This is a genomic window from Paraburkholderia polaris, assembly GCF_012927345.1.
Taxonomy (GTDB): Bacteria; Pseudomonadota; Gammaproteobacteria; order Burkholderiales; family Burkholderiaceae; genus Paraburkholderia; species Paraburkholderia polaris.
Genome location: NZ_JABBGJ010000036.1, coordinates 57,672 through 115,342, shown reverse-complemented (window position 1 = coordinate 115,342; position 57,671 = coordinate 57,672). Strand labels below are relative to the sequence as shown.

Annotated in this window: 51 protein-coding genes and 1 pseudogene (2 of these 52 cut by a window edge); 13 read left to right on the top strand and 39 right to left on the bottom strand. The window is 62.1% G+C overall.

Features of this window, described 5'->3' with window-relative positions; translation table 11 throughout:
* The 6 genes from phnA to phnS form a co-directional block, all read right to left on the bottom strand.
* On the bottom strand, positions 1-147 hold the 5' end (the start) of the coding sequence (phnA, locus tag HHL24_RS29950) for a phosphonoacetate hydrolase (RefSeq protein WP_169488943.1). Its footprint begins 1,110 nt before the window's first position; the window shows 147 of its 1,257 coding nt (coding positions 1-147); the start codon lies at positions 145-147; its stop codon lies off the left edge, out of view.
* A gap of 57 nt (positions 148-204) precedes the next feature.
* Complete coding sequence (locus HHL24_RS29945) at positions 205-939, bottom strand: phosphonate utilization associated transcriptional regulator (protein ID WP_169488942.1); 735 nt, start codon at positions 937-939, stop codon at positions 205-207.
* 85 nt (positions 940-1,024) lie between these two features.
* Entirely contained in the window at positions 1,025-1,888 is an 864-nt protein-coding gene (gene phnV, locus HHL24_RS29940; RefSeq protein WP_169488941.1) for a 2-aminoethylphosphonate ABC transport system, membrane component PhnV, read from the bottom strand.
* Positions 1,878-2,816 carry a 2-aminoethylphosphonate ABC transporter permease subunit gene (locus HHL24_RS29935; protein WP_169488940.1) on the bottom strand — a complete coding sequence of 313 codons (939 nt, stop codon included), beginning with the start codon at positions 2,814-2,816 and terminating at the stop codon, positions 1,878-1,880. Before HHL24_RS29935 ends, phnV begins: the two co-directional genes overlap by 11 nt.
* Entirely contained in the window at positions 2,794-3,894 is a 1,101-nt protein-coding gene (gene phnT, locus HHL24_RS29930) for a 2-aminoethylphosphonate ABC transport system ATP-binding subunit PhnT (protein WP_169488960.1), read from the bottom strand. The genes HHL24_RS29935 and phnT overlap by 23 nt, the downstream gene beginning before the upstream one ends.
* Before the next feature lie 89 nt (positions 3,895-3,983).
* Positions 3,984-5,075, bottom strand: a complete 1,092-nt coding sequence (gene phnS, locus HHL24_RS29925) for a 2-aminoethylphosphonate ABC transporter substrate-binding protein (protein WP_169488939.1) — start codon at positions 5,073-5,075, stop codon at positions 3,984-3,986.
* Between the two features lie 346 nt (positions 5,076-5,421).
* On the opposite strand from phnS, the pseudogene HHL24_RS45145 reads away from it, so the two are divergent.
* Positions 5,422-5,783, top strand: a pseudogene (locus HHL24_RS45145) (2-aminoethylphosphonate--pyruvate transaminase); the annotation flags it as partial.
* A 186-nt stretch (positions 5,784-5,969) separates the two neighbouring features.
* Here HHL24_RS45145 and HHL24_RS29910 read toward each other — a convergent pair.
* Positions 5,970-6,725 (bottom strand): DeoR/GlpR family DNA-binding transcription regulator, encoded by a 756-nt coding sequence (locus tag HHL24_RS29910; protein ID WP_169488938.1) that lies wholly within the window; start codon positions 6,723-6,725, stop codon positions 5,970-5,972.
* A 171-nt stretch (positions 6,726-6,896) separates the two neighbouring features.
* Here HHL24_RS29910 and HHL24_RS29905 point away from each other — a divergent pair, with 171 nt between their 5' ends.
* Positions 6,897-8,456: an ABC1 kinase family protein gene (locus HHL24_RS29905; protein WP_169488937.1), complete on the top strand. Its 1,560-nt coding sequence runs from the start codon at positions 6,897-6,899 to the stop codon at positions 8,454-8,456.
* Positions 8,457-8,748: 292 nt separating this feature from the next.
* Positions 8,749-9,621 (top strand): DMT family transporter, encoded by an 873-nt coding sequence (locus tag HHL24_RS29900; RefSeq protein WP_169488936.1) that lies wholly within the window; start codon positions 8,749-8,751, stop codon positions 9,619-9,621.
* Positions 9,622-9,772: 151 nt separating this feature from the next.
* Here HHL24_RS29900 and HHL24_RS29895 read toward each other — a convergent pair whose 3' ends face one another.
* On the bottom strand, positions 9,773-10,717 hold the full coding sequence (locus tag HHL24_RS29895; protein ID WP_169488959.1) for a L,D-transpeptidase: 945 nt from the start codon (positions 10,715-10,717) through the stop codon (positions 9,773-9,775).
* 505 nt (positions 10,718-11,222) lie between these two features.
* Here HHL24_RS29895 and nadE point away from each other — a divergent pair.
* Complete coding sequence (gene nadE / locus HHL24_RS29890; protein WP_169488935.1) at positions 11,223-12,083, top strand: ammonia-dependent NAD(+) synthetase; 861 nt, start codon at positions 11,223-11,225, stop codon at positions 12,081-12,083.
* Positions 12,084-12,200: 117 nt separating this feature from the next.
* On the opposite strand, the gene HHL24_RS29885 is transcribed toward nadE, so the two are convergent.
* From HHL24_RS29885 to HHL24_RS29865, 5 genes are all read right to left on the bottom strand, one after another.
* The gene (locus tag HHL24_RS29885; RefSeq protein ID WP_169488934.1) at positions 12,201-12,470 is read right to left on the bottom strand and encodes an RNA-binding protein; all 270 of its coding nucleotides are present in this window, start codon (positions 12,468-12,470) and stop codon (positions 12,201-12,203) included.
* A gap of 5 nt (positions 12,471-12,475) precedes the next feature.
* Positions 12,476-12,622, bottom strand: coding sequence for a hypothetical protein (locus tag HHL24_RS29880; RefSeq protein ID WP_169488933.1), 147 nt, complete (start codon positions 12,620-12,622; stop codon positions 12,476-12,478).
* Positions 12,623-13,020: 398 nt separating this feature from the next.
* Positions 13,021-13,674 carry a hypothetical protein gene (locus HHL24_RS29875; RefSeq protein ID WP_169488932.1) on the bottom strand — a complete coding sequence of 218 codons (654 nt, stop codon included), beginning with the start codon at positions 13,672-13,674 and terminating at the stop codon, positions 13,021-13,023.
* Between the two features lie 245 nt (positions 13,675-13,919).
* Positions 13,920-15,581, bottom strand: coding sequence for a S10 family peptidase (locus HHL24_RS29870; RefSeq protein ID WP_169488931.1), 1,662 nt, complete (start codon positions 15,579-15,581; stop codon positions 13,920-13,922).
* A 227-nt stretch (positions 15,582-15,808) separates the two neighbouring features.
* Positions 15,809-17,365, bottom strand: a complete 1,557-nt coding sequence (locus HHL24_RS29865) for a S53 family peptidase (protein WP_169488930.1) — start codon at positions 17,363-17,365, stop codon at positions 15,809-15,811.
* 308 nt (positions 17,366-17,673) lie between these two features.
* On the opposite strand from HHL24_RS29865, the gene HHL24_RS29860 reads away from it, so the two are divergent.
* Positions 17,674-18,183: a DUF1993 domain-containing protein gene (locus tag HHL24_RS29860; protein WP_169488929.1), complete on the top strand. Its 510-nt coding sequence runs from the start codon at positions 17,674-17,676 to the stop codon at positions 18,181-18,183.
* Positions 18,184-18,311: 128 nt separating this feature from the next.
* Here HHL24_RS29860 and HHL24_RS29855 read toward each other — a convergent pair whose 3' ends face one another.
* Both HHL24_RS29855 and HHL24_RS29850 read right to left on the bottom strand, forming a co-directional pair.
* A complete protein-coding gene (locus HHL24_RS29855) occupies positions 18,312-18,632 on the bottom strand; it encodes a YnfA family protein (RefSeq protein WP_169488928.1) in 321 nt (106 codons plus the stop codon).
* A 225-nt stretch (positions 18,633-18,857) separates the two neighbouring features.
* On the bottom strand, positions 18,858-19,487 hold the full coding sequence (locus tag HHL24_RS29850) for a LysE family translocator (protein WP_169488927.1): 630 nt from the start codon (positions 19,485-19,487) through the stop codon (positions 18,858-18,860).
* A gap of 154 nt (positions 19,488-19,641) precedes the next feature.
* Between HHL24_RS29850 and HHL24_RS29845 the strand changes: the two genes are divergently transcribed.
* Together HHL24_RS29845 and HHL24_RS29840 are read left to right on the top strand one after the other, a co-directional pair.
* Positions 19,642-20,109, top strand: a complete 468-nt coding sequence (locus HHL24_RS29845; RefSeq protein WP_169488926.1) for an Lrp/AsnC family transcriptional regulator — start codon at positions 19,642-19,644, stop codon at positions 20,107-20,109.
* 67 nt (positions 20,110-20,176) lie between these two features.
* Complete coding sequence (locus HHL24_RS29840) at positions 20,177-20,410, top strand: hypothetical protein (protein WP_169488925.1); 234 nt, start codon at positions 20,177-20,179, stop codon at positions 20,408-20,410.
* Between the two features lie 321 nt (positions 20,411-20,731).
* Here HHL24_RS29840 and HHL24_RS29835 read toward each other — a convergent pair whose 3' ends face one another.
* Together HHL24_RS29835 and HHL24_RS29830 are read right to left on the bottom strand one after the other, a co-directional pair.
* Entirely contained in the window at positions 20,732-22,204 is a 1,473-nt protein-coding gene (locus HHL24_RS29835) for a carbohydrate porin (protein ID WP_169488958.1), read from the bottom strand.
* Positions 22,205-22,877: 673 nt separating this feature from the next.
* Positions 22,878-23,204, bottom strand: a complete 327-nt coding sequence (locus HHL24_RS29830; protein ID WP_169488924.1) for a hypothetical protein — start codon at positions 23,202-23,204, stop codon at positions 22,878-22,880.
* Positions 23,205-23,425: 221 nt separating this feature from the next.
* Here HHL24_RS29830 and HHL24_RS29825 point away from each other — a divergent pair, with 221 nt between their 5' ends.
* Together HHL24_RS29825 and HHL24_RS29820 are read left to right on the top strand one after the other, a co-directional pair.
* Entirely contained in the window at positions 23,426-23,593 is a 168-nt protein-coding gene (locus HHL24_RS29825; protein WP_169488923.1) for a hypothetical protein, read from the top strand.
* Between the two features lie 135 nt (positions 23,594-23,728).
* On the top strand, positions 23,729-25,405 hold the full coding sequence (locus tag HHL24_RS29820) for an NRAMP family divalent metal transporter (protein ID WP_169488922.1): 1,677 nt from the start codon (positions 23,729-23,731) through the stop codon (positions 25,403-25,405).
* Between the two features lie 144 nt (positions 25,406-25,549).
* On the opposite strand, the gene HHL24_RS29815 is transcribed toward HHL24_RS29820, so the two are convergent.
* Positions 25,550-26,026, bottom strand: a complete 477-nt coding sequence (locus tag HHL24_RS29815; protein ID WP_169488921.1) for an OsmC family protein — start codon at positions 26,024-26,026, stop codon at positions 25,550-25,552.
* A gap of 109 nt (positions 26,027-26,135) precedes the next feature.
* Here HHL24_RS29815 and HHL24_RS29810 point away from each other — a divergent pair, with 109 nt between their 5' ends.
* A complete protein-coding gene (locus HHL24_RS29810) occupies positions 26,136-26,777 on the top strand; it encodes a GntR family transcriptional regulator (RefSeq protein ID WP_169488920.1) in 642 nt (213 codons plus the stop codon).
* On the opposite strand, the gene HHL24_RS29805 is transcribed toward HHL24_RS29810, so the two are convergent.
* Positions 26,778-27,131 carry a hypothetical protein gene (locus HHL24_RS29805; RefSeq protein ID WP_169488919.1) on the bottom strand — a complete coding sequence of 118 codons (354 nt, stop codon included), beginning with the start codon at positions 27,129-27,131 and terminating at the stop codon, positions 26,778-26,780.
* A 361-nt stretch (positions 27,132-27,492) separates the two neighbouring features.
* On the opposite strand from HHL24_RS29805, the gene HHL24_RS29800 reads away from it, so the two are divergent.
* Positions 27,493-29,499, top strand: coding sequence for a bifunctional DedA family/phosphatase PAP2 family protein (locus tag HHL24_RS29800; RefSeq protein WP_169488918.1), 2,007 nt, complete (start codon positions 27,493-27,495; stop codon positions 29,497-29,499).
* Positions 29,500-29,830: 331 nt separating this feature from the next.
* Positions 29,831-30,919: an SDR family oxidoreductase gene (locus HHL24_RS29795; protein WP_169488917.1), complete on the top strand. Its 1,089-nt coding sequence runs from the start codon at positions 29,831-29,833 to the stop codon at positions 30,917-30,919.
* Between the two features lie 68 nt (positions 30,920-30,987).
* Here HHL24_RS29795 and HHL24_RS29790 read toward each other — a convergent pair whose 3' ends face one another.
* From HHL24_RS29790 to HHL24_RS29725, 14 genes are all read right to left on the bottom strand, one after another.
* Positions 30,988-31,854: an SDR family NAD(P)-dependent oxidoreductase gene (locus HHL24_RS29790; protein ID WP_169488916.1), complete on the bottom strand. Its 867-nt coding sequence runs from the start codon at positions 31,852-31,854 to the stop codon at positions 30,988-30,990.
* A 128-nt stretch (positions 31,855-31,982) separates the two neighbouring features.
* Positions 31,983-33,107, bottom strand: coding sequence for a porin (locus HHL24_RS29785; RefSeq protein WP_169488957.1), 1,125 nt, complete (start codon positions 33,105-33,107; stop codon positions 31,983-31,985).
* A 287-nt stretch (positions 33,108-33,394) separates the two neighbouring features.
* A complete protein-coding gene (locus tag HHL24_RS29780) occupies positions 33,395-34,663 on the bottom strand; it encodes an anaerobic sulfatase maturase (RefSeq protein ID WP_169488915.1) in 1,269 nt (422 codons plus the stop codon).
* A gap of 266 nt (positions 34,664-34,929) precedes the next feature.
* Positions 34,930-36,231: an MFS transporter gene (locus HHL24_RS29775; protein ID WP_169488914.1), complete on the bottom strand. Its 1,302-nt coding sequence runs from the start codon at positions 36,229-36,231 to the stop codon at positions 34,930-34,932.
* Complete coding sequence (locus HHL24_RS29770) at positions 36,228-37,715, bottom strand: coniferyl aldehyde dehydrogenase (protein ID WP_169488913.1); 1,488 nt, start codon at positions 37,713-37,715, stop codon at positions 36,228-36,230. The genes HHL24_RS29775 and HHL24_RS29770 overlap by 4 nt, the downstream gene beginning before the upstream one ends.
* A gap of 109 nt (positions 37,716-37,824) precedes the next feature.
* Entirely contained in the window at positions 37,825-39,378 is a 1,554-nt protein-coding gene (locus HHL24_RS29765) for a class I adenylate-forming enzyme family protein (protein WP_169488912.1), read from the bottom strand.
* Positions 39,379-39,430: 52 nt separating this feature from the next.
* Positions 39,431-40,207, bottom strand: coding sequence for an SDR family NAD(P)-dependent oxidoreductase (locus tag HHL24_RS29760; protein ID WP_169488911.1), 777 nt, complete (start codon positions 40,205-40,207; stop codon positions 39,431-39,433).
* A 70-nt stretch (positions 40,208-40,277) separates the two neighbouring features.
* Entirely contained in the window at positions 40,278-41,435 is a 1,158-nt protein-coding gene (locus tag HHL24_RS29755) for an acyl-CoA dehydrogenase family protein (protein ID WP_169488910.1), read from the bottom strand.
* Between the two features lie 22 nt (positions 41,436-41,457).
* Complete coding sequence (locus tag HHL24_RS29750; protein WP_169488909.1) at positions 41,458-42,699, bottom strand: thiolase family protein; 1,242 nt, start codon at positions 42,697-42,699, stop codon at positions 41,458-41,460.
* Positions 42,700-42,724: 25 nt separating this feature from the next.
* On the bottom strand, positions 42,725-43,510 hold the full coding sequence (locus HHL24_RS29745; RefSeq protein ID WP_169488908.1) for an enoyl-CoA hydratase/isomerase family protein: 786 nt from the start codon (positions 43,508-43,510) through the stop codon (positions 42,725-42,727).
* Between the two features lie 155 nt (positions 43,511-43,665).
* Complete coding sequence (locus tag HHL24_RS29740; protein WP_169488907.1) at positions 43,666-44,799, bottom strand: CaiB/BaiF CoA transferase family protein; 1,134 nt, start codon at positions 44,797-44,799, stop codon at positions 43,666-43,668.
* Between the two features lie 111 nt (positions 44,800-44,910).
* On the bottom strand, positions 44,911-45,183 hold the full coding sequence (locus tag HHL24_RS29735) for a hypothetical protein (RefSeq protein WP_169488906.1): 273 nt from the start codon (positions 45,181-45,183) through the stop codon (positions 44,911-44,913).
* Complete coding sequence (locus HHL24_RS29730; protein ID WP_169488905.1) at positions 45,168-46,796, bottom strand: GMC family oxidoreductase; 1,629 nt, start codon at positions 46,794-46,796, stop codon at positions 45,168-45,170. Before HHL24_RS29730 ends, HHL24_RS29735 begins: the two co-directional genes overlap by 16 nt.
* Complete coding sequence (locus HHL24_RS29725) at positions 46,793-49,192, bottom strand: arylsulfatase (RefSeq protein WP_169488904.1); 2,400 nt, start codon at positions 49,190-49,192, stop codon at positions 46,793-46,795. Before HHL24_RS29725 ends, HHL24_RS29730 begins: the two co-directional genes overlap by 4 nt.
* Before the next feature lie 456 nt (positions 49,193-49,648).
* Here HHL24_RS29725 and HHL24_RS29720 point away from each other — a divergent pair, with 456 nt between their 5' ends.
* Entirely contained in the window at positions 49,649-50,695 is a 1,047-nt protein-coding gene (locus tag HHL24_RS29720; RefSeq protein WP_169488903.1) for an AraC family transcriptional regulator, read from the top strand.
* Between the two features lie 30 nt (positions 50,696-50,725).
* On the opposite strand, the gene HHL24_RS29715 is transcribed toward HHL24_RS29720, so the two are convergent.
* From HHL24_RS29715 to HHL24_RS29690, 6 genes are all read right to left on the bottom strand, one after another.
* Positions 50,726-51,919 (bottom strand): monovalent cation:proton antiporter-2 (CPA2) family protein, encoded by a 1,194-nt coding sequence (locus HHL24_RS29715; RefSeq protein WP_169488902.1) that lies wholly within the window; start codon positions 51,917-51,919, stop codon positions 50,726-50,728.
* A gap of 172 nt (positions 51,920-52,091) precedes the next feature.
* A complete protein-coding gene (locus HHL24_RS29710; protein WP_169488901.1) occupies positions 52,092-52,679 on the bottom strand; it encodes a PqiC family protein in 588 nt (195 codons plus the stop codon).
* Positions 52,676-54,292, bottom strand: coding sequence for a PqiB family protein (locus HHL24_RS29705; RefSeq protein ID WP_169488900.1), 1,617 nt, complete (start codon positions 54,290-54,292; stop codon positions 52,676-52,678). The genes HHL24_RS29710 and HHL24_RS29705 overlap by 4 nt, the downstream gene beginning before the upstream one ends.
* The gene (locus tag HHL24_RS29700) at positions 54,285-55,574 is read right to left on the bottom strand and encodes a paraquat-inducible protein A (RefSeq protein ID WP_169488899.1); all 1,290 of its coding nucleotides are present in this window, start codon (positions 55,572-55,574) and stop codon (positions 54,285-54,287) included. The genes HHL24_RS29705 and HHL24_RS29700 overlap by 8 nt, the downstream gene beginning before the upstream one ends.
* Positions 55,571-57,181, bottom strand: a complete 1,611-nt coding sequence (locus HHL24_RS29695; protein ID WP_169488898.1) for an efflux transporter outer membrane subunit — start codon at positions 57,179-57,181, stop codon at positions 55,571-55,573. The genes HHL24_RS29700 and HHL24_RS29695 overlap by 4 nt, the downstream gene beginning before the upstream one ends.
* Position 57,182: 1 nt before the next feature.
* Positions 57,183-57,671, bottom strand: partial view of an efflux RND transporter permease subunit gene (locus tag HHL24_RS29690; RefSeq protein ID WP_169488897.1) — the end only. It continues 2,775 nt past the right edge of the window; 489 of the gene's 3,264 nt are visible here — the last part of the coding sequence; its start codon lies beyond the right edge, outside the window; its stop codon occupies positions 57,183-57,185.

Genomic DNA, 57,671 nt, shown 5'->3' with positions numbered 1-57,671 from the left:
GCCGATGAAAGGCGCGACGCCCGCCGCGACCGCGGCTTCGAGGTAATCGTATTCACAGCCGTCGACGCATACCACGACCGTCGGTTGCGCGGGCAGCCGGTAGCTGCGGCCATTGACTTCAATCGTACGTTCGCTTGCGTTTGCCATCGTTATCTTCCATGCGTTAAGAGCACGCGTGCTCTAGTCAATCCGTTGCAGCCAATCTCAATCATTCGATACCGCCGACATCTGCACCGCGCCCAGCGGCCCCGCCGGTTCGCACGCCTCACGCGCGCGCTGCAGACCGCCGTTCACATGCGCATGCATCAACGCCGCAGCATGTTCGGCGTCGCGCGAGGCCAGCGCCGTCAGAATCGCGCGATGCTCGGCGAGCGAGCGTTCCATCGCATCGGCATGCACCACCAGCGCGGCGCGGCGAAACAGGCTCAACTCACTCACCAGCCTTCGATAGGTCTCATACAGTTTGCCGTTGCCCGATGCCGCCACGATCGCGTCGTGAAACGCCACATTGGCGCGCGCGTAGGCATCGTGATCCTGGGCGTCGAGCGCCGCGCGCATCGCGTCGAGCCACTCGCGCAACACGGCAAGCTTGCGCGCATCGATACACGCAGCCAGCATCCGGCACGCCGCCTCTTCGAGCACTGCACGCACCGCGTAAATCTCGTCCGCTTCCGCCAGCGACACCGTCCGCACGAACACGCCGCGGTTTTTCTCCGTGCGCACGAGGCCCGCTTGTTCCAGCGCGCGAAACGCCTCGCGCACCGGCCCGCGCGATACCTGCAGACGCGCGGCCCAGTCGGCTTCGTTGAGTTTGTCGCCGGGCGCGAGCGCCCCTTCGATGATGTGCCGTTCGATTTCGTCGCGGACCAGCGTTGTCAGCGAATGCCTGCGCACAACCTCAATCGGATCGACAGAAGCAATTTGCATATACTCGGTCATTTTGACAAATTTCGCCACATCGATATGTGTTTGCGCGCCCGCCGCTTGGCATGCGCACGCAAACACAGCAATCAGAAGGTGCTCGTCAGTGCACCCGACGGCGCGGGACACGCGCCGCAATCAGCAGCAGCGCGGCAAGCGAGACCATCAGCAGAATCAGCGACAACGCGGACGCCGGCAGGTAGTAACCGCGCTCCACTTGTCCGACCACAACGATCGGCACCGTCGCAAAGCCCGGCGGATACACGGTGAGCGTGGCGCCGAGTTCGCCGAGCGAGAGCGCGAAACCGAGTGCGAGGCTCGCGCGGATCGCCGGCACCAGTTGCGGCAGCACGACGCGGCGCAGCACCATCGACGGCGGCGCACCCAGACTCGCTGCCGCTTCGCGCAGAATGGTCAATTCCGGACGCAACGCAGCGGCCGCGCAGCGGTAGCAGAACGGCAGCACCAATGCGAGCTGCACGAACACGACGATCGCCGCCGAGCTCGACAGGTCGAACGGACGCTTGTGGTACGCGATCAGCACGGCCAGCCCGAGCACCACGCTCGGCACGCCGTTGGGCATCATCGCGATGGTGTCGACGAACGCGCCGAGTCCGCGCCGGTCGCGTCCTTCGAGCGCCAATGCCAGCCACAACCCAAGAATCGTGCCGAGCACGGCGACGCCCATGCCGACCTCGAGGCTGGTGGTCAGCGCGTCGAAGTCGCTGGAACCCAGCCGTTCGAACCAGCGCATGCTGAGACTATCCGGCAGAATCGTGCCCGACCAGTGCCCGGCCACGCTCGATAGCGCGACCACCAGCACCGGCAAGACGAACAGCCAGAAGCACAGCAACGCGGCAAAGCCGAGAAACAGGCCGCCGAGCATGCGCACCGGCAAACTGCGGCGCACCGGCCGCGCCTTCTTGTGCATGACCGGCAAAACGGTCGGGTCGAGTTCAACGGCCATGGCCCGCTCCTTTTACCTTGCGACGGTTGACCTGGCGGTACAACGCGTACAGCGACAAAGACATGATCAGCATCACGACCGCGCCAGCGGCGGCGGTCTGCAGATCGAGGTCGACCGTCGCGGAGCTGTAGATCGCGACCGGCAGCGTGATCAGATGCGCGCTGCCGAGCACGAGCAGAATGCCGAACTCGTTCAACGTCAGCAGAAAACACAGGATCGTGCCTGCGGCGATGCCTGGCCACGCGAGCGGCAGGATCACCTTGAACGCAACCATCCAGCCGCTCGCGCCGAGACTGCGGGCGGCTTCGATCAAACGCATGTCGAGCGTGGCGAACGACGCCAGCGTAGGACGCACGACGAACGGCGCGTAGAAGACCACTTCCGCGAGAATCACGCCGCCCACGCCGAACAGGAAATTGAGCGGCGGCGCTTCGAGATGAAACAGCTGCTGCAAACCAATGCTGACCGAACCTTGCGAGCCATACAGAAAGATCAGCGTGAAGGCGACCAGAAACGACGGGAACGCGACGAACAGCTCCAGGAAACGCGTGACCATGCGCGCGCCGGGAAACGGCTTGAAGAACAATAGCGCCGCGAGGCCAATGCCGAGCAGCGATGCGAGCCCGGCGCTCACAAACAGAATCCACAGCGTCGTGCCGACCACGCCGCGCGTTTCCGGATTGCCGAAAAATGCCGAATAGGCCTGGAGACTCAAACCGTGCGGGCCGGTGAAACTCAGCAGCACCAGACGCACGAGCGGATAGATCACCAGCGGACCCAGCACGACCACCGCAAGGAAAAGCAGGTGCCATTGCGCCGCGCGTTCGCGCCGCTTCACCGCCGCCGTGTGCGAGGCCGCACTGGCGCTACGGTGAGCATCGGCCGCGCTCATCGAATCAGGCGTATCAGGGGTTGATAAGGACGACATCGTCAGCCTCATAACGCAGGGAAACACGCGCGCCCTTCTCCGGCATCATGCCGTGGCCACGCTGCATGGTGACGAGCACCGGCTCGTTAGGCATCGCGTCCAAAGCGACCGACACCGACAGCACCGCGCCGTACCATTCGACCGACGCAATCGCGCCATGCAACTGCCCTTCACCGAGCGGCACGATACGCAGCGCTTCCGGACGCAGACAGGCCACCCGCTCGCGTTCGTTGTAGCGCACGTCGTCCATGCTGAATGCGACCTGCGGCGGCAACAGATTGGCCGCACCCAGATAGCGCGCGACGAAACTGTCGTTCGGCGTGTCGTACAACTGCTGCGGCGTGCCGAGTTGGGCGATGCGGCCTTCGCGCATCAGCAAGGTGCGGTCGGACAGCACCAGCGCGTCGTCCTGATCGTGCGTCACGCAGACGATCGTCAGATTCGGCAGGCGCTCGTGCAGCGCCTTCAGTTCGGAACGCACCGAGGCGCGCAGATTGGCATCGAGTGCGGAAAGCGGTTCGTCGAGCAACAACACATCGGGCTCGATCACGAGTGCGCGCGCGAGAGCCACACGCTGCTGCATGCCGCCCGACAATTGCGCGGGCATGTGATGCCCGGCGTCGCCCAGTTGCACGAGCTTCAAGGCATCGGCAACACGCCGCGCGACATCCTTCGCCGGCGTGCGACGCGCGCGCAACCCGAAAGCCACGTTGTCGAACACCGACAGATGCGGGAACAGCGCATAGCTCTGGAACAGCAAGCCGAGATTGCGCTTATGCGGGGGTACATGCGTCAGGTCGTGACCGGCAACGGTCAAGGTGCCCGACAGTCCATCCGCTTCAATGAACCCGGCGATGAAGCGCAACAGCGTGGTCTTGCCGCAACCGCTGCGGCCGAGCACGGTGAGCAATTCGCCGCGCTGAATGGTCAGCGACAGATCGTCGAGTACGGTGCGGGAACCGAAGCGCACCGTCAGATGGTCGATCTGCACGCCGCCCGGCGTGTTCGAACGCGCGGCGTCGAGCGCGTCCGGTGAGGCGCCGAGCGCGCCTGGGTGAGCAAGACTGGCCGTATTCACCGGGTTCATCCTCCAACTGGATTAATGCTGATACGGCGCCCCGCGCGAATGCAAGGGGCGCCGCCTGACTCAATGACGAACTGGCCGGCTTACTTCGGCTTGACGACTTCGAGCTGCTTGCCCGACGAACCGATCACGTCGCTCTTCCAGCGTGCCGTCCAGTCAGCCTTCTTCGCCATCACTTGCGTCCAGTCCACCGGGATCAGCTTCACGCCCGCGATCGCCTGCTTGACTGCTTCACCGTTCTTGCCGGCGAGCGGCACGTCGGTGCGGCCCGGGATACCAAAGATGTCCGGCACCTTGGCTTGCACGTCGGTCGACATCAGGTAGTCGATCAGCTTCTTGCCTTCTGCCTGGTTCGGACCGTTCTTGATCAGGCCGATCGCGTACGGCAACTGGAAGGTGGTCGGCTTATCGCCGGCCTTGGCCGCGAGGAAGATCGGCTTGAGCGACAGACCGCCGTTGGCCGCATCGTCCAGATCCATCTGCAGGTCGCCGTTGGCGAAGGCGATTTCGTTACGCGAGAGCAGCACGTCGAGGTAGCCCGTGCCCTTGGTGTGGAACTTGGCGCTCTCTTCGAGCTTCTTCAGATAGTCGAACGCCTTGTCTTCACCCATCAGCGACGTAGTCAGGATGATCACGGCCATACCGTCGCCAGCCGTGGCCGGGTTCGAGTAGGCGACCTTGCCGGTGTAGTCCGGGTGCAGCAGATCGGCGAACGTCTTCGGCTGGTTCTTGGTGACGTCCGGGTTGATCGCGAACGAGAAGTAGTTGTTCACGAAGGTCGCCCATGCACCGTTCGGCGCCTTGGCGATCGCCGGCACGTTCTTGTAGTTGGCGCTCTGATATGCCTGCAGCAGGCCGCTCTGATCGGCTTGCTGGATGAACGGCGGCAACGTGACGATCACGTCGGCCTTCGGCTGATCTTTCTCGATGGTGGCGCGGTTCACCACTTCGCCGCTACCTGCCGTGACGATGTTGACCTTCACACCTTCCTTCTTTTCGAAGGCCGGCAGCACATCCTTATAGAGGTTTTCGAGGCCATCGGCGGTGTACAGCACCACTGCGTCAGCCGCATGGGCCTGCATCGCCGTGCCGCCGAACGCTGCCGCGGCGATCAGCGCCGGCAACAGTTTGCGTGCAAGGCCAGCCGTGGCGTGAAGGGAATTCGTTTTTGTCATGTCGCTCTCTCCGAAAGGCAAAAAACCAGACGGTCGGGATAACCCGATACCTGTTGTGATTGAACGGCGGTAGCGCCGTGCCGCTTGCGTGTTGCCCGCAGCCAGTCGTCGTGCAGTTTCACCCAGATTGCAGATTGCCGACAACTTTGCCGCTTCTTCTCCAGCCTGACTTACAGCTCACCTACGCGTCGCGCTGCCTGCCATGCCTGAACGGGCACGACAAGGATTACAGGTTTCCATGACAACGCCATGACTATTCTGGCGAATTCCAAAAAATGACACAATTCGCCAATAATATCCAAACCAATCTTTTCGTCACCCTGCCCGGGCCACGAACATTCATCTGATGACGCAGGCTTGCGTGATCCTTGGAAACGACCCAATCCTGCTGCCCCCCCGGGCCACTCTCCACCTCGCCGCAAACCGGCGAGGCAATGCTGCGCGACCGGGGTTCGTGGGACACCGCGTTCAACCGCGTGACCCATAGCGTGTGCGCCGATCTCGTGAAGATCGTACATGGCGAAAATGACTATGTATGCGTGCCGCTTCAAGGCAGCGGCACCTTTACGGTCTGCCGGTTACGTGCTGTATCCGGGCAAGCTCACGCAAGTGGAAACGTTCCGCGTGGGTTGCATCGGCGCGATCGATGCGAACGAACTGCATAACGCGGTGGCGGCGATAGACCGTACGCTGAAACGGCTCGGGATTCGCGTGAAGTGACGGGGATGCCGCGGGGCAACCGTGGCGCACAGGGTACGCGAGGCGCGCGCTTATCCGCTCGGGTGCCCAGCGTCTTGGGTGCTCGGTGCTCGGTGCTCGGTGCTCGGTGCTTGGGTGCTTGGGCGCCAAGGTGCTCGGACGCCTAGCTGCCCAACTGCTCACGCGCCCAGTTGCTCAGGCAATCAGAATTTCCGGCCCGTGCGCCGTGATCGCCTTGCCGAGCGCCTTCTCCGGCGCCAGTTCGGTGACCAGATAACGCGCCGATTCGATGCCGTTGATGCGCACCGGCGTCACGCGGCCGAACTTTGAGTGGTCGGCGACGACCACCACCGTGTCGGCTGCGGCGATCATGCGGCTGCGCACTTCGGCGGCCATACGGCTGTAGTCGGTCAGGTAGCCGTCCGGCGAAATGCCGCCCGCGCCGATGAAGGCGAAGTCCGCGTGGTACTGCGTCAGCTGATGGACCGTGTCGAGGCCGAAGGTGGCGTCTTCGATATCCGATAGTTCGCCGCCGAGCAGCGTCACGCGGTTATCGTTGCGGCGCCCGAGCAGCAGCGCGATACGCCAGTCGTTCGTATAGACCGACAGGCGATGCCGGTCGAGCAACGCCCGCGCTACCGCTTGCGTGGTGCTGCCCGAATCGATGATCAACGAGGCGCCGTCCGGCACGAACTCGGCCGCGCGTTCGCCGATTGCCCGCTTGGCGCCGGCGTTGGCGGCTTCGCGCGTATCGAGGTCGGGCTCGCGCCGGTCGCTCGACAGCGCACCGCCGTGGGTCGTGACAAGCAGACCGCGCCCGGCCAGCGCATTCAGATCTCGGCGGATCGTCTCGCGCGACACATTCAGTTCGCGCACCAGTTCAGCGACCGAGAGCGCGCCAGTTTTGGCGACTTGCGCCAGGATATATTGGTGACGTTGTTCTGCGAGCATCTGTTGAGGGCCGGAAGCCGGCACGCTTGGGTTTCGCCACGAGTGAAAGGTCGGCGTATTGTATTACGCGCGGCGCGGGGATGCGCCTCCTGGCGCGCTTACCTGCTAACCTGAGTGCCCTGGCCGCGCCGACGCCTGTCGATGCCGCATAGTCTGTCAACCGAACTGCCGATGCCGCCACTGTTTCGCCGTTTACTGTTGCTGTTCCACGCCTTGCGTTACGGCGCGCGCCTGATCTGGCTTGCCGCCCCGTCCGACCACAAACTGCACTGGATGATCGAGCTGGTCGGCCGCGTGCATGCGTCCGAGCGCGGTGGCGAGCGCCTGCAGGGCGTGCTGCCCGCGCTCGGACCGCTCGCGAGTCGCTTCGCGCAGACCCTGATTGAACGGCCCGAACTCGCGACCAGCGCCCTGCACGATGCCATCGACGCGATCGATCACCTCGAAGCCCCTCTGCCGCCGCAGGAATCCGAACAGGCTTTGGCACGCGCATTCGGCCGGCCGCTCGCCACGATCTTCAGCGCGGTCGATCTGGTGCCGGTGCGCGGCGGCTTTGCCGAACAGACACACTTCGCGCGGCTCATCGTGCCGGTCGACGGCCATAGCGAAGTGGCCATCAAGCTGGTGCGCGCCGAACAGTTGCAACAGATCGGCGATGAACTCGCGCTTCTACGCTGGGTTGCGCGCTGGCTGGAGAAGCTGTCCGGTTCTGCCCGCCGCCTGCAACTGCGTACGCTGGCCCAGACCTTCACCGACGATATCCTGCGCCGCTTCGATCTACGCGCCGAAGCCGCCAATCTGAGCCAGACCGGCCATCATTTCGACGGCGACGCACGCATTGTCGTGCCGGACGTGATCTGGGACCTGTGCACCAACCACACGCTGACGATGCAACGCGTCAGCACCTTGGCCGCAAGCGACCTGCCCGGCCTGCATGCGCATCACATCAAGCTCGCGCCGCTGGCTGTGCATATCGTCGAGGTGGTGACTGAGCAGGCGTTCGAGCACGGCTTCTTTCACGCGACGCTCGACGCACGCCGGGTACGCGTGAGCGTCGAACCGGACACGCTGGGACGCCTCGTGCTGGCGGAATTTTCGATCATGTCGAGTCTGTCGACCGGCGAGCGCGAATTCTTCGTGCACGGCGCAACCGCGCTGTTCGACCGGGACTACGGCCGGCTTGCCGAACTGCATCGCGACGCCGGGCATGTGCCGCACGACACGCGCACGGAGGTGCTCGAAGCCGAGTTGCGTACACGCGCCGAAGCGCACTTCGCGGCCGAGCCGGAAGACCGGTCGGCAGGTTCGCTATTTCATCATCTGCTGCACGCGGTGCATCCGTTCGACGGCGCCGTGCCCGGCCGGCTCGCCACCGCGCAGCGCTCGTTCCAGCAGGCGGAGATGCTGGCCCGCGCGCTGCATCCGGGCGTCGATACGTGGAATGTCGCACGCAGCGTGCTGGCGGGGATTGCGCGGCGCGACATGGATCACCGCGGCTGGATCAAACGCATCTCGCGCGAGTTGCCGCATTTGGCGCATATGCTGCCGCGCCTCCCGCAACTGACCGTGCGCTACCTGCAGCATGAGCACGATCGCGCCCGCACGCCGCAGCAGAATGCACAGCTGTTGCAGGATATCAGCCGTGAATATCGGCGTACGCGTGTGCTGCTGTGGGCGTGCGCCGTGTGCGGTGGAGTGATCGGCGCGGGGACGGTGCTGCTGATGTGGTAATGCGGTGAATACGCCGACGTTGTGACGCGGGCGTGGTGATGCCGGCGTTGTGACGCGGGCGTGGTGATGTCGGCGTTGTGGTGTCGACGTTGTGATGTCGGCGTTGTGATGCTGGCGTGGTGATGTCGGCGTTGTGATGTCGGCGTTGTGATGCTGGCGTTATGCCGTCGAAGAGGCTGCGAGAGAATATCCTGACCATCCGCCTTTAGCACTCACCCGCGATTGCAGCTTCGAACAAGACGCATTTTGCGTGTCCCGGCAAGATGGCCGCTTTTCACGTCACCCGTCTCCAATGCTCGCTTCCTCAATCGCCGCCGTATTCGTCGTGTTGTGGTCGACCGGTTTCGTGGTCGCCCGGGCGATCACACCTTATGCCGATCCCAATCTGTTTCTGCTTGCGCGCTTCGGCGGCACCGCGCTGATATTCACGCTTGCCGCACTCGCCACACGCGCCGCGTGGCCGACCGGCCGCGATCTCGGCAAGCACCTGCTCGCAGGCGCACTACTGCAAGGCGTCTATCTCGGCGCCGGCTACTGGGCCGTCGCGCAGGGCTTGAGCGCCGGGGTGATGGCCTTGCTCGGCGCGCTGCAACCGCTCGCCACTGCTGCCGTCGCGGCGCCACTGTTTGGCGAGCGTCTGTCGCGGCGCGGCTGGACCGGCATGGCGCTCGGCCTGGCCGGCGTCGTGCTGGTCCTCGAACCGAAACTCGCCGCGGCCGCGCCGGCCACCCCGCATGGCGACGCGCCGCCGTGGCTGGTCGTGTTCATTTCGATCGTCGCGGTCGGCGCGATCACCGCGGGCACGCTGTTTCAGAAGACTTCGCTGGCGAAGGCCGATATCCGCAGCGCAAGTGCGGTGCAGAATTTCGGCGCGGCGGTGGTTGCGGCGATTCTTGCGCTGGCGCTCGGCGAGCATCGCTGGATTACATCGGCCACTTTGTGGGGGTCGCTTGCGTGGGGAATCGTGATGCTGTCCGGGATCAGCGTCACTTTACTGGTGTGGATGGTCAGACGCGGCGATGCTGCGCGCGCCACCGCGTTGTTGTTTCTCGCGCCGCCGCTCGCCGCGCTCGAAGGGTATGTCGGCTTCGGCGAAACACTGCTGCCCGTGCAGATCGCTGGATTCGCGGTGGCGCTGGTGGGCGTGCTGCTGGCGCGGTCGTGAGGGTTTAATCGGCGCACACTGGCCTGCGTCGTTCAACGCGCGTTAGTCGCATGTTCAGCACACGTTCGTCACGCGTGCTGGGCGGTATGGTCACGCGAACGTTGCCAGTTCGCAATCCGCTCAGCACGCTCGCCCGCCTGTCACCCGCGGATCAATCCGCCGTGTCGGCACCGGCCGGCACTTTTGCGCGCACCTTGCTGCCCGGGGCCGGGGCCCAGGCCGGGCGGCTCTTGCGCTCCGAATCCACCACGACAATGTAGCGCCCCGCCCATGGGGTCACCTGGCGATCACTTTTCAACACCCACAGCGATTTGCCAGACTCGACGAGCGTTGCATATTCTGCGTCGAGAATGCCGTAATGGTCGATAAATGCATTGAGCGACGCGGGAATCCGCACGCAGCCCTTCGAATGGCGAATACCGAGCAGCGGCTCAAGCCGGTCCGGGTCGGTGGCGTGCATCTGGAAACGCATCTGCGACATGCCGCCCTTGCCCCAACCCCGTTCACCCTGAGCCCAGCCCAGGTCGAAGATCCGCATGTCGCGCTTGCCGTAGCCGCGGATGTGGTTCTCGTTTAGCGTGCCTTCGGAGCGGAAATCCATGTTGGACGGCGTATGTTCGAACACGCCGAGCGGTGTGATGAAGTGGTCGTACTCGCCAGGCCGGCCCGTTGAAACCGGCGACGCGCCGATCATCTGCCAGCTATCGGCCGGGGTTGCCCGGAAATAGATGAACAGCGTCTGAACGTTGGCGTTGCGATCCACCATCACAACATACTCGCCCGACAGATTGCCGAGCATGTGCTCGCCCAGCGCCTTTTCCATGCGGTCGGCATAGGCATGCTGCTCGGCGGCCGGCACTTTCAGCCGACGCGTCACGTCCTGCGCGAACACATCCCGCAGCAGAAACGCGCGACGCGGGTCAACCACGCCGGCCGCGTCGGGCGCGGCAACGGCCGACGCGTCGACGGCGCGCGCCGGGTGCTTCGCCACCATGGATTCCGGCGCCCGGGCGGACGCAGTGCCTGAAGCTGAAGCCGAGGTCGAAGCTGAAGCCGAAGCCGCGCCCGATGCCGCAATAGCGACGCCGCATGACATTGCGAAAAAGACGGCCCCCAACGCGCGCGTCAGATAGCGAACTGTACGAACAGCGTGCGCGGAACACGGCGCAGCGAGTAAATCCGACATGCACACCACTTCGCCTCGACCATCTACCGACGCGGAAGTACTGCGGTCCGGTGCAAGCTGGCCAGGCCGATTGGGGTAGTTCATCGCGTATTTGAGCAAACCTGATTATTATTGACTGCTCGCCGGCTCATGCGGCGCTCGGAACGAGGATGTTACTAAGCACATTGGCATCTGTCGATGAAGAATCGGCCAACCCACCAATATCACCGTATTGATCGTCAATATTTAACGAGCTGCGCGGCGGTTTAAAAGCAGCGCAAAGTGAATTTAACGCCAATATTCGCGATAAAACCGCGAGACCGATTTGTCACTTCATGCCCGCAGAGCCGTCCCGTTCATGGGCCGGCCGCTCGTGCAATCCGCGCGAGCGTTCATCGCTGACACTCGCGCCACCGCCCACGGAGGAAAGAGGAACATGACGCAACAAGACCCAGCCGCACGCCAGGCAAGCATTACAGCGGAAATGCATATCGCCGCCGAATTCGACGCCGCACAGGAAATCGAGCGCCGGGTCGCTTTTCTGGCGAATTATCTGCGCAGTAGCGGGCTGAAAACCTACGTGCTCGGCATTAGCGGCGGCGTCGACTCGACGACCGCCGGGCGGCTTGCGCAACTGGCGGTTGAACGGCTGCGCGCCGAACATTACGACGCGCGTTTCGTCGCGATCCGGTTGCCGTACGGCGTGCAAAAAGATGAGGCCGACGCGCAGCAGGCCTCGAGCTTCATTCGCGCGGACGAAAATCTCACCATCGATATCAAACCCGCTGCCGACGCGATGCTCGCCGCGCTGAATGACAGCGGCGTGCGATTTAACGACGAGTCACAGCAGGATTTCGTCCACGGCAATATCAAGGCGCGGCAGCGAATGATTGCGCAATATGCGGTAGCCGGCGCCCGGGCCGGTGTAGTGATCGGCACGGACCACGCGGCCGAATCGGTGATGGGATTTTTCACGAAGTTCGGCGACGGTGGTGCCGATGTGCTGCCGCTCACCGGCCTGAACAAGCGTCGTGTGCGGGCATTGTCCAAAGCCTTAGGCGCGCCCGAGTCGCTGGCGCACAAAGTACCGACCGCTGACCTGGAAATGTTGCGTCCGCAACGGCCAGACGAAGACGCGTACGGCATCCCTTACGACGATATCGACGACTTTCTGGAAGGCAAACCCGTGAGCGACGCGGTGCGCGAGACGGTCTTGCGCTTCTACGATGTCACGCGGCACAAGCGGGCGTTGCCCTACACGCCGTTCGATTGGCCGGTCAAGACAGGCGGGGAATGAGAAGAAATGTAACAACCAGGATGCGCGGGGAGGACGCGTCGGAAATGCGCCAGACGCAGGCAGAGCGTTCTCCTCACTCGAAGCATTCGAAACATTCGGCAAACGCAGCTGCGACGCTCAGTGAGCAGGCGGCGACTCGTCGTCGCTAAACAGATCGGCGCTTGCCTCGAGTGGCAAGCCCCCCAAATGCTTGCCCTGAATCTGCCGCGCGATCACCTCGCCCACATACGGCACGTCCGCATCCAACTCGACCGTGGCGTAGGCGCTGGGTTTCCCTGCGTCGACTACCTCGACGTTTTTCGCGTAATGCCCAAGCTCACGTTTGAGGAATTCCTGCACTTCCTGCTCGCTGCACGATTCCGCGATATTGCGCACGATCAGGTTCATGCCGCCTACCCTCGGCGCGCGCTACGATCCGCGACATGCACCCGCACCGGGCGCAGCGCCGCACGCTGTTTCGCCTGAGCAGCCGCGAGTTGGCGGATCAATGCGGCGCCGGCCGCAGCCACAGCAGCCAATGACAGATAGAAGGCAATCATTTAAATCTCCCCTTCGAATTTCGTCCTGTTTTCAGGATAGCCACAATCGACAACAAAAGCGATGCGACACAATGTCGTAAAAACGGACTTTAAAACTTCCGTTAATGCACTGTACCTGAATTAGCAGCGGTAAAAATAGCAAAACACATGTTCATTCAGTGGTGCAGACCCGGCACGCGTGCCAGACGCTGACGACGGACGCATAAAACGGGCCGCATCGGACAGCAATATGCATCGCCGACGGCATCCTGCGGGGGACGTGCGCAAAGGGCGGGCTGATCGTCGGGATCAGTCCGCCGCTTGCACGTTGGCCGCGCTCACCCACCACGCACTCTTGCCTTACGGCGCCTGAACCAGCACAGCGGACCTATCGTCGACGCAGGCAGAGACACGCGGCCTCATGGCGCGCTGTCGCGACCGTCGCTTCGTCCGCTGCTGTCGCCGGTCGCGACGTCGAGACGGCTCACGTCGCAAGACGTCTGGCTGAAGCCGGAATAGACCACCGACCAGTTACCGACAATCGCGGCTTGCGCCTCCGCGAGGCTCAGTTTCCCTTCGCAAACGCAGCGTTTGAGCATGACCGCGGCGCGCGCCTTGCGACGCTCGCCCTGCTGGCCCGCCCAAGGCAGGAGATCGAGATTGGAGGGTGCATTCGGCGAGCCGCCGAGCACAATGGGCACACGCCTGTCCAGCGCGAAAGCGGGACCGTTGTCGGCATCGATGCCGCGCGCGGCAAGCATGCGGTCCTTGTGGGCCATCAGCTCATCGAACGGCGGTGCGACCGTGTCGGCGTAGCCGGGTCGGCAAATCGTTTCGCCGACTGACTCCTGCGTGACGCGCTCGTCAAGCATTGCTGAATCCTGAGCCCAGACTTGACCGACGCGGAATGCGAGTACCGCGACGATGCCGAACAGGAGCGCGATCCGCATCGTGCGGCCAGGACACGCGGCGCCGCGCCCACGCCCGCGCGTCGACGGAATCGCCTGATATGTACTGCTGGTCGCGTCGCTGTAATGGATGATGCGACGCCCGTCTGCAATGCCTGCGTTCATTCGTCGGCGCGCCGGTAACGACGCGCAATAGTTTAATTCGCAGACTAATTAAAACACATTCAATACCCCTGCGTGAAAAGACACACCTGCGCAGGTCGGTGAAGATGCGTCCGGACGCTCGCGGGCGTCCGCCGGTGCGGTCTTGCCGTGCACGAATACACGTTGCAAGACCGCGCCGAACCACAGGATAAAGACAACGCCGCTGTCTGCACGCCGCTCACGCACGGCGCCAACAGCACGCTACGTCAACCGGGTCTCGCCACCCGAGCCTGCAAGGCGCGGATACGCCCGAGCGCCTGCGTATTGGATACCGTCGCGTCATACATCTTGGAGAGATCCGCTTTGAGCGCCGTACGCGAGCCACCGTCGAGATAGACCATATGCCCCGACGGATAAAAACGCGCCGACAGATTCTGCCGGATCTGCTGGCTGACAAGCGGCATTTGCTGCAGATCGAGCACGGTCTGATAGAACGGCGTGACGTAGTCGAAGAAACCGTTCGCCGACAGCACCTTCAGGTCAGGATTGAGCGCCATCACGGCGGCAAGGTCGCCGGCGGTGTACAGAATGATGTTGCCCTTCGCGTCGAGCCCCTTCTGCGCGCCGGTCGGATCGATATGGCTGAAATCCCAATACTGGAATGCCTGATCGTTGAGATCCGTGAACGCCGAATTCGACGTGTATTTCAACTGCTCGTTCAGATACACGTTCCACATTGTCGTGTAGACGCCGGTCACCGCCGTCATGGTCGGATCGTTGCCGCCGGAATTCGGGTCGATCTTTCCGGCGATGCCGGTGTTGATCGCCGTCACGCGGCCGTCGTACTCGCCGAGCGCGAGACCCTGTGATTTCAGCAACGTGGTCAAAAACAGCGAATTGCCGCGGCTGTCGTACGACGCGATATCGAGGCTCCAGGCGAGCAACGTAGTTTTGTCGATACCGGTGTATTCGCTGAGCTTTTCGACCGTTGCCGAATCCGTAGTCGGAAACTTGCGCAGCGCCGCCAGATAGTCGGTGCGCGCGAATTGGGCCACTTCTTCGGCAAACGTGCCGAGGTCAGTCGGCCGCGGCGCAATGCCGAGTTTCTTGTGATACCACGCGTCCGCGGCGGCTGTGGGTAACGCGCCGACCGGGTTGCCGGATTGCGTGTAATCGAGAATGGACGATTGCAGCGTGATGCCGTTCAGATCGACGCCGTCTTCATGCAGCCGGTACGCCAGCACGCAACTGCGCGCCGTGCCGTAAGACTCGCCGTACAGATACTTCGGCGAATTCCAGCGATTGTTCTTGGTGAGAAAGCGCTTGATGAACTGCTTGATCGAGTCGGCGTCCTGATCGACGCCCCAGAAGGCTCGGTTCGTCTTCGGCGCAATGGCCGCCGAGTAGCCTGTGCCCACCGGATTGATAAAAACGAGGTCGCTCTTGTCGAGCAGACTGTCCGGGTTGTCTTCCATCGAGTACGGCGCGGGCGGCGTAAAGCCAGGCATCGACGTCTTGATGCGGCGCGGCGCGAACGAGCCCAGCAGCACGAACACCGAAGACGAACCCGGGCCGCCGTTGTAGAAGAAAGTCACCGGACGGGTTTCCTCCTTCTGATTGTCCTGCGTGAACGCAACGTAGAACATCTTGGCTTCAGGCTGCGAACTACTTGCGTCGACAATCACAAGGTGACCCGCCGTCGCCGTGTAGTTGATCTTCTGCCCGCCGATCGTAGTCGAATGGTGCGTAATCGCGGCGGTTTCAGTGGTATCGGTGACGGAGTCGTCCGGCCCGTTGCCATAAGCAACCGGATCGAAAAACGGCTGATCTCCTGCTTTGTGCGACGCGCCGCCGGTAGCCGTTGCGGGCGAAGCATGCGTGTTGTGTGACGACTGCGGACTAACGGAAGCTGACTCGGTGTTCGTCATGATCGCTCCATGGGTTCGTTAACGTCTTGATGTCTCTCGTGTGCCTTGGTGTGCCTTGATGTGCCTTGATGTCTCTCGTGTGTCCTGCGTTGCCTGCGTCTGCTGAAGCCATGCACCGTACCGCCTGCAGCCTGAACGCGGCGCACCGTGGGACAAGCGCGAACGGCGGGTGAGCCTGATCCGGGAATCACCCAGGCGCCACCTGAACCCGTCCGCGACTCATCAGACTATAGTGCGGCCGCCACCTTCTGACCATCGGGACTACCGAGTCCCGTACACGCATCCCAGCCCGGCGACGCGGCGAAGCTGCCGTTGTTGCCCTGGGTGATGTCGTTACACACGCCTGGCGCCTTGTACAGCTTCGGGTTGATGAAACCGGCCGGTTGCCCCTTCGCCGCATTGATCCGCGCAATCAACGCCGCCCACAGCGGTGCGACCGCGCTGGTGCCGCCGACCACCGTCTGCGTGCCATCAATCAATACGCTGTAGCCGGTGACGGGCGACGCATCGCCGGCCACGTCCGGCACGCCGCGCCCGCTGAGCGCCGTCCTGGCGCCGCTCGATGAAGTGGCCGACAGACCTTGTTGCCACACCGGCACCGGAAAGGCCCGGCTCACGCCACCGCCGCCCGCGCCGCCCTGTGCGCCGTCGTTCCACACCACCTCATGCGAGATCGAGGTGCCCGACGCGGTCAGGCTCGTGCCGCCGCATGCCAGCACATAGGGGCTCGACGCCGGAAAGTCGACCTGATCGCTACCGGAACCGTCGCTCGAGCCGCTATCGCCCGACGCCGCGCAGACAGTCACACCCAGGGCCGCAGCCGTTTGCAGGACGCTGTTGAAAGCTTGCAGCGACTGACTGGTCCAGCTCGACTCCGGGCCGCCCCAACTGATCGAAACTACCGAGGGGTTGTTAGTCGTGTCATGCACCGCGCGAATCACCGCGTCGATGAACCCGGCGTCGCTGTTCTGCGTGAAATAGACCGCGATCGTCGCGCCAGGCACAATCGCGCCGACGATTTCGATGTCGAGCGTAACTTCGCCGTCCGGCCCGTTCGGGTCGCCGCTCGGCTGATTGGCACCCTGATCGACGCCGACCGGTTTCACGTTCGGTGAAGCGACGCCAAGGCTCGCAAAATAACTCTTGAGGTCGGACGTGTTGTACCCGCCGCCGAGTTCGATGATGCCGACACATTCGCCGCTGCCGTCGCCTTGCGGAAACTGATACAACGATGCGAGTTGCGGCGGCGTAAAGGACGCCTGATGCGCTTTGGCCGGCTGGAACGGCGGCCGGATGCGAAAGTGCGGCCGCGCCTGAGGCCGGTTATCGAGCCCGAGCACGGCTTGCACGATGCCGTGCAGATCGTCCGGCACGCTGATCGTGCCGGTGCGGCCGCGGAACTGGCCCGCCGTGTGATGCTGGTAATGTTCCAGCTTGACGCCGAACGCGGTCTGGAACTGCGCGATCGTGCCGCTCAGCAACAACTGGCGCGCTGCCGGATCTTCCCGCACCACCGTCAAGCCGTGTGCGGTGGCAAAGGCTTTGACCTTGGCGATGTCGTCCGGCGCGGCGCCGTAATCTTTTGCAAACGCCTCACGCGATAGAGGTTTGACGCTTGGGTCGCCCGCCTGGATCTTGCTCATCAGTGCGTCGAACTGGGCCTGCCGCTGACGGCGCAGTATCACGAAAACCTCGATCCGTTCTGCTGGATCGCATTGCCCAACGACTGTCGAACCTTGTTCTGCCGTTCGCTCACTTCCCGGCAGCGTTTGTCTGTTGACCATGGTGTCGATTCTCCTCTGTTAGCGTGATGGCGCGGGCCGCAAGGTGGACCCCACGCACGGCACGCGCCTGCACGAACTCACCGCCTCGCGACCAACGGCGGGTTGCTGTTTCAAGGACTTCGCCAAACCGTCCGACCTGTGCATTCGAACACAGTTCCAGCGTGCGCGGCAGTTGTCCGAGTGACTAACGCCGGGCTGGATCAATGCGCATCGCGCAGCACCCGCGCTATGATGCTGAAGCGGCAATCCAGCCGTTGCAGCGCCTCGCGCGCCGCCCGCGCGCACGATCGAAGAATCAGAGGAACCTCATGTCAATTTCGATGTATCAAGCGTCATTGCCCGTGCTGGTGCGCGGCATGACCAACCTGCAAGTCATCCTCGGCAAGGCCGAGGCACACGCTGCCGAAAAACGGATCGACCCGTCCGTGCTCACGAACGCCCGGCTCGCGCCGGACATGCTGCCGCTGGTGCGCCAGGTCTATATCGTGAGCGACACGGCGAAAGGCTGCGCCGCGCGTCTGGCTGGCGTCGAAGCGCCGAAGTACGACGACGTCGAACAGACCTTCGAGGAACTCGATGCCCGCCTTCAAAAGACGATTGATTACCTGAAGGAATTCAATGCGCAACAGATCGACGGCTCGGAAGAACGCCCGATCACGCTGAAAATGCGCAACGGCCCGATCGAGTTCACGGGGCTGTCGTATCTGCTCGGCTTTGTGTTGCCGAACTTCTATTTTCACGTTACGACGGCGTACGACATTCTGCGTCACAACGGCGTCGAACTTGGCAAACTCGACTATTTGGGCGGCATCAAGTAAGAAGGCCTGCGCGGTATTGCGCGAGCGCTACGCGATTGCGGCATAAGCAGCACGTGAACCACATGTGGCCCCCCGTGGGCTACACATGATCCGCGTGTGAACCACGCATGAACAGTGCATGAGCGGCATCAAACGCGCGGCTGGAACGCGATGATCGCCATGCCGGCCAATGTGAACGCCACGCCGGTCGCGTCCCACAGCGTGGGGCGCACTTTGTCGACGCACCATAGCCACGCGATCGCCACCGCCACGTACACACCGCCGTAAGCCGCATACACGCGGCCTGCGGCGGTGCCGTGCAGCGTCAGCAGCCAGGCGAACAATGCGAGGCTAAGCGCGCCGGGAACCAGCAGCCAGATGGAGTCCCCCTCCTTCAGCCAACGCCAGGGCAAATAGCACCCAACGATTTCGGCAATGGCGGTCACGGCATAGAGCAGAAAAGTTTTCATCGACAGATAGAGTAGCGAGTGGTTGTGTTGCCGCGAGACCGTGCGCGGCTGATTATCGGCTTCTGTTTAGCGGCCGTTGTTTATCGACCCTTTGTCGGCTTTATTAACACAATCACTTTGCGAGCGGGCATGGCACCTGCGACAGCCGTCGTACCCAGCCCCGATTCGCTACCTGTCATGAGCGTCGCGTCACCCTGTATCGACATCTGCAAGTTCGGCAGTAAGTCAGTCCAGCGAGAGCCGCAACGCAAAGCCGATCAGCGCCGCTGAGAAAGTCCAACGCTGCAGTGTCTGCGCGAAAGGATGAGCCCGCATCCAGCCGGCGATGCGCGCCGCGCCGATCGCGTATATGGCGTCGAAACACGCGCCGATGGCGAGCAGCACCAGACCCAGTTCGACCATCTGCAGCGCAACCGGTCCGGCCTCTGGACGCACGAACTGCGGCAATAGCACCGAGCAGAACAGCAGCGCTTTCGGGTTCAACAGATTGGTCAGCAAGCCCTTGACGAAAGCGGCATGCAACGGCCGCGACTCGACACCCGCCACGCCGCCTTCAGGCAACGCGAATACGGGTGAGCGGAAGATCTGGATGCCGACCCATGCGAGATAAACCGCGCCGCCGTAACGCACCACGTCGTACAACCAAGGCGCACTGCGCAACAGCGCGGCCACCCCGCATGCCGACAGCGTGACGTGCGTCGCCCGCGCCACGCCCAGCCCACCGGCCGCCGCGAAGCCACTGCGCACGCCACGTCCGATACTGGTCTGCAGAACCAGCGCCATGTCGGGCCCAGGTACGGCATAGACCATAAACAACGCAGCGATATAGACGACCAGAAGGTGTGCGGAAATCATAGAAGCCTCTTGTTTTTAAGGGCTCTATCTTGCTATCGTCGGCGGAGGGTTTGCTGGCGAAATACAAGCGCATGGGATTCATCTTTGGAGGAATGCGCTAATATTTCACTCCCGAGCCATGTTTTCCGCTAACGCACAGTAAGCCCCCAAAGCCATGACAACCGACCTCGATAAAACAGACCGCGCGATACTCGCCGCGCTGCAGAACGACGGCCGCATCTCGAATGCACGGCTGGCCGACATGGTCGGCCTGAGCGAGACGCCTTGCGCCCGCCGCCTCAAGCGCCTTGAAAACGACGGCTATATCGACCAGTACCGCGCGATGCTTTCGCGCTCCGCCCTCGGCCTCGGCGTAATCGCGTTCGTCTACGTGCGTTTTGCCGTGCACGATCGCGCGGTGGCCACCCGTTTCGAACGCGAAGTGCAGGCAATCCCGCGCATTCTGGCGTGCCACAACGTGTCGGGCAGCGCCGACTACATCCTGCAGGTAGTCGCGCGCGATCTCGACGACTACGGCACTTTCATGCGCGACGAGATGCGCAGCCTGCCGGGCGTGACGTCGGTGGAATCGGCATTGTCGCTGCGGGAAATCAAGGCTAACGGCGGGCTGCCGCTGTCGTGAACGCGGACGTGGCATAGTCTCACCCATTTGATACGGCGCGAGCCGACCAGACGAGCACGGAGTTTTCATGGATCACGAAAAGGCAAGAGCCGAAGAAACAGCCGCGATGGAGCGCGTAGTGACCGCGACCAAGCGGGTCCAGGCGGCTTTCGCGTCGCTGCAATCGCAATTCCCGCCGGCCGGCAGCGGCCAGCCTTCGCAGTTCGCGCTGCAAACTTTCGACGCTGCGTTGCAGGAACTCGAAGACGCCCAGGCCGCATTCGACGAATTGCTCGGCGATCTGCTTGACGGCAATCGTTGAGTGACCTAGCCGGCCTCTTCACTGCATAGCTGCTGCGTAGTACGCGAGCGGTGGCCGTCTTCAGTTTCCATCGAGACGGTCGCCGCGTTATTTGGAGAGGCTAGCTGGACTTGACCGTTAGTTGCGTATTTATGGCCTGAGATGAAACTACCCCGCCGGCGCCAAGACACAAAAGTGAATATGTCAGAGGGCTAACGGCATCATCGCCGGGTCTTCCGCAACAGCATCCGCAGGTCCGGGCCGGCATCGGCCGGCCTGCGAACCAGGGGTTTCAATACGTTGTTGCTTGCAAAAGCGCCCTCCTCAACCCCGCCCGTCCACTCAGAAAACGATATTGGTCCGCAGCCCGACGATCGCTTCGTTACCGACGCGCTGTGACGGATTGCCCGGATCCGGAATACCGCCTGCTGGACGGAAGACATATTGGAAGTCCGCCTGTAACTGCCACCATGGCGCGACCTGATACTGGTAAGTCGCCTCCACGACAGTCTCAGCACTGCGCGACGGATAACCCGGTGTCGTCAGCGAGGCGGTATCGCTTGCCAGCCCTTGAGCACCCGAGCCGATCTTCGCGTAGCCGACGGCCAATCCGGCAACGTCGTTGTCGCGCCCTTTGATCGGCGCTTTGAGCGTCACGCCTGCATTCACACCCAGGTCCACCAGATTGCGATCGCCCGGCGCGCCCATGACTCTCGCGAAAACGCCCACCGACTGCGGGCTGTTCCCGCCCCGCTGCCAGACCGTCTGGTCGGCAACCGCGTAGAAGCTGTAGTCGCCCCGGTGATTCGCCGGTACGCCGTCGCTCGCCGGGTTCGCCAGCGACAAACCGGTATTGTCGAAACGCTGGTCCGCGAAATTTTGCGTGTTGTACCAGAAGCCCAGCTTGTAGGTGCCAGGCAATCCGGTCGCCTCCCCACCCGACGAGTTCGCTGGAGGCTGGTTGATTGCGTACTGCACCTCGCCGATGAATAACGCGCCGCCGCGCAGATTGAAATTCGTGCCGTGGCGATTCTGTTGCTGTGGGTCGCCCGTATCGCTGCCCGCCGGATTGCCGTCGAAGACGCCGGCCATCACGGTCCATGCGTCCGAAGGCCTGGCGCACAATCGCACACCCAGTGACGACAATGGATAAGCGGGACCGCCCGCCGGCATGTCGACCGACGGCAATACAGGCCAGCCGAAAGTTGCGTTGATGAAAGGCGTCGCGAACTGGCTCACCATGAATTCCTGGTCGAGACTCTGTTGCCCGACCTTCACGTCTACTTTTCCGCCGATCAGGGATTGCTGATACCAGAGTTCCCACAGCCGCGTCGTAACGTCGGCCTCGATGCCGCTCGCGCTTTGCAGGGTCAGCAGATTCCGTTGGCTCAGATTGCTGCCGTGAATCTGCAACGCCGACACATTAAACGTGCCGCCCGGCAGGCCCAGCGCTTTTTCCGTATCGACAACGATACCGAACTGGGTAAGTCCATCGTAAGCGCCGCCCCGTTTAGCGCCGCCCGACAGGTTGTTCAGATACTCGCTGGTTTCCTGCAGGTTGAAGGTCACCCCGTAGTTACCGAGCCAGGGACGCAGCCCGCCCGTCTCGCCGAGCAGATTCGAGCGGTCCCAGAGCCCAGTGGGCGTGGCAGGTGTCTGCTCAGTAGCAGGCGTTTGTCCCGCGGCAGGCGCCTGAACTGCGGCAGGTGTCTGCTCAGTAGCAAGCGCCTGTCCCGCTGCCGGCGTCTGTGCCAGCACGGAGGGCGCGACGCCAAACGACAACAGGAAGGTCAGACCGAGGGGGCCGCCGGACATCCACCGCCCAGCTTTTGCAGGGTCTTTCTGCACGAGACACGCTTGAGCGCCGCGCACGCAGCGCGCCAAAGAACGATACGACGACGATTTGACGAACATAAGCTCACTCCCATCGATCCCGGCCACGCCGGGCGATGTACGAAGACGTGACCGGTTCTCGCAAACGATGCGATAACGATCAAACAGAGGGAGCGTGCAACTGGCAGACCGGCAGGAACCGGTCACTGAAGAAGCGCGCTAACCCGAACGGAGCGAGTTAGCGGCGACGGAGTGATCCTGCTGCTAACTCGCGGACATTGCGCCGGCGTAGACCGGCATCGGACTTCCACTACTAGAGCATGTGTCCACGAGGGACTCCTTTTGCTGAGACGGGCGGATTGTATTCGGCACACTCATAAAATCGCAAGTAAAACCGCATCAAAGAAATCGCACTCCGAATTTACGGCCATGCCTTCGCGCAGACATCAGACTGCGCTATTCACGCTGCGCCTTCGCGCCGACACCCTGCTGTCTTATTCACCGCTGCACCTGCGCCCTTCATCTACCTGTCTTTCCTGTCATTTCTGAAAGACTCATCCCACTCTAGTGATGACGAATTGGTACGCCACAACACATAAAAAAAGAATATTTGCTTCGCTTAACGAAGCATGTTGACTTCTGCTTGCGGGAGTGCCTAAAATTCGGCCGTCATCACAAACGGGGCCATTGCCTTGGACACCAGCAGTAGTCGATCTTCGAACAGTTTCACTGCCTGACCGGCCCGACGCCCGCGCTCTCTTTTCTCAGCCGCCGTCTTGCCAGCAGGCAGACGGTGCGCGCCGTAGTAACTCTCTCCGTGCACCTTAACTAGCGCCATTTGGCCGCGCCGTGCTTGCGCACGTCCCGCATCCGTATGGCATCGCGTCGCGAGCATCCACTCGCGGCAGCGTTCGCTCGCGCCGGTTCGATCCGTTCGACCGCCGGCGCGGCCGAGCGCGTGGACGAACACGTGCGTACTCATCGATAAGCAACGTCGATAAGCAACGCCAATACGCAACGCCGATAAGGAGCCGCCATGCCGGACAGTGACAGTTATCCCTTATGCCGCTCAATTGCCACGCAATCTTTCTTTTGCCTGAGGAAAGCGAGTAGACATTCGCCGCCGCGCGCATAGTGCCGGCCGCGCTCCGTGTCTGCTGGCTTTCCGCAAACCGCGTAAAGCCATACGCCCGGAGAATTACCATGTACCTCGCCATCCTCGTACCGACCCTGCAGCAAACGCATATCCACAGCGACGCTGCACTCGCGCTTCACAGCATCAAGCCGCACTGGCTCGCCGTGTCCTGGCACCGCTTCAAAGCGCTCCTCTTCAACCCGGCTTCGTACTCAGGTTCGTACTCGGCTTCGTAATCACTCACTGTCAGCACCGCACGCCTTCGCGATCCGCATGCGCCGCCGTCGCTCGATCACATTCGACGACACTCGCGCAGCGGATTCCGAAGACGCGCCGCTGCATACAAATCACACCTACGCAGGCGGTTAACAATGTCCACTCCAATTAACGTCTCACCACCACGCAGCGCCGTTCTCGACGAAGCCCACCTCGGCGACATCAAAGGCGCACTCGGCACCATTGCGCACCACGACATCGCACCTCGCAACAACTGGTGGGCCCGTATCCGAACGCTGCTCGCGATCCTCGGGCCCGGCCTCATCGTGATGGTCGGCGACAACGATGCCGGCGCTTTCGGCACCTACACACAGGCGGGACAGAATTACGGAACCACCTTGCTGTGGACCATGCTGCTGCTCGTGCCCGTTCTCTTCGTCAATCAGGAAATGGTGCTGCGCCTCGGCGCCGTGACCGGTGTCGGACACGCGCGCCTCATCTTCGAACGCTTCGGCAAATTCTGGGGTGCCTTCAGCGTCGTAGACCTGTTCATTCTCAATGCACTCACCATCGTGACCGAGTTCATCGGCATCACGTTCGTGCTGGATTTCTTCGGCATTTCGAAAGTGACCGGGGTCTGCATCGCCGCGGCCGTGACGATGGCCGCGGTCAGCACAGGCAACTTCCGGCGCTTCGAGCGCTTCGCGGTCGTGCTCTGTCTGTTGAGCCTGTTGCTGGTGCCCGTACTGGTATCGATTCATCCGCCGGTCGGCCAGATCGCGCGCGACTTCGTGATTCCGAACTGGCCCGCCAATTCGAAACTGAGCGATGTGATGCTGCTCGTGATCGGCATTGTCGGCACCACGGTCGCGCCTTGGCAGCTGTTTTTCCAGCAGAGCTATATCGTGGATAAACGCATCACGCCGCGCTTCATGAACTATGAGAAAGCCGACCTGTGGATCGGCATCGTATTCGTGATGATCGGTGCGGTCGCCATGATCTCGTTCTGCGCTGCACTGTACGCAGGCAAACCCGAGTTCGGCAATTTCACGGATGCGGGCGGCGTGATCGCCGGCCTCGAAAAATATGCTGGGCGCACGCCCGCGGTTCTCTTCGCGGTCGCGCTGCTCGACGCCTGCATCATCGGCGCGGCGGCCGTGTCGCTGTCCACCGCTTACGCAATCGGCGACGTGTTCAAGATTCGCCACTCGCTGCATCGCGGCGTGTCGGACGCGAAGGGCTTTTACCTCGTCTACTTCGGCATCGTCGCGGCCGCGGCGGCGCTGGTATTGATTCCCGGCAGCCCGCTCGGTCTTCTGACTGAAGCCGTGCAGACGCTCGCAGGCGTACTGCTTCCGAGCGCGACCGTGTTTCTGCTGCTGTTGTGCAACGACCGCGCGGTCCTCGGTCCGTGGGTGAACTCGAAGAAGCTCAACATCTTTACAGGCGCAGTTGTCTGGGTGCTCGTCATGCTCTCCATCATCCTTACTGCATCGGTGATGTATCCGGACATTACCGGCGAAGCGATCATTGAAGTACTGGCCGGCGGCACACTGCTGGCCGTGGTCGGATACGCTGCAACCGTGACGGTTCGCAGGCTGCGGCCCGCGCAGGCGAATGCCGCGGCTTCCACGGTTGCCTCGGTTTCCGAAAGCGAGCAACGGTTTTCGAAAGAAGCACGCAATACGTGGCGCATGCCACCCCTGGAAGAACTGCCGGCGCCGCAACTGACCTTATCCAAACGCGTCTGGATGGGTGTGTTGCGCGGCTATCTGATCGTGGCTGTCGCACTCGTTGTCGTGAAGGTCGTGCAGATGACTTTGCTGCATTAAATCGCTGCTACCCCCGTCCGCTCCCGGTTGTTTCGGGGAGCGGCGGGAAAACGATCGACCTCCGCCCTGCGCGTCCCCCATTGCTTTGCCTGATTAATTGCGTTGCGATCTCTCTGCCCGATGCCGGTAACGGTCACGCATCCGTCACCCCCCAACCGTCGCAATTTCCGGCTCGCACAGAATCGGAAAGTTGACCGAGTTCGCGATATAACACTTCTCATGCGCCACATGATGCAAACGCTCGGCCAGTTCGAGATCGCCGCCAGCCCGAATGACGACATGCGGACGTAGAACAATCTGCGAAAAGCGGCCCTGCTCCGAACTATCGAGCATCGTGCCTTCGGCCTTGTCGCGATAGCTCAGTACAACGATGCCCGCGTCCGAGCAAAGATGCAGATACCAGAGTTTGTGGCAGGCGGACGCCGAGGCAACCAGCAGATCTTCCGGATTCCAACGGCTCGCGTCGCCGAGAAACGCCGCATCTGATGATCCCGGAATGTCGGGCTTGCTTCCCGCAGCGATGATGTGGTCCCGGCCATATTCACGGTATCCCGAGGTGCCGCTGCCGCGGTTGCCGGTCCATTGCACCGTTACCGCGTATTTGTGCTCGCCGTACGCCATGCCACTCTCCTTTTCCATCGACCTGGATGTGAATTCGCAACACACGCATTTTATAGGCATGCGGCAGTTTTGGTATACCATTATTCCAAACGACAACCGATAGAAGCACATGGACCACAAACTGGATTCGACAGCCGACGCCATCGCCGTCTCACTACGCGAACTGATTGCGGCCGGCGAACTGGAGGACGGCGCACGGCTGGTCGAACGCGAACTCGCCGATCGATTCGGGGTGAGCCGGGTGCCGATGAGAGAGGCCATACAAAAGCTCGAGGGCGAAGGACTGGTCGAGCTCGTGCGCAATCGCGGCGCCGTCGTGCGAACCTTGACAGAGTCCGACCTCGACGAGATCTACAGCCTGCGCATGCTGCTCGAAGGAGACGCCATCTTCCACGCAGTCAAACGCATGGACAGTGAGACGTTATCGCGCGCCGAACTCGTTCATCGGCTTCTGGGAGACGCCGATACAGCGCAAAGACAGGGCGAACTGAATCGCGAGTTTCATGAGCTGCTATACCGCCCGTGTGCAAACGGCCGGCAATTGAAAGCGATCCGCGAGCTGCGCGCTCAGGTCGAGCGTTACGAACGATTGCAAGGCACGTTGCTAGCCGACACACCGGCCTTCCAGGACGAGCATCTCAAGATTCTCGAAGCATGCGAGGCCGGTAACGCACGCCTTGCGCGATCGATGACGGTGGAACATCTCGCGTCGGCGAAGCGTATAGTTTTGCAACTGGTTCGGGCTGAATGACTACTGCTGTCCGAACGCTTTTCCCGTCACGTTCGGTGCGCGAGGATTGGGGTTCGTATTCAGGCTGGTGCCGTTCGCCCGCATGTTGTTGAGCGCCGGGCCCGATCCCGTGCTGCCGGCTCCGCCGATCGCAGGCGAGCCGCCCATCGTACCCGCGCCAGGCGTTGGGCTCGGGCTTGCCGCGCCCGTCCCCAAACCCGTCCCCAGCCCTGTACCCGTACCCGCGCCATTGGTACCGCCTGCCTGCAAACCGACCATACCATTGGCGTTAAGGTTTGCCGACTGGGCATAGGCTGCACTCGCCAGACCCATCACCAACGCCGAAGTCAAAATACCCTTTGTCACGATGTTCATAGCCCACTCCGTGATGCCATCAAATTTCCCGACCGAACTACTCACACCATCGTAGCGATGTTGAGCCAACGACGCTCATGAAGGAACCCGGTCAAACGGTAAGACTGCCCGCCTGCCACATTTGTTCATCGCTGAAATTCAGGGATTGATCGGCGATCGGCAGATAATCTGCGGCTCTTTTTCTTGCCCGACATCATGACGAAACCCGCCTTCGCCCCCTTTCAGGAGCTGCCCAAACCTTGTTGCCCCACGCGTACGACGACAACGGCGATGGCTCGCATGACACCGGGCTCCAGAAAATGTGAGGCAGCGCCGTGCGCGTTATGATCAACCGTTACGCCAGAACGGCCGATCGCGCACGATGGAGCACGCCTACATCCACCTTTTGCATCTGCTTGCCGGCCATCCGGCGTGGACGCTCACGGTCGTCTTTCTTGCGGCCTTCCTGGAGGCCATCGCCGTTATCGGCACCTTCATACCAGGCAGCACAGCCATGTTTCTCGCCGGTGCGCTGGTTGGCACAGGTTCACTGAGCCTCGGCTGGGTGTTCCTGTGGGCGATCGCCGGCGCCGTCGCCGGGGACGGCATGAGCTTCTGGATCGGCCGCCGCTACAAGGACAGGATCGTCCAGCTCTGGCCGTTCAGCACACACCCGCAGATACTCGACGCCGGCCACCGCTTCTTTCAGAAACACGGCGCCAAAGGCGTCGTGTTCGCCCGCTTCATCGGACCATTGCGGGCGATCGTCCCGGTCGTGGCGGGCATGCTGGGCATGACGCCGGCGCGCTTCTACGCGATGAACGTGCTGTCGGCGCTGCTATGGGCGCCCGCGCACATCCTGCCGGGCGTGGTATTTGGCGCCTCCGTGCTGCTGGCCGGCGCAGTGTCGTTCCGCCTCGTCGTCATCATCGCGTTGCTGGTGGGGATCGTCTGGCTGAGCTTTCGCGCAATGGGCTTCCTGCTCTCGCATGCCAGCGCGTGGACGAGCGCGGCGGGCCGCTATCTGGGCAGTTGGGCTTGCCGCCACCCAGGCCCGTTCGGCCGGCTCGCGCGGCGACTGCTGGACCCCGAACAGCCGGATGCCAGCAGCATCGTGGTGACGTCGCTGATTGTGCTGACGGCGGGCGCGCTCTTCTTCGGCGTCCTCGAAGACGTCATCAGCGGCGATCCGCTGGTGAGCGTCGATCTGTCCGTCTATCACTTCCTGCAATCGGTGCGCACGCCCTGGAGCGACACCGTCCTGGCCGGACTAGCGACGCTCGGCAGCGTCTTCACGCTAACAGCGCTGGTCGTGACGGTGGTGGTCTGGATGCTGCTGGAGCGGCGTTGGCGCACCATCGGCTACTGGCTCGCTGCAGTGGTGTTTTCCCAATTGCTGATCTTCGCCCTGCAGTTCGCCATGCACCGCGCGCCGCCCAACGAACTCCTGTCCAACGCCTACGTGTTTCCGAGCAATCACGTCGCCGCGACGGTGATCGTCTACGGCTTCCTCGCATTCCTGCTCGCCCGGCGGGTCGGCATGCTGGAAGGTTTGCTCGTGGCGACCGTGAGTACGGTGGTCGTGATCGTGGTCGCGCTGGCGGGACTTTACTTCGGCAGGTATTGGGTCTCCGACGCGATCGGCGGCGCCGCGCTCGCGTACATCTGGGTCGCCATCGTCTCGCTGACGGCGATGTTGCGGCATCCGGAAGTGCCGCCCTCACGCGGCTTCATGCCGGTCGTGGTGCTGGTCGTGATGCTCGTGAGCGTAGGCCTGCAACTGAGCCTCATTCCATCGGCGCCGCCGCCGGACAACACGGTGCGGCCGCCGCCCGTGCTGGTCACGCAAGCGCAATGGACGGTGTCGCTGTGGAAGAGACTGCCATGCTATCGCTCGGATATGGGCGGCGACCGCAAGGAGCCGCTCACGCTGCAATGGGTGTCGAACCTCGATTCGATCAGGGGGCAGCTGCGCGCCCAGGGATGGGTCGAGGGCACTGACCTCTCCGCGCACAGCCTGCTCTCGCTTGCCTCACCGAATGTCGCGGCGACATCGCTGCCGGTCTTGCCGAAGCTGAATAACGGCGTGCCTTCGTCGATGGTCTTCATGCGTCCCGGCGACACCCGCGACGAACGCGACGTGCTGCGTTTCTGGCCGAGCGGCTATGCCGTGGAGAACGGCGCGTCAGCCGCCCCGCTGTGGGTCGGTGCTTTCGCGCACGAGCGGCTCTCCCGGCGATCGTGGCCGATCAACATTCTGCGCGTCGACAGGGAAGTGACATCGTTCGATCCTCACACAAACACGAACGCCGGCCTCGACGCGGCGCTTGTCGCCAGGGTGAGTTGCCATGGCGTGCCGGTGTCCCTGCTGGCCTCTCCTGCGGATTAAGCGGCGGGAATGGCTCGCATCATGGCGCCCGCCTGGGTCCGCGCGTTCGCTGCACCGATGAAGAAATCGCCCTGCGCTCAATCACTTGGCGTATTTAGCCAGGACTTGTCCACAAGGATATGAACATTTTCTGTGGATAACCTGCGCAATGCGCCACCCCACCAGCCGAGGCTTGTTGGCCTAAAGTCCAATACCACCCGCATTCGACGTGAAATACCCTCAGCCGGAGAGTTGCACCTCTGGACAGAACGGCCACGGGCTCCTACAACTCCTCATGCCCAGAGCGCCAGGTTAGCGGGCATCCGCAGTCCAGACCGACAGGGAGATCTGCATGCCCCGCCCCCCCGAATTCCTGATGCCATCGCGCCGCCACGGATGCCCGAACCCGCGGGCCGGCGCGGCGGTGATCGTCATCACTGGCGCGTCTTCCGGCATTGGGCGCAGCACGGCCAACCTGTTTGCCCGCTATCACTGGCGGGTCGGCCTGATCGCTCGCGGGCAAGCCGGCCTGCAGGCAACGTTCGACGACGTCAGCCGCCACGGCGCCATGGCCGCGATGGAACAGGCCGACGTGGCCGATCTCGACGCATTGGAAACAGCCGCCGCCCGCATCGAGGCGGTGCTCGGCCCCATCGACGCATGGATCAACTGCGCGGGCAACGGCACCTACGGACGCTTTCTGGATACCCCCGCCGAACAGTTCCAGCGCGTCACCGAGGTCACCTACATGGGCACGGTCAACGGCACGCGTGTCGCGTTGCGACGGTTTATACCGCGCGATCGCGGCTCGATCGTCAATGTCTGCTCCGCGGTCGCGTTTCACGGCATGCCGTTGTTGTCCGCTTACAGCGGCGCGAAGCACGCGGTGCGCGGCTTCGGCCAGTCGATTCGCGCGGAGCTGGCCCAGGACGGCAGCCACGTGCACCTGACAAGCGTGTTCCCGCCCGCGGTGAATACACCTTTCTTCGATCACGCAATATCACACATGGGGCAACTGGGGCGGCCGTTGGCGCCGGTCTACCAGCCGGAGGTCGTCGCCGAGGCAATCCGCCTCGCCCTGATCAACGGACGTGCGGAGATGCCGGTGACCTCCACGGCCATTCTGTTCTCGCTCGGCGTCCGACTCGTGCCGGGACTGGTCGCAAGAGCCATACGCAAGCTCGGCTACAGCGGCCAACTGACCGGCGAGGCCGCGCTGCAGGAGCGCCATGCGCCCACCTTGTTCGCCGCCTCCGAGCACCCCTCGCCGGTGCGGGGCGCGTTCGACGCGCAGGCGCGTTCCAGCAGCGTGCACGTCCGGGTTCTGGGTTTGCTGGCGCGGCTTCGGGAGCGAGGCCGCAGGGAGCCGAAGACGGGAAGGCAGGCTTCGCCGGTTCGCCCGGCGGATGAAGCGCCGGTCCAGGAGCCTGCTCTGGATTGAGCGGCGCGGGGCATGCTCCGCGCGATCGACTCAGGTGGCGTACTCAGGCAACGTACTCAGGCAACGTACTAAGGCAGCGTATCCACGAGGATGGTGCGTGCCGCCAACTGCCGCGAAGCAGCTTCGACCTTGTCCACCAGCACCGGGTCCAGCGCCCGCCGGTTCGGACGAACCGCAGCGCGGTCTTTGACATACTCGCCAGTGGCGGCCGCCCAGGCCGGCGCCAATGCAACCTGCAACGGCGTGTCCGCTCCCTGCTGCCCGGTGCGCAAGAACGGTCCCATGAGCCGCCACGCGGCGCCGATTGCGCCACCTTCGCGAACCAGACCAGTCGCCACAGCCCCAGGATGCACGACGTTCGCTACCACGCCACTGCCGCGCAGACGTTGCGCCCGCGCGAAAGTCGACATCATCATCGCCAGTTTCGAGCCTCCATAGGCTCGCACCATGCCCCAGTGCCGAACGAGTTCGAGGTCGTCGGGATCGATTCGCGCGCGGTCCGAGGTCGAAGAACCCACGTTCACGATCCGCGATGGACTTCCCGCCCGCAACGCCTCCTCCAGCGCGTCGGTCAGCACGAGCGGCGCGAGATGGTTGAGCGCCAGCACGATGTCGTGGCCCTCCGCTGTCGTCGTCCTTCGCGCGGTGAACATGCCCGCGTTGTTGACGAGCACAGATAGCCGTGGATGGACAGCGGCGATCTCCTGACCGAGACGGTGTGCCGCGCAAAGCGAGCTCAGATCGGCGAGCCGCAGTTCCGTGCTCGCAGCAGGCGCGTGCTGCCTGATCCAGTCAGCCAGCGCGCGCCCTTTTACCGCGTCCCTACAGACCAACACCACGTGCTGATCCGCCTGTGCGAGCCCGAGCGCGATCCAGCGTCCGATCCCGCCGGTCGCACCCGTCACAACGGACACGCGCTGCCCTGAACCCACCATGGAATGCCGTCCTTTTGCTGAGCGATCGAGTCCGTGAGTGAACTGCCTGGCTATTCGACATCATAGGAGTTCGATCGCGCAAATGTACGACCTTCAGTGGCAGCCGGGTATCACCCGGGCCGCAGTCGTCAGAACCGCTTTCTGATGCCAATCATCGCCGCCGTCGTATTGAGACCCGGCGCGACAGGCTGTCCATATTCAACCGACTGATTCATCGTGCCCTTGTTGTCCACATAGCCTACCTGGGCATACAGCGTGGTCGCCTTGGAAAGACTGTAGTTCGCGCCGAGCACAAATTCGGTCGACTTGTTCGCCGAGTTGTTTTCGTCCTTGATGTAATACACGCCGCTTGTCACTTCGAAAGCCGGCGTGAACCGATAGCCCAAACCGCCGGAAATCATGTCGAAATTGGTGGTTTTCGGATGCGCAGGATTACGGCCGTTGCTGAACGATGTGCTGACGCTGAAGCCGTTGATTGAATACAGCCCGCCGAGGTAATAGAACCGGTTGTTGTCCAGCCCGGTCGGCACGGTTGTCGGGGTGGGATTGGTGTCGTGCCCGTTGTAATAGGCTGCCGCGAGTTTCAGTCCGTAGTTGTCGTACTGCAAAACCGCCGATTCCCGCGTACTGCCCTGCACCTGCCCCGCTACGCCACCTGGCGCGTATTCGAGACTGGCGGTCACGCCGCCGATTTTCGGCGAGACATAGACGATGGCGTTGTCGTCGAACACCGCCCCCAACTGCGCATTCGTGCTGGTTCCAGGCCAACCCGCGGCGGAATTCATGCTAACCAGCGCGGTAAAGATACTGCCGAAGTAGTCGCCCTGGCGCACATCGGTGTATGCCATCGCGTAGGTTAACGGAATAATCTGCCGGCCCATGGTGAGCGAGCCGTACGGGCCGGCCAGGCCAACCGACGCCTCCTGATTGAATTGCGCCGCCGCGCCGGCGGTACCGCTCAACCCAAATTTGCCACTGGTACTGTCAAACGCACCTTGCAATTTGAAGTTGGTCTTCCACCCGCCGCCCAGGTCTTCGGTTCCTTTGAACCCGAGAAAGCTGGTATAAATGCCACCGTCTTTCATTTTAAAAACGGAACCGGCATTCTTCGCTAAAGGACTGTACGAAGCCGCTGACGTATTCTGATAAAGCAACCCTGTATCGACTGCCCCATACATTGTCACCGACGATTGTGCATGCGCAGTAGTACCAACTGTTGCCAATGCGATTGCAGCTGCAAAGCCTCTTTTCATTTTGTCTCCTTGGATTACCCGATCCGGCGTCCACTTGGCAACCAGAAATTTCTGTACTGCATCAATTGCTAAAACCTGCAACCTGCGAGACTCGTGGTCAGCAGTCGACCGGCGAACGGCTTGTGTAAGCCGCTCATCAGCCCTCAACGGGTAGCGCCGCACGACAGATCGTCGAAGCGGCACCACGTCCAATACGCGCCTGTAGTCGCTCGCATCAGCTGTATCGGATGGTCATTCAGACCGGACGTCCCGCCGCGATAGTCGGGCGAGGCGTCATGTGTTCGGCGTCAGCACCGAATGATGTCCATCACCTCGTCAGCCGGCTTTCCCTGCCCAAGCAAACGCGCCATGATGTTCATCGCGGGCGTGATATGGCGAAAATAGGCCTTATAGCCGGCACATAAGTAATTGAGGCCTGGCTCACCATCCTCGGTTTCGATAAAGCGGTTCTTTGGGCACTCACCATTGCACGCGAAGCGAAATTCGCAGCGCAGACATTCAGCGGGCAGCGAGGTTTCCTTCGCCATGCCGAAGTCCGTCTGTGCCGGCGAGGACATCATGCTGGCCAGGTCGTCGGACATTACGTTGCCGAGGCGATATTCCGGGTACATAAAATGGTCGCAAGAGTAGACACTGCCGTCGTGCTCGACGATGGCCGCTTTGCCGCAACGCGGGCTGAAGATGCACGCGCCTGCAGGCAGTTGGCACCACGACGCGAGAGCCCATTCGAAGTTCATTACGTGAACCATGCCTACGTCGTTATGAACCCATTCGTCGAATACCGTGGACAGGAATGTGCCGTACGCAAGCGCATCCACCGTGTGCGAAGTCACTTCTGCTGCTGTACGTGCCACCGGCTTCGCTTTCGCGACGGCAGACAGGCTGAGCGACGGGGGAACGGCAAAATGCAGCCCGATGACCTTTTCTTCTGGCTGAGCCACGCGCTCGACGACCGGATTGAACTGGATAAAATTCGCGCCCAGCTCCTTCAGATGACGATAGATCTCCAGCGGCTGATGCACATTGGCGCTGGATACCGTGACCAGCACGTTGAAATCCACACCGTGACGCGACAAGACAGCCAAACCACGCACGGTATCGTCGTAACTTGAATGGCCGCGCTTGTCGGGACGTGCCACGTCGTTAAGGGCGCGCGGGCCGTCCAGACTGACGCCCACGAGAAAATGCTCACGTCGGAGAAACACACCCCACTCGTCGTCGAGCAACGTGCCGTTAGTCTGCAAGGTGTTGCGAATCAGCTTGCCTTGAGCGAACTTGCGCTGCAGTGCGACGGCGCGCTCGAAGAATTCCAGCCCCAACAAGGTCGGTTCACCGCCCTGCCACGTGAATTCAACTTCAGGCGCCGACTGGGCCGCAATATATCGCTGGACATAGGCCTCGAGGACCTCATCGGACATGCGAAAGCGCTCGCGCGGCGGAAACGCGTTCTGTTTTTCGAGGTAAAAGCAATAGCCGCAATCCAGATTGCACAGCGCGCCGATTGGCTTCGCCATCAGATGAATGCCGGTCAGCGATACCGCGGCTTCGGTATTCATGCTTGACAGCGGCCATAGGCCACTCGGGAATACGAAATAGAAATCATGGCTATGACCTTGGACGAACAAGCGACCCGCTTGAGATTTGGCTAAATCACCCCTGCATCACGGCCTGCTCCGGCCATTTTGCGTCGATGGTTCATCGTATGGGACGAGCGAATCCCGCGCCTGTCATTGCGGCCAAAAGGGTGGTCTTTCAGAGTGCCGCCAGAATCGCGCGGTGCGCACCATTTGACCTGTGGCGCAGGCAGATTCGGCTGCAGGTTCTAGCCGGCCGCGTTTCTCGCGGCGATATCCGCTTCGTAGTAACGCGCTGCAAGCAGAAATAGCACCGCCGCGGCCAGCGACATCAGTGGCGCAATACTGAGCGCCGTCCGCAGATTCGCCACGTCGGACAAGAGTCCTACCAGATAAGGACCCGGCGCCGTGCCAAGCAGACTGACGCCCAGCACTGCGGTTGCCGTCACGGTGGCGTGAACGGCGGGATTGGTGACGTCGATCAGCATCGCCACCGCGGAGCCCCCATGCGCCGCTGCGAACAGCGCGCCGCCGATGAGCAGGACAAGCCCCACTGCGCCAGGCGGCAACGCGAACGCCGCGAACAGCATCAACCCGGAAATCAGCGCGTAAGCGGCAGGCACGAGCGCCCGATGGCGTGGCCGTCCCCGGCTCAACCAATCGGCCACGCCACCGCCAAAGAGCATCCCCACGCCCAGCACGAGCACCACCACCGCCGCGATCAAGCTCGCCTTTTTCGGCGCATAGTCGTAGAAGCGGTTGAAATACGTCGGCACCCACGCGATCAAAATGGCCGGGATACCCATCTGCAGACCGAACGCGGCAAACGTAAAGTTACCGGAGCGCGTGGCGAACACTTGCCTGAATACTTCGGCAAAACGTAGCCGCCCCTTGATGGAATCACCGGATTCGCCCTCGTGTAGGGGAGGAACTTCGTAGTCGCGCACAAAGATCGGGTAAAGGATGGCGAGCAGCAAACCCGGTGCGCCGACCGCGAAAAAGGCATAGCGCCAGCCGAACTGGCTCGCGACTGCACCGCCAATCACCACCCCCATGACGGAGCCAAAAATGCCGCCCGATTGAAACGCCCCCAGCACGGCGGAGCGCTTGCCTTCAGGGAAAGTGTGAGCCAGAAGCGCCGCGCCGGCCGCCGCGTAGGCGGCCTCGCCGAACCCCACCATCGCACGGGCGATGAGCATTTGCGTGTAGCTGGTCGCCAGTCCACACGCGATCGTGGCGAAACACCAGACGAATGCCATCAGCGTAATGCTTTTGACGCGCCCCCAACGATCCGCGATGAACGACAACGGAATGGTCATCACGCCGACCACCAGTGACACGATACTGACGAGCGCGCCCAGTTGCGAATCCGAGACGCCCCATACCGGCTTGAGAAACGGAAAAACGGCGCCGACAGCCTGACGCGACAGGTAGTCCGACAGAATCAAACCGAAGCTCAATGCGAACACGGTCCACGCGTAGGCTTTCGATCCCTGGAATGCGGTCGCGCCGCCAGCCCTGCGGACCTGGATCAGGTGAAGGGTTCTCATGCCGACTCCCTGCTGGACGCTTGCGCCGTCGAATCGTCGCGGCGGAGCTCATATGAAGATGGAAGGTTCAACGCCGGGTCAGGATGTCCAAGACATAGCGCCGAGATAAGCCGTTGAACGCGCGTGCCATAAGGTGGACGAAACAAACCGATTGGGAACCAGCGTTTCATCGTCAGCACCGACTTGCCGTGCGACAGGGATTTGAACCCCTCCGGCCCGCGCCAGCTTCCGATTCCCGAATTGCCGGTGCCGCCGAACGGCAGGTCGCCCTGGAAAACGTGCCATGCCCAATCGTTGACTGTCATACCGCCGGCGTGAACGTCCCGCTCCAGGCGTTTGATTTCGTCCGCCTGCGTACCGTAGTAGTACAGCGCCAGGGGACGAGGCCGCGCCGTGACATACCGGATGCTTTCGTCCAGCGAATCGCAAGCCACCACGGGCAGTATCGGATTGAAGAGCTCTTCCTGCATGATGCGCATATCCGGTGTCACACCTGTCACGATCTGCATGGGCACGACTCGCCAGCCGTTTCCGGTGCCGCACGAAGTCACCGTGGCGCCTTTGGCGACCGCATCGTCGAGCAGTTCATGCACACGCTTCGCGTGACGATCGGACGCAATGCAAGTGTAGTTCGGATCGTCGACCGGGTTGGGATACATCTGTTGAAACGCGCTCACCGCGGCGGCAACGAACGCGTCGATCCGATCGCGCGGCACCAGAGCGTAATCCGGGGCGACACAAGCCTGACCGGCGTTGAAAGCCTTGCCGTGAGCGATCGAACGCGCTGCGTGCTCGATGCTCGCAGACGGGGCAACGATCGCCGGCGACTTGCCACCGAGCTCCAGCGTGACGGGTGTCAGGTTCGCCGAAGCCGCCCGCATGATCTCCTTGCCGACGGCCGGCGACCCGGTAAACACGATGTGATCGAACGGCAAGCTCGCGAAGGCCTGGGCGACTTCCACGCCCCCGCCAAACACCGCCACCTGGTCCTCCGGAAATATCTCTGCCAGCATCTCGCGCAGGACCGCCGTGCTGCGCGGCGAGAATTCCGACATTTTGATCATCACCCGATTGCCTGCTGCGAGCGCCATGATCATCGGCCCTACCGCCTCGACAATCGGGAAGTTCCAGGCCGCAATCACGCCAACGACGCCCTTGGGCTGGTAGACCACTTTGGCGCCATTGGTACGAAACAGCCAGTCCGTGCGCCGCTTTTGGGGCTTCATCCAGCGCCGCAGATTGCCGAGCGCGTGATCGATCTGCAGCGCTGGAAACATCACGTCCAGCATCTTGCATTCGAACTCGGAGCGGCGACCGAAATCGCCGCTCATCGCCGTTGCGAGTTGATCCTGGTAGCGGCTCAGTGCCTCCCGCACCGCTTTCAACTCGCGTCTGCGTTGCTTCAGCTCAGGGTAGGGGCTGGCGAGGCATGCATTACGCTGCCGAACCAATATGTCCTGCAGATTCTCGATGGCGTCATTCATATCGGCATTCCCGTTCACCCTCTTTCTCGACGCGGTTTCGATCGACCACTGATCCCACCGCACCTTGCGCTTCAGCCGGCATACCGCCAGCGCGTCGGACCGTCGGCGCTTACACCGATCGCCACTGGTCGCCCCAATACTTTTCCCGGACGTCTTTCTTGAGTAACTTACCCACGGCACTACGCGGTAAGTCGACCCAGAACTCGACGCTCTTCGGGGTCTTGGTGCTACCCAGATGTTCCTTGCAGAGCGCCATGATCTCTTCTTCTGAAATAGTCAGCCCGGGCTTGCACTGCACGACCGCTTTCACCGCCTCGCCCCATTTGTCATCCGGCACGCCGATCACAATGCAGTCCAGAACGGCGGGATGACCCTGAATGACTTTCTCGATTTCGACGGGGAAAACATTGAAGCCGCCGGTGACGATCATGTCCTTGATGCGGTCCACGATGGTGATGTAGCCACGTGCGTCCCGCACGCCGACATCGGTGGTGTGGTGCCAGCCGAACGCTGAGACGGCAGCCGTGTCGTCCGGCTTTTTGTAGTAGCCCTGCATGACCATCGACGAGCGCACAACGATTTCGCCACGTTCGCCGGCAGGCAACAGATTGCCGGCTTCGTCCATGATGGCAAGACACGCCACGTCGACCGCTTTGCCAGCAGCCTTCACCACGTCTTCGTCGAAGCTGCCGTCGTCCTTCAGGTAGTCGGCGGGACCTTTGACCAGGATCGGCACCAGCGTCTCGGTTTGCCCGAAGCTTTCGTACATGATGGGGCCGAACACTTGAACCGCTTCCTTGAACTTCTCTGGCGCGATAGGCGCCGCGCCGACGATGAAGGCCTGCAGCGATGAGAAGTCCGTCTGCTTCGTCTGCGGATGCGCCAGCAGCCCATAAACCGCGGTGGGCGGCAGGTACAGGTGAGTGACCTTTTCCGCTTCGATCACGTTCAACAAAACCTCAGGATCGAAACCCGGCAAGATGATGTTGACGCCGCCCTTGATCGTAAAACCAAGCGCCAGCAGTCCGGCGGCATGCGTCAGCGGCGCCACGCACAAGTGGCGCGAACTGGACGTAATGCCGAAAGCCGAAGTCAGTCCCTGGCCCATGAACTCGAGGCCTCGGTGCGTGTGCACCGCGCCCTTGGACGGCCCGGTCGTGCCGCCGGTAGGTTGCAGGAAGGCGCGCGTGGCCGGGTCTTCCGGCTGATTGCGAAATGGCTTCCAGCAATCCTTCAGCCATTCGTCCATCGATACGCCATGCTCGGATTCGCGGTCGATGCAGACATAGCGCTTCGCTTTCGACAGCGTTGCTTTCAGCACCGGAACGCTGCTCTCAAAATAGCTGTGAAAGAACACAATGTCGGTGTCGAAGTAGTCGAGCACCTCGGCATTGGTCTCAATCGAATTGCGAATGTGGACGGATAGCCATGCGGAGTCAGCCAGGTTGATACCCAGGTGCAGAAGGCTGACGCGGTAGTCGTTCGGCGCATAGATTGCCGCATGCATGCCCGCGCCCGCTTCACGCGCGCGCGTCAAACCATGGGCTACTGCGTGTACGTATTTCTGAGCTTCACCGTACGTCATGCGAGTAGCGCCATCGACAAAAGCCAGGTTGTCCGGATGAAGCGCCGCTACAGCGTCGAAATAGTCTGCCAATCTCATTTTATTTATTTCCTCCAGCACCAGCTTTGAAACGTTCAGGAATCAACCAATCCTATTTCGAGCGCATGCGCGATGCCGCATCGAGGCGAATGGTTTCGCCGTTCAGGTAAGCGTTTTCGATGATGAACGCACAGCAGTGAGCAAACTCACGCATATCGCCTAGACGCTTGGGCGCTTCCATCTGCTCCTTGAGCATCGTCAGCACTTTCTCGTCGAGCCCAGCCACCATGGTCGTCAGGAACAGGCCCGGGGCGATCGCGTTGACACGAACGCCGATTGCGCCGAGTTCACGCGCGGCCGGCATATTCAAACCGATAACGCCTGCCTTTGTCGCCGCATAAGCGCTCTGCCCGATCTGGCCTTCGTACGCTGCACCGGACGAGACGTTGATCACCACACCTCGCTCTTCACCGCATTCCGCTTCGTTCGTCGCCATTTGCTCCGCGCATTTGGACATGACATTGAACACGCCGTTGAGGTTGACCGCGGTCGTCTGTGCAAATTTGGCCAGCGGCGCGGCCTTGCCATCCCTGCCCAGCACCTTGAACGGGGTCGGCACCGCTGCGCCGTTGATACAGACGTGAATCGCGCCGAAACGGGCCATCACCTCGCCGACCGACTTCTGCACCGACTCTTCGCTGCTGACGTCCGTCTGCACGAACATCGCGCGATCGGCGCCGATGTCCGCTACTGCCTTTTCACCGGCTTCGACATTCAAATCGAAAATGGCAACACGCGCGCCTTTTTCTTGCGTGAGGTAGAGCGCGGTGGCGAGGCCAAGCCCTGACGCGCCACCCGTGATAACGACGACTTTGTCCTGAATACGCATGGGAGTTCCGACTAGAAATTGAGAAATTGAAAGTGGTTTGTGCAGGCGGCGCTGTGCGCGCCGCCGTGCATCAGAATGCGTTGACCCCGGTCAGCGCTCGCCCAATGATCAGTTGCTGGATCTGGCTCGTGCCCTCGGGAATCGGCGCGACAATCGCTTCGCGCGCCAGCTTCTCGACCAGGAACTCCTTGGTGACCCCATTGCCGCCGTGAATCTGTACAGCCTGGCGGGCGATTGTCACGGCAGCTTCACACGCGAAATATTTGGCCATCGCGGCTTCCATTTCGGCCGGCACGCCGGCTTCGATCATCGATGCCGCGCGTTGAGTCAGGAGGCGTGCCGCGTCGACATTCGTGGCCATTTCGGCCAGCATCGCGGAGATCAGCTGGTGTCCCGCGATCACCTTGCCGTGCTGTTTGCGCTCCGTGGCATAACGCGTCGCTTCTTCCAACGCACGCCGGGCGATACCCAGACCCTGCGCGGCGACGAAAACGCGTGAGCGTTCGAACATCGTCAGCGTGTTCTTCAGCGCTTCGCCTTCGTTGCCGAGCATGTTGCTGGCCGGAACGCGGACGTCAGTGAGGAAAATCTGCGCGGTCGACTGGCTGTTCCACGCGATCTTGTGAATATCCCGAACCTCGTAGGGATGCTCTTTGCGGTCCAGCAGAAAGTGCGTCAAACCACGGCGGGGATCGTCGCCGGTGCGGCAGGTAACAATCAGAATGTCCGAATAGGAGCCATTGCTGATCCAGGTCTTCTCGCCATTGATGATGAAGTGATCCCCATCCCGTTTGGCGCGAGTCTTGATCTCCAGCACGTTGGAGCCGACGTCCGGTTCGGAGATACCGGCGCTGCAAAACAATTCGCCTTTGAGCAACCCCGGCAGATAGCGCTCACGCAGATGCGCAGGGGCCAGCCTCGCCACCATTTGCGCGCAGAAGCTATTGATCAGCACAGGCACCGACAGATCAATCGAGGTGGCCGCCACTTCTTCGAACAACATGATCATCGTGAGCCAATCGAGGCCCAGGCCGCCATGTTCTTCGCCGACGACACCCGAGATCAAGCCGAACTGGCTAAGCTCACGCATGAGCTCGCCCATCTGTTCCTTCGGCACGAACCTGTCGCGATACTCCTTGTTGAACAGCGGATCGGCTTTGTCCGCCAGATAGCGCCGCAATCCGTCTACCGCCCCTTGCTGCTCTTCCGTTCTGAATACGTATCCCATCTTCTCGGCTTCCCTGAATGACTTACTGTTTGGCGAGGATCGTCACGGCCACCACGGCTTCTTCGATACCGTAAAGACCGCCACCGTTTTCCTGAATCGCAACGCGGGCGTTGTCCACCTGGCGCTTGCCCGCTTCTCCGCGCAACTGGGTCACCAGTTCGTGAATCTGGCCGAGACCGGTTGCACCGATGGGGTGGCCCTTCGACTCGAGGCCGCCAGAAGGGTTGATCGGCATGCGGCCGCCAACCGTAAAGTCGCCCCGTTCCGCTGCCGGGCCGCCTTCGCCGAACGGCACCAGCATCAACGACTCGGCATTGAGAATTTCACCGATCGCAGAGGCGTCGTGAACCTCGGCGACATCGACATCGGCAGGCGCCACCCCGGCCTGTTCGTAGGCCTGTTTGGCCGCGAGATGTGCAACGATCTTGTGCGGTTCATCGAGGCCGCGCGTGGAGCCGGTTTGCACGACGCTGGCGAGTACACGCACCGCGCGGTGGGCCGCACCATTGAGCCGCTTCAGGCCCGCCGCATTGCACAGCACAACAGCAGCCGCACCGTCGCTGATGGGAGAACACATCAACGTGGTCAACGGATAGGCGATCGGCGGCGACGCCAATACTTCCTCGATACTGAAGGGCTGTTGGAACTGCGCCAGCGGGTTGTGCACTGAGTGTTGATGGTTTTTTGCGGCGACTGCAGCGATCTGCCGCTGGGTAGTGCCGTAACGCAGCATGTGGTTGCGGCAAATGGCGGCATACACGTCCATGAAAACGCTGTACGGGCGCTCCGACATGGTGCCTGGCGGCGGCGTCACACCCTCGCCCATGGCGAGCAGCGTCTCTTTGTTCCGCTCCACGGTCGACACGTCCCAGCCGCCGTCGAAGGCCGCAAACATCTTCGCCTTGTCCGGAATATTCATCTTCTCCGCGCCGACGGCCAGCGCGATATCGCAGCTGCCCGAGCGCAACGCCAGCGTCGCCAGGTTGAACGCTGACGAACCGGTGGCGCAGGCGTTTTCCACCGTGAACACCGGTACGCCCTCAATACCGAGGCGGCGCATCGCAATCGGACCCGGGATCGCGGTTTGGCCTTGAAACTGGCCGTTCGTCATGGTTCCGTAATACGCGGAGCCGATGTCGGCCGCGCCGCAACCGGCGTCCTTCAACGCAAGCCCAACCGCTTCTCCAACCATGTCATACACGGACTTTTCAAGCAGGCGCCCAAAGGCAGTCATGCCGACGCCGACCACATAGATATCGCTCATGTTTCTGTTCTCGTTACGATGTGATTCAGCGGCCCTGGAACTGGGGCGCGCGCTTTTCGGCGAAGGCCTGCAAGCCTTCGTGGAAGTCAAAGGTACGCATGTGTTGACGCAGCATCACCTGTTCGTGCAGCAAGGCGTCGTCGCGTGTCTTGTCGGCGGATTGGCGTGCCACTTCTTTCATGCGGCGCAGCGCAATCGGGCTCTTACGCGCGATGTGCGCGGCCAGCTTCATCACGGCGCCAGCGAAGGCTTCATCCGGATGCACTTCGCAGACAAGGCCACATGCTTTCATCTCGGTGGCCGACAGCGACTTGCCGGTTAGCAGCAGATACATCGCCATGTTGAGCGGAATGAGTCGCGGCAGCACAGCCGCGCCACCTGCGCCCGGATACACGCCGAAGTTCGCGTGTGCGTCGGCAAGCGTGGCGCTCTCCGCGGCAACGACCAGGTCGGCGCACATCGCCAGTTCCAGGCCGCCCGCCATCGTGACGCCGTTCAACGCTGCGATCACGGGCTTCGGGAAGTTGCGCAGCCGGCCAAACACCTGGTTTGCGCGATCGAGAAAATCCGCTTCACCGGGGCCGAGGCTTTGGCCCGCCAACACTTCCTTCAGGTCCGCGCCGGCACAGAAGGCCGCGCCGGAACCGGTGAGAACGAGCACGCGCATTTCGTTGTCGTCTGCGATTTCAGTCAGGCGGCGATCGAGCTCCGCGAGCATGGCCAGGTTCAGCGAATTCATCGCCTTCGGGCGATTCAGCGTCAAACGGGCGACAGACCCTTCGACCTCGTACAACAGAACGTCTTCGTTCATGACATCTCCATACTTTTTTAGTGATCAGGACGCTCGACGAATGCGCCGCCCTCAAGAAATTGGCGAGTGTGGTGATCGTAGGGAGAACTGCCGGTCGCAACAGGTCATTGGAATGAAGACGCAGGTCCCGGCGATATGTCGCGCGGGACCGAGCATCAATGAGCGGAGAGCAATTGCGCGATTTCGCTTTCGCTCATGCCGGCGGCGCGAAGAATCGCGACGCCATGCTCGCCACGGTGCGGCACCGTGCTGGCAGAGGCGGACGGTGTCGCGGAGAACCGCGGCGCCGGTGCGGCTTGCAATATTCCGTCGCGCTCGGCATAGACGCCGCGAGCGGCCATATGCGGATGCGCCATGGCTTCAACCGGTGTCAGCACCGGCGCGAAACAGGCATCGCTGCCTTCGAGCAGGTTGACCCAATGCTGCCGGGGCTGGGTGACGAACAATGCCGCCAGCCGTTCGCGCAGCGCGCCCCAGCGATGCGGGTGATAGGGCTGCCTGAAATCCGGATCCTCACCCAACCCCAGCTTGTTGAATAGCAGCGCATTAAATTGCGGCTCCAGCGCCTGCACGCTGACGAAATGACCGTCGGCACATGCGTAAGTGCCGCTCCAGTGCGGCCCGTCCAGAAGACCGCGGCCGCGTTCGATGGGTTGATGCCCTGCGGCGTGCACCGACAGCAACAGGTTCATCAGATTGGCGCTGCCGTCGACGATGGCAGCGTCCACCACCTGCCCACAGCCCGTGCGACGCGCGCTCAGAATGCCTGCGAGGACGCCCATTGCCAGATACAGCGCACCGCCGCCCAGATCGCCCAATAGCGTAGGGGGCGGCATAGGCGGCCTGCCGGGCTCGCCTGCGAACCAGAGCGCGCCGGAGAGCGCGACGTAGTTCAGGTCGTGTCCGGCCGCCTGTGCCAACGGCCCCGTCTGTCCCCACCCGGTCATGCGCCCGTACACTAGGCGCGGATTGCGCGCCAGGCAGATGTCCGGTCCAAGACCCAGTCGTTCCAGCACACCGGGACGCATCCCTTCGATCAATGCGTCCGCGCCGTCGATCAATCGCAGGACGGCGTCGATCGCACGCGCGTCCTTCAGGTTCAGCGCAACGGACTGTTTGCCGCGATTGACGATAGCGCTCTTGCCGAGATCGAGCATGCCGCCGCCGTCAGCATCGGCGCGCTCGATCAGAATGACTTCGGCGCCCATGTCAGCGAGCAACATGCCGCAAAATGGCGCTGGGCCAATGCCGGCAATTTCCACGACGCGAATGCCGTCGAGAACACCCATGGTTCTGCTCCTTTGGAGATAAAAATGATGAGCCGGCGCAGCGCCAGGCGAACGGTGAAATGAGGCGGAAAGCGCTTTGCGTTCCGCCTCTTGCCCAATGCCGCCGCGGCTCTAATTTTTTGTGCCGCGCGATCGTGCCTTCACGAGGGGCATCCAGTGCAGCACGCCGAACAGGAGCGTTAGAAGCACGCTGAGCATCAGCGGCCCCCGGTACAGCCGCAATCTCTCGAAGGCAAAGACAACCTCGAGTGCGTGGATAACAAGAAAGGCCATCGCCACGATCTCCACACCATGAGCGAGGCCACTCGATGGTCCGGGCGCAACGAGGCTGGCAAGCGCGAATCCATAGATCGCGAGGCAAGCCGCCTTCAGGAAGTGCTGCATGCTCCCTCTCGGGTAACCGCCAGCGCGGCTGCCTTGATCATGTCGGCGGCTTTCTCCGCGATCATGATGGTCGGCGCATTGGTATTGCCGGACACGATGTCCGGCATGATCGACGCATCGACCACCCGCAAGCCCTGCGCCCCTTTCACGCGCAGTTGATCGTCGACCACATCGAGCGCGCCGCTACCCATGCGACAGGTCCCAACCGGGTGATAAGCGCAGTCAGCGTGGTTGCGAATGAACGCTTCGATCTGGGCGTCGGTTTGTGCGCGCGCCGAGTTTCGGGATTCCTTGCCACCAAATCGCGAGAGAGCCGGCTGACGCATGATCCCGCGTACCAGTTTAAAAGCGCGAATCAGACGACTCACATCATCCTGATCGGCGAGGAAATTCGTGTCGATCAGCGGCGGTGCCAACGGGTCGGCGCTCGCCAATGAAACGCTGCCACGGGATTTGGGACGCAACAGCCCACAATGAACCGAGTAACCATTGCCGATCAATATCTTCCGGCCGTGATCGATCAGTTTTGCAACGATGAATACGAGCTGCACATCCGGGCGCGCTTCTTCCGGCAGCGTCTTCACAAAGCCCGTGCCCTCCGCGAAGTTGGACGTCAGCACGCCGCGTCGATATTTCGCCCAGGTACGAATGCCCTTCGCCGCAGACCACACACCCGACAGCGACAGGCCGAACAGCCCTCGCGACGCCCCGGCTTCGTAACTGTGGACGATATCGATGTGATCCTGCAGGTTCTTGCCTACGCCCGGCGAATCGTGGACGACGGGGATGCCGTGCTGCTGCAAATGCTCTGCCGGCCCGATGCCCGAGAGCATCAGAATTTGCGGCGACTGCAACGCGCCGGCCGACAACAGGACTTCTTGCCTCGCCTTCAGGACCTTGATCTCGCCGCCCTGCCGAAACTCGACGCCGACCGCGCGCTTGCCCTCCATCAGGATTCGCGTGGCATGCGCGCCAGTGATGACCTGCAGGTTCGGCCGGCCGAGATTCGGTGTCAGAAACGCCTTGGCGGTACTGCAGCGTTCGCCGTTCTTTTGCGTGACCTGCGTCAGTCCGATCCCCAACTGATGATCGCCATTGAAGTCAGGATTGGGCGAATGTCCCCCCTGCACGCCAGCCTCGACGAACGCTCTTGCATAGACGCTCGGTTCCAGCACATCCGCCACATTCAGCGGACCGCCGGCGCCGTGATAGGCATTGCTGCCCCAAAACTCGTTGTTCTCCGATTTCCTGAAGTACGGCAACACGTCGTCATAACTCCACCCAACGTTGCCCGCCTCCGCCCATTGATCGTAGTCGGTCCGGTCGCCGCGGATATACATCATCCCGTTGATCGAACTACTCCCGCCCAGCGCCTTGCCACGTGGCTGGTAGCCGATCCGGCCGTTCATCCCGGGATTGGGAATGGTATTGAATGCCCAATTGAAGATGCGATAGGGGATCAACGCGGCTAAACCCGCCGGACATTGAATCAACGCACTGTTATCGGATGCGCCCGCTTCGAGCAGGCAAACCTGAACGCGTGGGTCCTCGCTCAGGCGGGCTGCCAGCACGCAGCCCGCCGACCCACCGCCAATGACGATGTAGTCGATCATGGCAAGTACACGATATGCACGTCGTTGATCTGGCCGTTGAATCTGAACGGCGCGCGGTCACGATAGTCCAGCGTAACCGGACAACCCAGGTCGACGCCGACATTGAAGGTTTCACTCGCGCTGAACGCAAGCGGGACGGTGAACGGTGTCGTGCCTCGCGCCACTTCCACGCCATCGACGCCCATCACCAGGGTTGCAGGCGCGCCGGGTGCCGGTCCGCTCATCACAGTCTCGAGATCGAATCGATGCGAACCCGGTGCAATCCTGTCCGCAGAACGTAAGCGCGTTCTCACCACGCCGAGGAAGTTGTATTCGTAGTGGAGATAGCCGTCGTCCATATAGAGCACCAGACCGCCGGCTACGGCGCCCAGCGAATAGAGCACGCCACTGCCTTCGGCGGCTACTTCGACGTCGACCATTACCCGATTGTTGCGCGCGCGCAGGTTGGGCGCACAGAATTCGGGCAGACGTGTGATTTCCGTATTGAAGTGCCATTCGGTCTGAGTCGTGCCCACCCGTGCATCGGGATTGAGAAGCGGCCCCAATCCCGCGCCGATCGGATAAACGTGATTGGCGCGCGCCTCTTCATCGAACTTCTGCTTCAATTCCGCAAGCTTTTGCGGGTAGTCGCGCGAAATATCGGTCGATTGCGAATAGTCGCCGTCGAGCTTGTACAGGGCCCAGACGTCTTCCTCCGGATTCCAGTTCGCATAGGCGGCGTAGGCGCCCGGCAACCATGGCACGCGTGGCCCGAAAACAGACGCCATCCAGCCGTCCGAGTAGATCCCGCGGCTGCCGAAAACTTCGAAGTACTGATGCGTTTTCTGTGTGGCTACCTCGCTGTCGGCAAACGTATACGCCAGGCTGACGCCGTCCAGCGGATCCTGCTTCAGCCCATTGACCGACTCCGGCGGCGTAATGCCGATGACGTCGTAGATCGTCGGCGCGATATCGTTGACATGATGGAACTGCCCACGCACGTTGGTATCGGCCTTGATGCCCTTGGGCCACGAAACCGCCATGGGAACACGGGTACCGCCGAAATATCCGGCCACCAGCTTGGTGCCCTGAAACGGACTTTCTCCCGCCCAGGCCCAGCCGGCGTGATACATGTTCGCCACCTTCGGACCGCCCAACGCGGGCAGGCCGCCGTATTCCTCTTCGAGGATTTTCATCTGTTGCGCAAAAGGCATCGGCACGCCGTTGAGCGTCAGCATTTCGTTGATGGTGCCGCTCCAGCCCTCAGAGGACGCGCCGTTATCCGACAACACGTAAAAGATCATCGTGTTGTCACGCAGGCCCAGCCGCTCCAGTTCATCCACGACCTTGCCGGCCTGTGTGTCGGCATGCTCGAGGAAACCGGCGTACACCTCCATCAGGCGCGCCTGGAATCTCTTTTCATCGTCACTGAGGCTATCCCACGCGGGCATCGTGTCGGGACGCGGCGTCAGGATGCTGTCGGCCGGAATCCAGCCGAGCGCCTTCTGACGCTTGAACGCCTGCGCGCGATAGACGTCCCAACCGTCGTCGAATTGTCCCTTGTACTTATCCGACCACTCACCGAAGACCTGGTGCGGGCCATGCACCGCGCCCGGCGCCCAATACATCAGAAATGGCTTGTCCGGCGCGAGCGCATGTTGCTGGCGCAACCAGCTTGTGGCTTGGGCCGCCAGGTCTTCGCTCAGGTGATACTTCGGATCGTTGGGCCGCTCGATCGGCGTGGTGTTGCGATACAGATTCGGCTCGTATTGCGAGGACTCCGCCCCCATGAAACCGTAGAAGTGATCGAATCCGCAACCGGTCGGCCAGCGGTCGAAAGGTCCTGCGGCGGAGACATCCTGGGCTGGCGTGTTATGCCACTTCCCAAATGCCGCGGTACTGTAGCCATAGTGCTGCAGCACTTCGGGAATGGTCGCCGACGTTTTTGGAATCTCACCGGTGTAGCCGTCAAAATCGCTCGCGAGCTCGGTGATGGTCCCGGATTCCACGCGATGGTGGTTGCGCCCCGTCAGCAGCGACGCACGAGTCGCCGAGCAGATGGCAGTGGTATGGAAAGCGTTGTAGCGCACGCCGGAGTCCGCAATGCGGCTGAGCGTCGGCGTGTGAATCGCACCGCCGACCGTATCGGCATGCGCAAAGCCGACGTCGTCCAGCATGATGATCAGTACGTTCGGCGCGTCGGCTCGCAAATGGCTGGCTTTGGTGCGCCACTGATGTTTCGACTCGGCTAACGTGCGTCCAGCAGCGCTGGCTGTCGGCGTCTTGGGAAACGGCAGATCCTGCGTTCCTGCTGCGGCCACGGCGGTGAGATGGGGCTGCTCGACTGCGCCCGTCTCTTCCGAAGACGGTTCCGTCGGATCGGAAGCGGATGTCGCAGGGTTGATTTCGCGGGTCATGAGGGTCTCCTGTCATTGACTGAAACGTGACGCCAGCCGCCGGATCGCGGTCTCTCGGGTCATAGACAAATCGGAGGCATTTTATGAACGGCGTCCCGCGAGACGCTGGTCTTTGAGGACAATCCAGTGGTCTTGCGCGTCACGCGAGACGCAATCTGGCTCACGAGGCGGGTAAACACTGAGAGGAAGCGGGAGTCAGCAACGGCCGGAAGGTCGCTGTGTGCCGCGGCAAGCCGCTCGGCAGTGTTACGATATTTGATTGGAGTTCCTGCAGACAGGCAGGTCACGCGCGTCACGATCCCTGACCTGGCATTTACGCCGATGGAGTTTGTAGTGCAATCGCGACTACGCTATCGCGGTGTCGGTGCAAACGCATCGACGCTCGAGCGTATTTCATTCACACCCCGCCCGCCGGTGATCGATAGCAAACCGGCTCAGCAATAATTGCAGTCCATCATGCAGAAAGCCTCCCCGTCCCGCTTCGACAGCGACGCCGTTCTCACGACGATCGGTGGCTACGCACTGGCGATTTCACGCGCCCTCGAGCACAACGGGGTCGATAGCACCCGGATTTTTCAAGCAGCCGGCATTGACCCGTCACTGATGAAAAACGATCCCATGATGCGGCTGCCGGTCGCCACCATGGCCAGGCTCTATAAGGTCTGTGTTGACGTGACGCACAATCCCTACTTCGGATTGACGGTCGCCAGGTTCATCCACGTTTCGAATTTGCACGCACTCGGCTATGCGCTCGCCGCCAGTTCAAACCTGATGGCATTTTGCCAACGGCTGGAACGTTTTTTCAGGCTCGCTTCTCAGGCGTGCGAAATCAGCATCGTTGAAAACGACAACGAGGTCTCACTGCGCATGAATCTGCTGGTGCCCGTGTGCGGCGAGACGGAAGACGCACTGATGGGTTTTGTCGTGCTGTCGATGCGCCAGCTTTACCACGCCGATTTCAATCCTGTTCGCGTGGCGTTTTCTCATGCGATGCCGCGCGAAGGCAGCGGCCCCTACGAGAAGCTGTTTCGCTCACCCGTCGATTTTGACCAGACTGCACCCGAACTCGTGTTTCCGAAACCAGATTTGCAACAGCCACTGGCCGGCGCGTGCGCTGAGCTGGCGCAACTGCACGACAACCTCGCCACTAGCTATATCGCCCGTCTCGACAAACACGATGTGGTGAGCACGGTGCGGCAGAAGATCATTGAGTATCTGCCCAACGGGGACTGCTCAAGAGATAAAGTCGCCGGCGCGATGTGTATCAGTCCGACCACTTTGCAGTTCAAGCTCTCGCAGCACGATACGAATTTCAATGAGCTGCTCGACGCGACCCGCAAGGAATTAGCCTCCAGCTATGTGCAGCAATCGGCGTTGTCGATTACCGAAATTACCTTCTTGCTGGGATTTAGCGACTCGAGCAACTTCACTCGCGCGTTCAAGCGCTGGGAAGGCGTTTCGCCGAGTGACTATCGTAGGGACGCCAAGCTTCAGGGTGCGTGAGGTTCTGCTTTCGTTGCACCTTGAACGTGTCTAGATCTTGCGCTCAGTGGCCGCATCCAGTCCGTCATCACCACCGAGTCGTGAGAAGCGGCGCTGCAAAAGCAGCAATAGCGGCGTAGAAACCATCGAGAGTGCAACGACCAGCGTCACAAGCGACGAAAGGCGCTGATCGACGACACGCGCTGCCAGCGACGCCGCCAGCACCACAAAGGCGAATTCGCCGCCTTGCGAAAGCAGAATCGCAAAATAGCCGCGCTGCGACGACGGCACGTCGAACCGCTTCGCCAGAAACCACTGCGCGATAGTCTTGATGGCGACCAGAACCACCACGAGCCCTACCACTCGCACTGGCTCGCTCGCCAACACGCCAAAATCGATCGACATGCCCACCGCGATGAAGAACAAGCCGAGCAACAGGCCCTTGAACGGGGCGATGTCGACTTCGATCTCGTGGCGAAATTCAGAGTCCGCGAGCATCACGCCAGCGACAAACGCACCCATCGACATCGATAAATGCACGCTCTCCATGAGTAGCGCAATGCCGATGACCCAGAGCAATGCAAACGCGGTAAAGATTTCACGCACACCCGTGCGCGAGATTAAAGGCAACACCGCTTTCAACACATAGCGGCCGACCACCAGCACAATCACGAGCATCGCGATTGCCTTTGTTGCCACCAGCCAGCCAGGCTCCGCGGCCGCCGTACCTGCGGCCGGCCCGAGTAGCGGCAGAAGCGCGATCAGGGGAATGGCAGCCATGTCCTGAAACAGCAAAATGCCGAAACCCGCGCGGCCGGTCGGCGTATCCATCAATTTACGTTGCTGGAGTTCGCCGATCACCATGGCCGTCGACGACAATGCTAGCGCGAGACCGCCCGTCAGCGCGATGCGCCACGGCGTGCCGAATATCAGAAACGTTGCCGTCAGCACGGCCGCGCAGAGGGCCATCTGCATCGCACCATAACCAAAGATGCTGCGGCGCATGGCCCACAGCAATTCCACGCGCATTTCGAGGCCGATCACGAACATCATCAGCACGATGCCCAACTCGGAGAAGTGAAGAATGGCATCGACGTCGGTCACGAGCCCCAACACCCACGGTCCGATCACGATGCCGGCCACCAGGTAGCCGAGCACCGCGCCGAAACCGAGCCGCGTCGCGATTGGAACAGCGATCAGTGCGGCGATGAGAAAAATGACCACATCGATCAGCATCTTTGTCATGACCGACTCTCCGGATCGCGCGTTGCCTCGCGTTGCGGCCGCATCGCCACACCTTCCGATTGAGCGCAGCGCGCGACCGTCGAGCGGGAACGTTGCCAGGGCATGCCGCCGCTATCTGTCATTGGCGCAACACCCGTGCCGGCCTATGCGCTACGTCATGCCTGACCGTGCATCAAGGCGACGCCGGGCGGATCGCGGTGGCAATATCGCGGCTCACGGTTCCGAGCGCCCTGCTGTATGCCGCCACCACCGCATCAAAACCGGCACCGCCGCAAGGCTCGTGCACCGTGCTCCGGCCGCTTAGCGGCGGCTTTTTCCCGGGCGGCGCCACCGACCACAACACGTCGACCGTCACGGCGTCGCCGAGCGCCGCATCGAAGCGCTGAATGTCGAGTTGGACCCGATAAGCCGACGCCGAATCGCCGCCCACCGGATACGTTGACACCAGCGCGCTGTTCAGCAGCTGACCCAGGTCGGCGCTTATCACGCGCGGGATCTGGTTTTTCAGGGGATCCGCCCAGCGGGCGAATTCGTCGATATCCACCTTGTTGTCGCCGCTGCGAACCACGATCTGCGGCCGGTCGACGAGGTCGGGCACCGTCACCACGCCGATCAGCACCGCGATCGGCGCTGCGGGCGGGTTGCTCGTCTGCGGCGCCACGGAACTCAGCGTGTAGAAGTCCGACTTTGGCGATGATGCACAACCGCACAACGCGGCGAGCGCCAACGCCACGGCTACGGTTAAGGATGAGCGCATCATTTCTTATCCTCCAGCTTGCCGCGGATGAGTGCCTCTGGATGACGCTCGAGATAGTCCGCCAGCGTGCGGAAGGCTGCCGCCGTGCGCGCCAGTTCCTTCATTGCGTCGCCGGTGTTCTGCGACAGCGCGGAGTCGGGTTGCAACGCGTTATTCGCCGAGTCGAGCGCGGACTTCGCCGATGCCAGTGCCTGAGTCGCTTGCGGTGCGACCTCGGTATCGAGTCGCTTGAGTAGTGCATCCGCATCGCGCAGGGTCTGGTGCGCGTCATTGCCGATCGCCTCGAACGGGATCTTGTTCAGCTTGGCGATGAGCGTCGTCACCGAATCCTGCAGCGATTGCAGGCCGCCAGCCACAGTCGGCATCGCGGGCGGGCTCGAGCTCCAGTCCACCTTCGCTTTGGCTGCGTTGGGGAAGAAATCGAGCGCGACATAAAGCTGGCCGGTCAGCAGATTGCCGGTGCGCAGTTGGGCCCGCAGGCCATGATCCACGAGCGCTTGCGCAAGTTGCTGCCGATCGGCGTCGGTGGCCAGCCTGCCGCCGGCCGCTCCCGACGCAAAGCGCGACGTGAAGCGCTCCGGAAACAGTTTGATGTCGACCGGAATGCTGAACTGCTTGGTGACGGGATCGAAGCTCGTGTGAATCGCCTCCACCTCGCCCACGACGATGCCGAGGAAATCGACCGGCGCACCAACCGTCAAGCCGCGTACCGACTCCTTGAAATTGAGCACGTAGTGATCGACGATACGGTCGTGGCGTTTCATCGCCTCGGCCTTGTCGGAGAACAGCGTGAATTCAGCGCTGGCATCCGCCTCCGGCTGATCGGCTGTATCGTCAGGCGACTGGAAAGCGAGCCCGCCGATCAGAATGGCCACCAGCGATTCCGTGTTGACCTTCACACCGGTCGCATCGAGCGAGACGTCGACACCGCTCGCCTGCCAGAAGCGCGTATCGATCTGCACATACTTGTCATAGGGTGCGTTGACAAAGACATGCATCGTCACGCCTTTACCGTTATCGTCAAGCTTGTACGACGTGACCTGGCCGACCTGCAAGCGTCTGAAATAGATCGGCGAGCCGACATCGAGCGAGCCCATATTGTCGCCCTTCAGGATGAACTCACGACCCGGCACGCCGCTCGCGAACACTGGCGGCGACTCGAGCCCGACGTAGTCGCGCCGCGACTTCGTCGAGGTTCCGACATCCATGCCGATGAAGGAGCCGGAAAGCAAGGTGCCGATACCGGATACCGTTCCGCCGGAAATGCGTGGGCGAACCACCCAGAAACGCGTGTCGTCCACCAACAGACCCGTTGCATCTTTCGAGAGTTCGGCGGTAGCGACTACATTGCGGTGATCGCGCGACAAGGTCACACTTTTGACCACACCGATATCCACGTTCTTGAACTTGAGTTTGGTCTTGCCTGCTTCGAGCCCCTCGCCGGTTTCGAAACTGATGGTGACGGTCGGCCCCTGTTCGAGGATCGCCTTGACCGCGAGCCAGCCGCCGATCAGCACGGCGATCAGCGGCACCAGCCACACCACCTGCATGCGCCAGCGCGAGCGCCGCGTCGCTACCGCTTCGGGAAGCTCAGGCGGCCCGGGAGGTCTAGACATGATGATCCTCCGTCGCGTCCCACATCAGGCGCGGGTCGAACGACATGGCCGCGAACATCGTCAGCACGACCACCGAGCCGAACGCGACCGCGGCGGGTCCCGCCTGGATCGTGGCAAGCGCGTTGAACTGCACAAGCGCGACAAGAATGGTAATGACGTAGATATCGAGCATCGACCAGCGGCCCACCAGTTCCACCAGCCGGTAGATGCGGGTTCGTTGCTGCACGAGCGTGACCGAGCGCCGTTGCGTGGAAATCACGAGATACACCAGCGCCAGGATCTTCAGCATCGGCACCGCGATGCTCGCGATGAACACCACCACGGCGAGCGGCCATGATCCCGAGGTCCATAGATAAACGACGCCGCTCAGAATGGTGTCCTTCTCCGAGCCGAACAGCGAACTGGTATTCATCACGGGCAGTGCGTTCGCCGGGATATACAGCACGATGGCGGCAATCAGGAAGGCCCACGTGCGCGCGATACTTTCCGGCTTGCGCGCGTGCAGATGGGCACCGCAGCGCGGACACGCCGCGCCGTGCACATGCGCGGCCGACTTCACCAGCAGCCCGCAGCTATGGCAGCTCAGCAGGCCGCAACGCAGCGCGGTATGCGCCACCGCGGCGGCCGCCGCCTCCGTATCCGAAGCCGTATCGTCGAAGCTGCCCATGCGCTGCCAGAGCGCGCGTGGATCGAACGCTGAAGCGGCAGCGGCCAGCAGCAGCATGAGCGCACCGAACGACCACAACGCGACGCCCGGCACGACGCTGGCAATGTGCGCGAGTTTGACCAGGGCCACCAGCATGCCGAGGATCAGGACCTCGGTCATGCCCCACGGCTGCGCCAGATGCATCAGGCGAAATACGAGGTCCGCACGATACGGGCGGCGGTTCAGCTGCAACGGCACCAGCAGGTACGCCATGGCCGTCATCTGCAACAACGGCATCAGGAAGGTGGTGGCGAGCACGAGACCCGCGATCGGCCACATGCCGTCTTTGTAGAGCACACGAACCGCACCGAGCAACGTGGTCTCGACGAGATCGCCGTTCACCGCCAGTCCGACAATCGGATACACATTGCTGATGACGAACAACACGACGCAGGTGAGCGTAAAAGCCAGTGACCGGTCGGTGCTGTCGGGATGCGCCCGATAGAGTTCAGCGTGGCAGCGGCAACAACGCAGCGTGCCATCGGGCGGCACCACGGATTCGCGCTGCAACAGATCGCATTCGTGGCAGGCGACGAGAGAAATGGGGCTGGGCCCGGTTGTCGTGTCGGTGCTCATTTAGGTTGCTCGGCGCCGGGCGGAGTGGTTGACGGATTCGTTGACGGATTCGTTGACGGATTCGTTGACGGATTCGTTGATGGGGCCGCCGATGGACTCGCTGATGGAGTCGATAACGATGCCCCCGACTGATCGCCTGACTGACCGGCCACCTGTGCCACGGCCTTCTGCCCCATCACCCGTCCAGTCATGGCCTCGGCCTGCACGACCCACCCGCCGCCCATCGCCTTGTAAAGACCGATCAGCGAGTTGAACACCACGCCATTGGTCTGCGTATAGCTGAGTTGCGCGTTAAACAGACTGCGTTCCGCGTCGAGCACCTCGATATAGCTCGTATAGCCGCCTTCGAAACGCAGCCGCGCGAGCCGCGCATACGTTTTCAGCGCGTCCACCTGACGTCCCTGCACGACCAGTTGCTCGCGCGACTTCTGCAGCGCGATCAGCGAATCGTCGACTTCCCCGAACGCGATCTGGATAGCCTGCTGATACTGGATCAACGCCTGTTGCTGTTGCGCTTCCGCCTGGCTGACCTGCCCACTGATGCTGCCCGCCGTAAAGATCGGCACCGTCAACGAGCCGGCGTACGACCAGACGCGCGCAGGCCCGGTAAACAGTTTCGAGAACTGGACACTCGTAGAGCCGAACAGGCCGGTCAGCGAAATGTCCGGAAAATACAGCGCACGTGCGGCACCGATCAGGGCATTGGCGGCAACCAGGTTTTGCTCGGCTTGCAGCAGATCCGGACGGCGCTCGATCAGATCGGAAGGCAGACCTGCCGGCACGGACGGCAACACCAGTTCGGTCAGTTCGCGTCCACGCAGGATCGGGCCCGGGTTGCGACCGAGCAGGATCGACAAGGCGTCCTCCTGCTGCGCAATCTGTGTCTCGAGTTGCGGAATCGTGGCGAGCGATGCCTCATATTCGGATTGGCTCTGCGCGAGTTCCATCTGCGAGACGTCGCCGCCGGCGAAACGCGCCTGGAATACATTGACCGATCCCGCCCGGCTATCGGTCGTCGCTTTGGCAATCGTCAGTTGCTGGTCGAGATCGCGCAGATTGATGTAAGCGGTGGCCACCGAGGCAACCAGCGAAAGGATCGTCGCGCGGCGGCCCTCCTCGCTTGCGAGCAGGCTCGCGCGAGCCGATTCGGTCTCACGCCGCACGCGTCCAAAGAGGTCGACTTCCCAGGCCACCGAAAGCGGCGCCTGGAACTCGTTGAAGACGGGACTCACGCCCGCCGGGATCGGCGTCGGTCCGAGCTGGGAGGCACGCTGACGGGAGGCGTCGAAGCCGGCGCTGACCTGCGGAAACAGCCCGGAGCGTGTCGTCACGAACTGGCCGAGAAACTGATCGACGCGCGCCGCGGCGATCTTGACGTCCTTGTTGTCGGCGAGCGCGGCCAGAATCAGATCGTTCAGGACCGGGTCCTGAAACTGTTCCCACCACCGCGTATTGGCCGTATCGGCAGCCTCATTGGCAGCAAAACGGAAATTCGCGGGCGTAGGCACGTTCTGGCGTACGTAGTCCGGGCCCAACAGGCAGCCACCCAGCCCCATTGCCAGCACCAAGGCGGGGACGAGGCGCAGTGAGAACGCAAAGCCTCGCATGTCAGTCGCCCTCACGTTGCGCGGAAGGCGTGACCGTCGGTCCGCCGGAGCCCGCAGGCTTAGCTGGATCTGCAACCGGGCCCGCATGAGCGCCCCCCTCCGGTCCACCGCTCGCTCCCGGTGTCTTCTTGCTGTCGCGCTTTTCCGACATGGTTTCGAGCACGTAGAAGAACATCGGAATGAAGAACACGGCGATCACCGTTGCGCCGAGCATGCCGCCAATCACGCCCGTGCCGATCGAATGCCGGCTGTTGGCCGACGCCCCGAGCGCGATGGCAAGCGGCACGCAACCCAGGATGAACGCCAGCGAGGTCATGATGATCGGGCGCAGCCGTTCGCTCGCGGCTGTCAAGGCAGAGTCGTATACCGACTCGCCGGATTCGCGATTGAGTACAGCGAACTCGAAGATCAGGATCGCGTTCTTGGCGGCAAGCGCCACCAGCATGGTCAGGCCGATCTGGAAGTAGACGTCGTTTTCGAGGCCGCGCAG

Bases quoted from the DNA above. Each gene is read 5' to 3' on its own strand.
- HHL24_RS29945 (WP_169488942.1), bottom strand. From the start codon at position 939: ATGACCGAGTATATGCAAATTGCTTCTGTCGATCCGATTGAGGTTGTG.
- phnV (WP_169488941.1), bottom strand. From the start codon at position 1,888: ATGGCCGTTGAACTCGACCCGACCGTTTTGCCGGTCATGCACAAGAAG.
- HHL24_RS29935 (WP_169488940.1), bottom strand. From the start codon at position 2,816: ATGTCGTCCTTATCAACCCCTGATACGCCTGATTCGATGAGCGCGGCC.
- phnS (WP_169488939.1), bottom strand. From the start codon at position 5,075: ATGACAAAAACGAATTCCCTTCACGCCACGGCTGGCCTTGCACGCAAA.
- HHL24_RS29910 (WP_169488938.1), bottom strand. From the start codon at position 6,725: ATGCTCGCAGAACAACGTCACCAATATATCCTGGCGCAAGTCGCCAAA.
- HHL24_RS29905 (WP_169488937.1), top strand. From the start codon at position 6,897: ATGCCGCCACTGTTTCGCCGTTTACTGTTGCTGTTCCACGCCTTGCGT.
- HHL24_RS29900 (WP_169488936.1), top strand. From the start codon at position 8,749: ATGCTCGCTTCCTCAATCGCCGCCGTATTCGTCGTGTTGTGGTCGACC.
- HHL24_RS29895 (WP_169488959.1), bottom strand. From the start codon at position 10,717: ATGTCATGCGGCGTCGCTATTGCGGCATCGGGCGCGGCTTCGGCTTCA.
- nadE (WP_169488935.1), top strand. From the start codon at position 11,223: ATGACGCAACAAGACCCAGCCGCACGCCAGGCAAGCATTACAGCGGAA.
- HHL24_RS29885 (WP_169488934.1), bottom strand. From the start codon at position 12,470: ATGAACCTGATCGTGCGCAATATCGCGGAATCGTGCAGCGAGCAGGAA.
- HHL24_RS29880 (WP_169488933.1), bottom strand. From the start codon at position 12,622: ATGATTGCCTTCTATCTGTCATTGGCTGCTGTGGCTGCGGCCGGCGCC.
- HHL24_RS29875 (WP_169488932.1), bottom strand. From the start codon at position 13,674: ATGAACGCAGGCATTGCAGACGGGCGTCGCATCATCCATTACAGCGAC.
- HHL24_RS29870 (WP_169488931.1), bottom strand. From the start codon at position 15,581: ATGACGAACACCGAGTCAGCTTCCGTTAGTCCGCAGTCGTCACACAAC.
- HHL24_RS29865 (WP_169488930.1), bottom strand. From the start codon at position 17,365: ATGGTCAACAGACAAACGCTGCCGGGAAGTGAGCGAACGGCAGAACAA.
- HHL24_RS29860 (WP_169488929.1), top strand. From the start codon at position 17,674: ATGTCAATTTCGATGTATCAAGCGTCATTGCCCGTGCTGGTGCGCGGC.
- HHL24_RS29855 (WP_169488928.1), bottom strand. From the start codon at position 18,632: ATGAAAACTTTTCTGCTCTATGCCGTGACCGCCATTGCCGAAATCGTT.
- HHL24_RS29850 (WP_169488927.1), bottom strand. From the start codon at position 19,487: ATGATTTCCGCACACCTTCTGGTCGTCTATATCGCTGCGTTGTTTATG.
- HHL24_RS29845 (WP_169488926.1), top strand. From the start codon at position 19,642: ATGACAACCGACCTCGATAAAACAGACCGCGCGATACTCGCCGCGCTG.
- HHL24_RS29840 (WP_169488925.1), top strand. From the start codon at position 20,177: ATGGATCACGAAAAGGCAAGAGCCGAAGAAACAGCCGCGATGGAGCGC.
- HHL24_RS29835 (WP_169488958.1), bottom strand. From the start codon at position 22,204: ATGTCCGGCGGCCCCCTCGGTCTGACCTTCCTGTTGTCGTTTGGCGTC.
- HHL24_RS29830 (WP_169488924.1), bottom strand. From the start codon at position 23,204: ATGAGTACGCACGTGTTCGTCCACGCGCTCGGCCGCGCCGGCGGTCGA.
- HHL24_RS29825 (WP_169488923.1), top strand. From the start codon at position 23,426: ATGTACCTCGCCATCCTCGTACCGACCCTGCAGCAAACGCATATCCAC.
- HHL24_RS29820 (WP_169488922.1), top strand. From the start codon at position 23,729: ATGTCCACTCCAATTAACGTCTCACCACCACGCAGCGCCGTTCTCGAC.
- HHL24_RS29815 (WP_169488921.1), bottom strand. From the start codon at position 26,026: ATGGCGTACGGCGAGCACAAATACGCGGTAACGGTGCAATGGACCGGC.
- HHL24_RS29810 (WP_169488920.1), top strand. From the start codon at position 26,136: ATGGACCACAAACTGGATTCGACAGCCGACGCCATCGCCGTCTCACTA.
- HHL24_RS29805 (WP_169488919.1), bottom strand. From the start codon at position 27,131: ATGAACATCGTGACAAAGGGTATTTTGACTTCGGCGTTGGTGATGGGT.
- HHL24_RS29800 (WP_169488918.1), top strand. From the start codon at position 27,493: ATGGAGCACGCCTACATCCACCTTTTGCATCTGCTTGCCGGCCATCCG.
- HHL24_RS29795 (WP_169488917.1), top strand. From the start codon at position 29,831: ATGCCCCGCCCCCCCGAATTCCTGATGCCATCGCGCCGCCACGGATGC.
- HHL24_RS29790 (WP_169488916.1), bottom strand. From the start codon at position 31,854: ATGGTGGGTTCAGGGCAGCGCGTGTCCGTTGTGACGGGTGCGACCGGC.
- HHL24_RS29785 (WP_169488957.1), bottom strand. From the start codon at position 33,107: ATGAAAAGAGGCTTTGCAGCTGCAATCGCATTGGCAACAGTTGGTACT.
- HHL24_RS29780 (WP_169488915.1), bottom strand. From the start codon at position 34,663: ATGAATACCGAAGCCGCGGTATCGCTGACCGGCATTCATCTGATGGCG.
- HHL24_RS29775 (WP_169488914.1), bottom strand. From the start codon at position 36,231: ATGAGAACCCTTCACCTGATCCAGGTCCGCAGGGCTGGCGGCGCGACC.
- HHL24_RS29770 (WP_169488913.1), bottom strand. From the start codon at position 37,715: ATGAATGACGCCATCGAGAATCTGCAGGACATATTGGTTCGGCAGCGT.
- HHL24_RS29765 (WP_169488912.1), bottom strand. From the start codon at position 39,378: ATGAGATTGGCAGACTATTTCGACGCTGTAGCGGCGCTTCATCCGGAC.
- HHL24_RS29760 (WP_169488911.1), bottom strand. From the start codon at position 40,207: ATGCGTATTCAGGACAAAGTCGTCGTTATCACGGGTGGCGCGTCAGGG.
- HHL24_RS29755 (WP_169488910.1), bottom strand. From the start codon at position 41,435: ATGGGATACGTATTCAGAACGGAAGAGCAGCAAGGGGCGGTAGACGGA.
- HHL24_RS29750 (WP_169488909.1), bottom strand. From the start codon at position 42,699: ATGAGCGATATCTATGTGGTCGGCGTCGGCATGACTGCCTTTGGGCGC.
- HHL24_RS29745 (WP_169488908.1), bottom strand. From the start codon at position 43,510: ATGAACGAAGACGTTCTGTTGTACGAGGTCGAAGGGTCTGTCGCCCGT.
- HHL24_RS29740 (WP_169488907.1), bottom strand. From the start codon at position 44,799: ATGGGTGTTCTCGACGGCATTCGCGTCGTGGAAATTGCCGGCATTGGC.
- HHL24_RS29735 (WP_169488906.1), bottom strand. From the start codon at position 45,183: ATGCAGCACTTCCTGAAGGCGGCTTGCCTCGCGATCTATGGATTCGCG.
- HHL24_RS29730 (WP_169488905.1), bottom strand. From the start codon at position 46,796: ATGATCGACTACATCGTCATTGGCGGTGGGTCGGCGGGCTGCGTGCTG.
- HHL24_RS29725 (WP_169488904.1), bottom strand. From the start codon at position 49,192: ATGACCCGCGAAATCAACCCTGCGACATCCGCTTCCGATCCGACGGAA.
- HHL24_RS29720 (WP_169488903.1), top strand. From the start codon at position 49,649: ATGCAGAAAGCCTCCCCGTCCCGCTTCGACAGCGACGCCGTTCTCACG.
- HHL24_RS29715 (WP_169488902.1), bottom strand. From the start codon at position 51,919: ATGACAAAGATGCTGATCGATGTGGTCATTTTTCTCATCGCCGCACTG.
- HHL24_RS29710 (WP_169488901.1), bottom strand. From the start codon at position 52,679: ATGATGCGCTCATCCTTAACCGTAGCCGTGGCGTTGGCGCTCGCCGCG.
- HHL24_RS29705 (WP_169488900.1), bottom strand. From the start codon at position 54,292: ATGTCTAGACCTCCCGGGCCGCCTGAGCTTCCCGAAGCGGTAGCGACG.
- HHL24_RS29700 (WP_169488899.1), bottom strand. From the start codon at position 55,574: ATGAGCACCGACACGACAACCGGGCCCAGCCCCATTTCTCTCGTCGCC.
- HHL24_RS29695 (WP_169488898.1), bottom strand. From the start codon at position 57,181: ATGCGAGGCTTTGCGTTCTCACTGCGCCTCGTCCCCGCCTTGGTGCTG.